Source organism: Bordetella hinzii LMG 13501 (genome assembly GCF_001548475.1).
Classification (GTDB): domain Bacteria; phylum Pseudomonadota; class Gammaproteobacteria; order Burkholderiales; family Burkholderiaceae_B; genus Bordetella; species Bordetella hinzii.
This window is the reverse complement of sequence record NZ_LRUJ01000008.1, coordinates 110,683-166,473: the sequence shown is the minus strand read 5'-3', so window position 1 is coordinate 166,473 and position 55,791 is coordinate 110,683. Positions and strand designations below refer to the sequence as shown.

55 protein-coding genes (2 of these 55 cut by a window edge) are annotated in these 55,791 nt (G+C 66.0%); 28 read left to right on the top strand and 27 right to left on the bottom strand.

All coding sequences use genetic code 11. The annotated features are described in order from the left end of the window. Window positions 1–1,316: the 3' portion of a TonB-dependent siderophore receptor gene (locus tag AXA74_RS08005; protein ID WP_032979434.1), read on the top strand. The gene continues 1,054 nt to the left of window position 1, outside the view; 1,316 of the gene's 2,370 nt are visible here — the last part of the coding sequence; its start codon lies off the left edge, out of view; it ends in the stop codon at window positions 1,314–1,316. Window positions 1,317–1,332: 16 nt separating this feature from the next. Here the strand turns inward: AXA74_RS08005 and AXA74_RS08000 are convergent, their stop codons facing one another. Beyond that, window positions 1,333–2,544, bottom strand: coding sequence for an MFS transporter (locus AXA74_RS08000; RefSeq protein ID WP_032979433.1), 1,212 nt, complete (start codon window positions 2,542–2,544; stop codon window positions 1,333–1,335). 107 nt (window positions 2,545–2,651) lie between these two features. Further along, window positions 2,652–3,545 carry a LysR family transcriptional regulator gene (locus AXA74_RS07995; protein WP_029580611.1) on the bottom strand — a complete coding sequence of 298 codons (894 nt, stop codon included), beginning with the start codon at window positions 3,543–3,545 and terminating at the stop codon, window positions 2,652–2,654. A gap of 100 nt (window positions 3,546–3,645) precedes the next feature. On the opposite strand from AXA74_RS07995, the gene AXA74_RS07990 reads away from it, so the two are divergent. From AXA74_RS07990 to AXA74_RS07980, 4 genes are all read left to right on the top strand, one after another. Continuing rightward, complete coding sequence (locus tag AXA74_RS07990; RefSeq protein WP_029580610.1) at window positions 3,646–4,413, top strand: SDR family oxidoreductase; 768 nt, start codon at window positions 3,646–3,648, stop codon at window positions 4,411–4,413. 272 nt (window positions 4,414–4,685) lie between these two features. Next, window positions 4,686–4,841, top strand: coding sequence for a hypothetical protein (locus tag AXA74_RS24470; protein WP_164725166.1), 156 nt, complete (start codon window positions 4,686–4,688; stop codon window positions 4,839–4,841). A 23-nt stretch (window positions 4,842–4,864) separates the two neighbouring features. After that, window positions 4,865–7,078 (top strand): phosphocholine-specific phospholipase C, encoded by a 2,214-nt coding sequence (locus AXA74_RS07985; RefSeq protein WP_032955724.1) that lies wholly within the window; start codon window positions 4,865–4,867, stop codon window positions 7,076–7,078. Between the two features lie 123 nt (window positions 7,079–7,201). Then, the gene (locus AXA74_RS07980; RefSeq protein WP_032955726.1) at window positions 7,202–7,975 is read left to right on the top strand and encodes a DeoR/GlpR family DNA-binding transcription regulator; all 774 of its coding nucleotides are present in this window, start codon (window positions 7,202–7,204) and stop codon (window positions 7,973–7,975) included. 30 nt (window positions 7,976–8,005) lie between these two features. On the opposite strand, the gene AXA74_RS07975 is transcribed toward AXA74_RS07980, so the two are convergent. Genes AXA74_RS07975 through AXA74_RS07940 form a run of 8 tightly spaced genes read right to left on the bottom strand, consistent with a single transcriptional unit; the run spans window position 8,006 to window position 16,946 of the window. After that, window positions 8,006–9,163 carry an iron-containing alcohol dehydrogenase gene (locus AXA74_RS07975; protein WP_029580607.1) on the bottom strand — a complete coding sequence of 386 codons (1,158 nt, stop codon included), beginning with the start codon at window positions 9,161–9,163 and terminating at the stop codon, window positions 8,006–8,008. 9 nt (window positions 9,164–9,172) lie between these two features. After that, window positions 9,173–10,615: an aldehyde dehydrogenase family protein gene (locus AXA74_RS07970; RefSeq protein WP_032979432.1), complete on the bottom strand. Its 1,443-nt coding sequence runs from the start codon at window positions 10,613–10,615 to the stop codon at window positions 9,173–9,175. Window positions 10,616–10,646: 31 nt separating this feature from the next. Next, a complete protein-coding gene (locus AXA74_RS07965; protein WP_029580605.1) occupies window positions 10,647–11,363 on the bottom strand; it encodes an ABC transporter ATP-binding protein in 717 nt (238 codons plus the stop codon). After that, window positions 11,363–13,123, bottom strand: coding sequence for a branched-chain amino acid ABC transporter ATP-binding protein/permease (locus tag AXA74_RS07960; RefSeq protein WP_032979431.1), 1,761 nt, complete (start codon window positions 13,121–13,123; stop codon window positions 11,363–11,365). The genes AXA74_RS07965 and AXA74_RS07960 overlap by 1 nt, the downstream gene beginning before the upstream one ends. Beyond that, window positions 13,120–14,028, bottom strand: a complete 909-nt coding sequence (locus AXA74_RS07955; RefSeq protein WP_029580603.1) for a branched-chain amino acid ABC transporter permease — start codon at window positions 14,026–14,028, stop codon at window positions 13,120–13,122. The genes AXA74_RS07960 and AXA74_RS07955 overlap by 4 nt, the downstream gene beginning before the upstream one ends. Window positions 14,029–14,038: 10 nt before the next feature. After that, window positions 14,039–15,220, bottom strand: coding sequence for an ABC transporter substrate-binding protein (locus AXA74_RS07950; RefSeq protein WP_029580602.1), 1,182 nt, complete (start codon window positions 15,218–15,220; stop codon window positions 14,039–14,041). Window positions 15,221–15,276: 56 nt separating this feature from the next. Then, entirely contained in the window at window positions 15,277–15,612 is a 336-nt protein-coding gene (locus AXA74_RS07945; RefSeq protein ID WP_029580601.1) for an AtuA-related protein, read from the bottom strand. Beyond that, window positions 15,609–16,946, bottom strand: coding sequence for an acyclic terpene utilization AtuA family protein (locus tag AXA74_RS07940; RefSeq protein WP_029580600.1), 1,338 nt, complete (start codon window positions 16,944–16,946; stop codon window positions 15,609–15,611). Before AXA74_RS07940 ends, AXA74_RS07945 begins: the two co-directional genes overlap by 4 nt. A gap of 101 nt (window positions 16,947–17,047) precedes the next feature. On the opposite strand from AXA74_RS07940, the gene AXA74_RS07935 reads away from it, so the two are divergent. The 4 genes from AXA74_RS07935 (at window position 17,048) to AXA74_RS07920 (ending at window position 21,006) form a co-directional block, all read left to right on the top strand. Next, window positions 17,048–17,950, top strand: a complete 903-nt coding sequence (locus AXA74_RS07935) for a LysR family transcriptional regulator (protein WP_029580599.1) — start codon at window positions 17,048–17,050, stop codon at window positions 17,948–17,950. Window positions 17,951–18,030: 80 nt separating this feature from the next. Continuing rightward, window positions 18,031–19,491 (top strand): AlkA N-terminal domain-containing protein, encoded by a 1,461-nt coding sequence (locus tag AXA74_RS07930; protein ID WP_060833148.1) that lies wholly within the window; start codon window positions 18,031–18,033, stop codon window positions 19,489–19,491. A gap of 10 nt (window positions 19,492–19,501) precedes the next feature. Next, a complete protein-coding gene (locus tag AXA74_RS07925; protein ID WP_032978891.1) occupies window positions 19,502–20,041 on the top strand; it encodes a methylated-DNA--[protein]-cysteine S-methyltransferase in 540 nt (179 codons plus the stop codon). Window positions 20,042–20,121: 80 nt separating this feature from the next. After that, complete coding sequence (locus AXA74_RS07920) at window positions 20,122–21,006, top strand: PhzF family phenazine biosynthesis protein (RefSeq protein ID WP_051593942.1); 885 nt, start codon at window positions 20,122–20,124, stop codon at window positions 21,004–21,006. Window positions 21,007–21,244: 238 nt separating this feature from the next. Here the strand turns inward: AXA74_RS07920 and AXA74_RS07915 are convergent, their stop codons facing one another. Further along, a complete protein-coding gene (locus tag AXA74_RS07915) occupies window positions 21,245–22,216 on the bottom strand; it encodes a Bug family tripartite tricarboxylate transporter substrate binding protein (protein WP_032978888.1) in 972 nt (323 codons plus the stop codon). Between the two features lie 248 nt (window positions 22,217–22,464). Then, window positions 22,465–23,055 (bottom strand): dihydrofolate reductase family protein, encoded by a 591-nt coding sequence (locus tag AXA74_RS07910; protein WP_032978884.1) that lies wholly within the window; start codon window positions 23,053–23,055, stop codon window positions 22,465–22,467. Between the two features lie 196 nt (window positions 23,056–23,251). On the opposite strand from AXA74_RS07910, the gene AXA74_RS07905 reads away from it, so the two are divergent. Beyond that, window positions 23,252–23,782: a GNAT family N-acetyltransferase gene (locus AXA74_RS07905; RefSeq protein ID WP_029580593.1), complete on the top strand. Its 531-nt coding sequence runs from the start codon at window positions 23,252–23,254 to the stop codon at window positions 23,780–23,782. A 470-nt stretch (window positions 23,783–24,252) separates the two neighbouring features. Here the strand turns inward: AXA74_RS07905 and AXA74_RS07900 are convergent, their stop codons facing one another. From AXA74_RS07900 to AXA74_RS07870, 7 genes are all read right to left on the bottom strand, one after another. Next, window positions 24,253–26,001, bottom strand: coding sequence for an ATP-dependent nuclease (locus AXA74_RS07900; RefSeq protein WP_032978881.1), 1,749 nt, complete (start codon window positions 25,999–26,001; stop codon window positions 24,253–24,255). A gap of 156 nt (window positions 26,002–26,157) precedes the next feature. Further along, window positions 26,158–29,661, bottom strand: a complete 3,504-nt coding sequence (locus AXA74_RS07895; protein ID WP_032978878.1) for a DEAD/DEAH box helicase — start codon at window positions 29,659–29,661, stop codon at window positions 26,158–26,160. Then, a complete protein-coding gene (locus AXA74_RS07890) occupies window positions 29,648–30,430 on the bottom strand; it encodes a HamA C-terminal domain-containing protein (RefSeq protein WP_032978897.1) in 783 nt (260 codons plus the stop codon). The genes AXA74_RS07895 and AXA74_RS07890 overlap by 14 nt, the downstream gene beginning before the upstream one ends. A gap of 225 nt (window positions 30,431–30,655) precedes the next feature. After that, a complete protein-coding gene (locus AXA74_RS24775) occupies window positions 30,656–31,114 on the bottom strand; it encodes an XRE family transcriptional regulator (protein WP_080700866.1) in 459 nt (152 codons plus the stop codon). Between the two features lie 11 nt (window positions 31,115–31,125). After that, window positions 31,126–31,386, bottom strand: coding sequence for a hypothetical protein (locus AXA74_RS07880; RefSeq protein ID WP_032978875.1), 261 nt, complete (start codon window positions 31,384–31,386; stop codon window positions 31,126–31,128). Then, complete coding sequence (locus tag AXA74_RS07875) at window positions 31,387–31,677, bottom strand: type II toxin-antitoxin system RelE/ParE family toxin (RefSeq protein ID WP_032978872.1); 291 nt, start codon at window positions 31,675–31,677, stop codon at window positions 31,387–31,389. Beyond that, window positions 31,665–31,943, bottom strand: coding sequence for a CopG family ribbon-helix-helix protein (locus tag AXA74_RS07870; RefSeq protein WP_032957511.1), 279 nt, complete (start codon window positions 31,941–31,943; stop codon window positions 31,665–31,667). Before AXA74_RS07870 ends, AXA74_RS07875 begins: the two co-directional genes overlap by 13 nt. A gap of 204 nt (window positions 31,944–32,147) precedes the next feature. On the opposite strand from AXA74_RS07870, the gene AXA74_RS07865 reads away from it, so the two are divergent. From AXA74_RS07865 to AXA74_RS24145, 3 genes are read left to right on the top strand one after another with little or no spacing between them, the layout of a single operon-like run. Beyond that, window positions 32,148–32,399, top strand: a complete 252-nt coding sequence (locus tag AXA74_RS07865; protein WP_032978869.1) for a hypothetical protein — start codon at window positions 32,148–32,150, stop codon at window positions 32,397–32,399. Beyond that, window positions 32,396–33,253: a recombinase family protein gene (locus tag AXA74_RS07860; RefSeq protein ID WP_446657654.1), complete on the top strand. Its 858-nt coding sequence runs from the start codon at window positions 32,396–32,398 to the stop codon at window positions 33,251–33,253. The genes AXA74_RS07865 and AXA74_RS07860 overlap by 4 nt, the downstream gene beginning before the upstream one ends. Continuing rightward, window positions 33,250–33,420, top strand: a complete 171-nt coding sequence (locus tag AXA74_RS24145; RefSeq protein WP_155271649.1) for a hypothetical protein — start codon at window positions 33,250–33,252, stop codon at window positions 33,418–33,420. The genes AXA74_RS07860 and AXA74_RS24145 overlap by 4 nt, the downstream gene beginning before the upstream one ends. Window positions 33,421–33,427: 7 nt before the next feature. On the opposite strand, the gene AXA74_RS07855 is transcribed toward AXA74_RS24145, so the two are convergent. From AXA74_RS07855 to guaB, 5 genes are all read right to left on the bottom strand, one after another. Next, the gene (locus AXA74_RS07855) at window positions 33,428–33,787 is read right to left on the bottom strand and encodes an AAA family ATPase (protein WP_080700867.1); all 360 of its coding nucleotides are present in this window, start codon (window positions 33,785–33,787) and stop codon (window positions 33,428–33,430) included. Between the two features lie 2 nt (window positions 33,788–33,789). Next, on the bottom strand, window positions 33,790–33,936 hold the full coding sequence (locus AXA74_RS23860; RefSeq protein ID WP_080700865.1) for a helix-turn-helix transcriptional regulator: 147 nt from the start codon (window positions 33,934–33,936) through the stop codon (window positions 33,790–33,792). A gap of 111 nt (window positions 33,937–34,047) precedes the next feature. Next, window positions 34,048–35,256, bottom strand: coding sequence for a tyrosine-type recombinase/integrase (locus AXA74_RS07850; RefSeq protein ID WP_032957508.1), 1,209 nt, complete (start codon window positions 35,254–35,256; stop codon window positions 34,048–34,050). Between the two features lie 308 nt (window positions 35,257–35,564). Further along, window positions 35,565–37,157, bottom strand: a complete 1,593-nt coding sequence (guaA, locus tag AXA74_RS07845; protein ID WP_029580584.1) for a glutamine-hydrolyzing GMP synthase — start codon at window positions 37,155–37,157, stop codon at window positions 35,565–35,567. 94 nt (window positions 37,158–37,251) lie between these two features. Then, the gene (gene guaB, locus AXA74_RS07840) at window positions 37,252–38,712 is read right to left on the bottom strand and encodes an IMP dehydrogenase (protein WP_029580583.1); all 1,461 of its coding nucleotides are present in this window, start codon (window positions 38,710–38,712) and stop codon (window positions 37,252–37,254) included. A gap of 220 nt (window positions 38,713–38,932) precedes the next feature. On the opposite strand from guaB, the gene AXA74_RS07835 reads away from it, so the two are divergent. The 15 genes from AXA74_RS07835 (at window position 38,933) to AXA74_RS23855 (ending at window position 52,976) form a co-directional block, all read left to right on the top strand. Continuing rightward, a complete protein-coding gene (locus tag AXA74_RS07835; protein WP_029580582.1) occupies window positions 38,933–39,490 on the top strand; it encodes a DUF2239 family protein in 558 nt (185 codons plus the stop codon). Window positions 39,491–39,663: 173 nt separating this feature from the next. Next, the gene (locus tag AXA74_RS07830; protein WP_172899593.1) at window positions 39,664–40,308 is read left to right on the top strand and encodes a PadR family transcriptional regulator; all 645 of its coding nucleotides are present in this window, start codon (window positions 39,664–39,666) and stop codon (window positions 40,306–40,308) included. An 18-nt stretch (window positions 40,309–40,326) separates the two neighbouring features. Beyond that, window positions 40,327–41,133, top strand: coding sequence for a siderophore-interacting protein (locus tag AXA74_RS07825; protein WP_032978866.1), 807 nt, complete (start codon window positions 40,327–40,329; stop codon window positions 41,131–41,133). 128 nt (window positions 41,134–41,261) lie between these two features. Next, window positions 41,262–42,227, top strand: a complete 966-nt coding sequence (locus AXA74_RS07820; protein ID WP_032964445.1) for a LysR family transcriptional regulator — start codon at window positions 41,262–41,264, stop codon at window positions 42,225–42,227. Continuing rightward, window positions 42,224–43,681, top strand: a complete 1,458-nt coding sequence (locus AXA74_RS07815; protein ID WP_032978860.1) for an NAD(P)-binding domain-containing protein — start codon at window positions 42,224–42,226, stop codon at window positions 43,679–43,681. Before AXA74_RS07820 ends, AXA74_RS07815 begins: the two co-directional genes overlap by 4 nt. Next, the gene (locus tag AXA74_RS07810) at window positions 43,678–44,652 is read left to right on the top strand and encodes an ABC transporter permease (protein WP_029580577.1); all 975 of its coding nucleotides are present in this window, start codon (window positions 43,678–43,680) and stop codon (window positions 44,650–44,652) included. The genes AXA74_RS07815 and AXA74_RS07810 overlap by 4 nt, the downstream gene beginning before the upstream one ends. Then, window positions 44,649–45,554 (top strand): ABC transporter permease, encoded by a 906-nt coding sequence (locus tag AXA74_RS07805; protein ID WP_029580576.1) that lies wholly within the window; start codon window positions 44,649–44,651, stop codon window positions 45,552–45,554. Before AXA74_RS07810 ends, AXA74_RS07805 begins: the two co-directional genes overlap by 4 nt. After that, a complete protein-coding gene (locus AXA74_RS07800) occupies window positions 45,551–46,549 on the top strand; it encodes an ABC transporter ATP-binding protein (protein WP_032957507.1) in 999 nt (332 codons plus the stop codon). Before AXA74_RS07805 ends, AXA74_RS07800 begins: the two co-directional genes overlap by 4 nt. Window positions 46,550–46,557: 8 nt before the next feature. Then, window positions 46,558–47,559 (top strand): ABC transporter ATP-binding protein, encoded by a 1,002-nt coding sequence (locus tag AXA74_RS07795; RefSeq protein WP_029580574.1) that lies wholly within the window; start codon window positions 46,558–46,560, stop codon window positions 47,557–47,559. Between the two features lie 30 nt (window positions 47,560–47,589). Then, the gene (locus tag AXA74_RS07790) at window positions 47,590–49,158 is read left to right on the top strand and encodes an ABC transporter substrate-binding protein (RefSeq protein WP_032978858.1); all 1,569 of its coding nucleotides are present in this window, start codon (window positions 47,590–47,592) and stop codon (window positions 49,156–49,158) included. Next, entirely contained in the window at window positions 49,158–50,462 is a 1,305-nt protein-coding gene (locus tag AXA74_RS07785) for an acyl-CoA thioester hydrolase/BAAT C-terminal domain-containing protein (RefSeq protein ID WP_032978856.1), read from the top strand. Before AXA74_RS07790 ends, AXA74_RS07785 begins: the two co-directional genes overlap by 1 nt. Further along, the gene (locus AXA74_RS07780; RefSeq protein ID WP_032964438.1) at window positions 50,462–50,962 is read left to right on the top strand and encodes a CMD domain protein; all 501 of its coding nucleotides are present in this window, start codon (window positions 50,462–50,464) and stop codon (window positions 50,960–50,962) included. Before AXA74_RS07785 ends, AXA74_RS07780 begins: the two co-directional genes overlap by 1 nt. Continuing rightward, window positions 50,959–51,546 (top strand): peroxidase-related enzyme, encoded by a 588-nt coding sequence (locus AXA74_RS07775; protein ID WP_029580570.1) that lies wholly within the window; start codon window positions 50,959–50,961, stop codon window positions 51,544–51,546. Before AXA74_RS07780 ends, AXA74_RS07775 begins: the two co-directional genes overlap by 4 nt. A 150-nt stretch (window positions 51,547–51,696) precedes the next feature. Continuing rightward, window positions 51,697–52,539, top strand: a complete 843-nt coding sequence (locus tag AXA74_RS07770; RefSeq protein ID WP_032957498.1) for a class I SAM-dependent methyltransferase — start codon at window positions 51,697–51,699, stop codon at window positions 52,537–52,539. After that, window positions 52,536–52,976 (top strand): lysozyme inhibitor LprI family protein, encoded by a 441-nt coding sequence (locus AXA74_RS23855; RefSeq protein WP_230588825.1) that lies wholly within the window; start codon window positions 52,536–52,538, stop codon window positions 52,974–52,976. The genes AXA74_RS07770 and AXA74_RS23855 overlap by 4 nt, the downstream gene beginning before the upstream one ends. 9 nt (window positions 52,977–52,985) lie before the next feature. Here the strand turns inward: AXA74_RS23855 and AXA74_RS07760 are convergent, their stop codons facing one another. The 3 genes from AXA74_RS07760 to purL form a co-directional block, all read right to left on the bottom strand. Then, window positions 52,986–53,561, bottom strand: a complete 576-nt coding sequence (locus AXA74_RS07760; protein WP_032957496.1) for a DUF1415 domain-containing protein — start codon at window positions 53,559–53,561, stop codon at window positions 52,986–52,988. A gap of 7 nt (window positions 53,562–53,568) precedes the next feature. Then, window positions 53,569–55,041, bottom strand: coding sequence for a M20 family metallopeptidase (locus tag AXA74_RS07755; protein ID WP_032957494.1), 1,473 nt, complete (start codon window positions 55,039–55,041; stop codon window positions 53,569–53,571). A 148-nt stretch (window positions 55,042–55,189) separates the two neighbouring features. Then, window positions 55,190–55,791 carry the 3' end of a phosphoribosylformylglycinamidine synthase gene (purL, locus tag AXA74_RS07750; RefSeq protein WP_032964469.1) on the bottom strand. 3,448 nt of this gene lie beyond the right edge of the window, so the window shows 602 of its 4,050 coding nt (coding positions 3,449–4,050); the start codon falls outside the window, past its right edge; its stop codon occupies window positions 55,190–55,192.

The following is a 55,791-nucleotide window of genomic DNA, read 5'->3' as shown; positions in this document are numbered from 1 at the left end:
TCCCGGTGCGCCGCTTCGTGGGCGAGCCCGACCTGGACGACATCAAGCGCGAACAGACCCTGTTCGGCTATGAGTTCGCGCATGAATTCAACGACGCCGTCCAGTTCCGGCAGAACTTCCGCTACGCCCACCTGAGCTACCGGGTCAAGACGGCCGGCTACGGCCTGGGCTTTGCCACGATGAACCCCGCCGACGCGGACGACCCCGCCAACTTCCGCACCCTGAACCGCCTGCCCTTCTCCGACATGCGCGAAGTCGATGTCTTCGGGCTGGATAACCAGTTGCACGGGCGCTTCGCCTCGGGTGATTGGCAGCACACCGTGCTGGGCGGCCTGGACTACTACGACTACGATCAACTGCGCACCCAGGGGCGCGGCGCGATCAGCGTGCTCGATGTCTATGACCCGGACTACAACGGTACGGCGGCCATCACCCGCATCGCCTCGCGCCAGCGCTCGCATCTGCGCCAGTTCGGCGCCTATCTGCAAGACCAGGCCAAATACGGCGACCACTGGCTGCTCACGCTGGGCGCGCGGCGCGACTGGGCCACGCAGAAAATCAAAAATGAACTGAACGGCGGGCGCAGCGACCAGAGCGATGCGGCCAACAGCTTCCGCGCCGCGCTCATGTACCGCGGCGAGCTGGGCCTGGCGCCCTATCTGAGCTACTCCGAATCCTTCCAGCCCAATATCGGCACCAACCGCCAGGGTGAACAGTTCTCGCCCAGCCGCGGCCGGCAATACGAAGTGGGCCTGAAGTTCCAGCCCGAAGGGGCGCAGAGCTTCGCCACGCTGTCGCTGTTCGACCTGCGCATGACCAATGTGCTGACCCCCGACAGCATCGATCCCACCTATTCCAGCGCATCGGGCGAACAACGTTCGCGCGGCGTCGAACTGGAAGGCACGGCGGTGCTGGACCGCGCCTGGCGGCTGATGGGCTCATACTCCTATGTGGATGCCGCCATCACCAAGGCCAACGACGGCACCGAGGGCAGGCATCCTACCCAGCAGCCGGCCCATATGGCCTCGCTGTGGCTGGACTACACCGTCCAGGGCGGGCCGCTGGCGGGCCTGGGCGGCGGCGTGGGCGTGCGCTATGTCGGCACTACCTTCATCGACGCGGACAATGCGCTGGGCAAGACCCCGCCGCGCACATTGGTCGACCTGGGCCTGCGCTATGTCGCCAACAAACACTGGCGCTTCGACCTGAACGCCAGCAACCTGTTCGACAAGGTCTACGCCGTATGCGTGACACCCGCCCAATGCGCCTATGGCACGCGGCGCGTGGTCATGGGCAGCGCCACCTACCGCTGGTAAGCCGCGCGCCGCGGCGTCAGGCGCGCTTGCGCATATCGGCCAGCGCCCAGTAGTGGATCGCCAGGCCGGCCAACGCCAGCAGGCCGCCCACCCAGCCGGTGGACGACCATCCCAGGCCGGCGTCGATGCCGACGCCGCCCAGCCAGGCGCCCAGCGCATTGGCGATATTGAAGGCCGAATGGTTCAGGGCGGCGGCCAGGGTCTGGGCGTCGCCGGCCACATCCATCAGCCGCGTCTGCAAGGTGGCGCCCAAAGCCACCACGGTGCCGATCAGCAGCACGTTGAACGAGCCCAGGACGGCGCTGTGCGAGGTCAGGAAAAAGGCGCTCATCACGATGGCCGCCCAGACCAGCACATAGCGGATGGTGCGTTCCATATCGCGGTCGGCAAGACGCGAGCCCAGCAGGTTGCCGCCCACCATGCCGGCGCCGAACAGCGCCAGCACCAGCGGCACCCAGGCCTCGGGCAGGTGCGCCACCTCGATCATGGTCGGCTTGATATAACTGAACACGGAAAAAATGCCGCCCGAGCCGATGGCCCCTATGCCCAGCGTCAGGATGACCTGCTTGCGGCGCAGGGCATCGAGCTCGCGCAGCGGGCTGGCGGCCTTGTTGCCGGGGCGGTACGGCACCCAGCGCCAGACCAGCAGCGCCGTCAGCAGGCCGATGGCCCCCACGATGGCGAAGGCCGAGCGCCAGCCCAGCCACTGCCCGATGGCCGCGGCGATGGGCACCCCCACCAGGGTCGCGATGGTCAGGCCCAGCAGGACCATGGCCACGGCCTGGGTGCGCCGGTGCAGGGGCACCAGCCCGGCGGCCACCAGGGCGGCCACGCCGAAGTACGTGCCGTGCGGAAAGCCGGTCAGGAAGCGCGCCAGCGCCATGGAGGCAAAGCCGGGTGCCATGGCGCTGACGAAGTTGCCCAGCGCGAAGACCAGCATCAGCCCGATCAGGAAACGGCGCCTGGGCAGGCGCGCGCCCAGCACGGCCAACAGCGGCGCGCCGATCACCACGCCCAAGGCGTAGATGCTGATCAGGTGGCCGGCCTGCGGGATGGAGATCCCCAGGTCGCTGGCGGCATCGGGCAACAGGCCCATGATGACGAATTCGCCAGTGCCGATGCCAAAACCGCCCACGCCCAGGGCAAAAAGGGCGCGGCGGGTCTGCGCGGCGGAAAGTTCGGAGGACGGATGGGCAAGGTCGTCGACGATGCCGGTGGAAGTGGACATAGACAGGGTGAGGCTCGAAAACGGAAACAGGCCCGCCGCGAGGCGGGACGGGCCGCTGCAATGGTAACGCCAACGCGCCGGCCGGACCCGGCCCGTCCGGCGCGGTCTCAGGCCAGGGCGGGCGCCAGCACCTCGGCCAGCCAGTCGCTGAAAGCCCGCACGCGGCGCGGGAGCTGGCGGCGGTGCGGATACACCACGGACACCGGCATGGCCGGCGGCGGCCACTCGGCCAGCACCTCCACCAATTCGCCGGCCAGCAAGTGCTCGCGCACATCGAAAGCCGGGATCTGGATCAGGCCCAGGCCGGCCAGGCAGCAGGCGATATAGGTTTCGGCATTGTTGACCGCGACCGGCCCGCCCAGGGCCAGCGTATGCACCTGGCCGTCCGCGCACCATTGCCAGGGCGCCACGCGCCCGCTGGAAGGCGAGGCATATTTGACCGCCAGATGGCCGCCGAGGTCCGCCATCGAGGAGGGCCTGCCGTGGCGGGCCAGATAGGCGGGGCTGGCGCAATTGATCAAGCGCATCGGCCCCAGCGGCCGCGCCACCAGGCTGCTGGCCGGCAGTTCGCCCACGCGCAGGGCGCAATCGATTCCCTCGTGCACCAGGTCCAGCGCCCGATCGCTGGACCCCAGCTCCAGCTCGATGCCGGGATGGCGCGCGAAAAAACGCGGCAGGGCCGGCGCCACCAGGCGGCGCGCAATGCGGCTGGGCATGTCCACCCGCAAGCGCCCATGCAACACGCGCGGGCGGAACTGCTGCTCCAGCTCCTCGGCGTCGGCCACCAGCGCGATGGCCCGCTCCAGCAGCGACTCGCCATCCTGCGTCAGGCCCACGCGGCGCGTCGTGCGGCTGAACAGCCGCGTGCCCAGCCGGGCCTCCAGCTGCTGGATGGCCAGGGACACCGTGGGCCGCGGCAGGCCGAGCTGCTCGGCCGCCGAGGTAAAGCCGCCGCTTTGCGCCACGCGGATGAAGACGCGGAGCTGATCGATCCGATCCATTGGTAATAAATCCTGTACTGTCTAGCCAGATTTTATCTATTTATTCATGAATAGACGGCAAATAAAGTGAAGGCCTCCCCTTCCCTCATAGGAGTCCGGCATGCACAGCATCCAAGGCAAAGTGGTCCTCATCGCAGGCGGCGCGAAGAATCTCGGCGGCCTCATCGCCCGCGACCTGGCCCAGCACGGCGCCCACGCCATCGCCATCCACTACAACAGCGCGGCCAGCCAGGCGGATGCCCAGGCCACCGTCGCGGCCATCAAGGCGCTGGGCGTGCAGGCCATCGCTCTGCAGGCCGATCTCACCAAGGCTGCCGCCGTGGAAAAACTCTTTGCCGATACGGTCGCCGCCATCGGCCGCCCCGACATCGCCATCAACACGGTGGGCAAAGTGCTCAAGAAGCCCATGCTGGAAACCAGCGAGGCCGAATACGACGAGATGGCCGCCGTCAATGCCAAGTCGGCGTTCTTCTTCCTCAAGGAGGCGGGCCGGCATGTCAATGACAACGGCAAGATCGTGACCCTGGTCACCTCGCTGCTGGGCGCCTTCACCCCTTTCTATGCCACCTACGCCGGCAGCAAGGCGCCAGTCGAGCACTACACCCGCGCCGCCGCCAAGGAATTCGGCGCGCGCGGCATCTCGGTCACCGCCGTGGGCCCCGGCCCCATGGACACGCCGTTCTTCTATGGGCAGGAAAGCCCCGATGCCGTGGCCTACCACAAGTCGGCCGCCGCCCTGTCGCCCTTCAGCAAGACCGGCCTGACCGACATCGAGGACATCGCCCCCTTTGTGCGCTTCCTGGTGAGCGAAGGCTGGTGGATGACCGGCCAGACCGTGCTGGTCAATGGCGGCTACACCACCAAATAGCGCAGCGGCGTTGAAGATGCGTTGAGACGGCATCAGCAGGCAGGCAACGGGGCACCCATCGGGTGCCCCGTTTGCTTTGCCTGCCACGAAACGCCTTACAGACCGCTTATGTCGCGTGCGCGGCACACAGGCGCCGAGGTAACGGATCTGTCATGCCGATGAGTCATATTGAGCATATGTGGATATTTGTGTATTTCAATTGCACCCACTGACCGATCGATTTTGCCCTGTCCTTTCTCGTTCGTATTACCCACGCCACAACCTCAATCACCATGACATCCCTTTCTCTTTCGCGCCTGGCGGCGGCACTGGTGCTGACCGGCCTGCTGGCCGCCTGCAGCAGCAGCGACCACGACGACGACACGTCGCCCGAGACGCCCACGCAACCGACCCAGCCCGCCTCGCCCCAACTGCGCTGCGCCCCCTGAGCCCACCACGACAGACCACTCGCATGATCGACGCATCCAAACGCAAATTCCTGCGCGCCAGCGCCGGCACCGCGGCCGCGACGGCCGCCCTCGGGCTTTTTCCGCCCAGCATCCGCCGCGCGTTGGCCATCCCGGCCAACAACGCCACCGGCACCATCCGCGACGTAGAGCATGTCGTGATCCTCATGCAGGAGAATCGTTCCTTCGACAACTACTTCGGCACCCTGGCCGGGGTACGGGGTTTTGGCGACCGGCACACCATTCCCGTGCCCAATGGCTTGAACGTCCTGCAGCAGCTTGATGCCAACAGCAAGCCCATCCTGCCCTACCACCTGGACCAATCCATGGGCAACGCCCAGCGCGTCGGCGGCACACCGCACAGCTGGACCGACGCGCGCGACGCCTGGAACAAGGGCCGCATGTTCGAATGGCCGCGCTACAAGAAACAGCAGTCCATGGGGTATTTCACGGAACAGGAAGTGCCCTTCCAGACCGCGCTGGCCAACGCCTTCACGATCTGCGACGGTTACTTCTGTTCCCTGCATGGCGGCACCAATACCAATCGCCTGTTCCACTGGAGCGGCACCAACGGCGCCACCGTCGGCAATGGCAGCGTGGTGGTGAACAACGTCTGGGACGGCCTGGACAGCACCGATGACATCAGCACCGGCGGATTTGACTGGACCACCTACCCCGAGCGTCTGGAAGCCGCCGGCGTGAGCTGGATGGTCTATCAGAACATGCCGGACAACTTCACCGACAATCCGCTGTTCGGCTTCCGGCAATACCGCCAGGCCAATGTGAATTCCGGCAAGCCGGTCTATCACGACCGCGCCAACAACCCGGCCTACGACCCGGCCAGCGACAACACCGGCAATCCCCTGTACAAGGGCATCGCCAACACCATGCCCGACGGCGGCTTCCTGGGCACCTTCAAGGCCGACATCCAGGCCGGCAAGCTGCCGCAGGTCAGCTGGATCGTGGCCCCCGAGGTCTATTCCGAACACCCCGGTCCCTCCAGTCCCGTGCAAGGCGGCTGGTACATCCAGGAAGTGCTGGACGCGCTCACGGCCAATCCCGATGTCTGGAGCAAGACCGTCCTCATCATCAACTTCGACGAGAACGACGGCTTCTTCGATCACTATCCGCCCTCCTGCGCGCCCTCCCTGAAGGCCCTGGACCCGGCCGACGCCTACGGCAAGACCACGCTCTCGCCGCAGGATATGGCTTCCGAGTACTACATCACGCAAGCCGTCCCCGGCACCGGCATGCCGGCCGTCGACGGGGATTGCTTCGGTCCCGGCCCGCGCGTGCCGATGTACATCGTCTCGCCCTGGACCCGCGGCGGCTGGGTCAATTCCCAGCACTTCGATCACACCTCGGTGCTGCGCTTCCTGGAAGCCCGCTTCGGTGTGACCGAGCCCAACATCAGCCCCTATCGCCGCGCCGTCTTCGGCGACCTGACCTCGGCTTTCAATTTCGCCACGCCCAATCTGGCGCCGCTCGATACCTTGGGCGGGCGCAAGACCCGCGCCGATGCCGACGCCCTGCGCGCCGCGCAGGAGGCCCTGGCCCAGGTGGCCCTGCCTTCGCCTCAGCAGCTGCCGCAACAGAAGACCGGCACGCGCGCCTCGCGCGCCCTGCCCTACGAGCTGCATACCAGCGCGCGCACCGATCTGCTCAACGGCACGGTCAAGCTGCTGTTCTCCAACACGGGCAAGCAGGCGGCCGTCTTCCACGTCTACGACAGGCTCAACCTGGATCGCGTCCCGCAACGCTATATGGTCGAGGCCGGCAAGGAACTGGACGACGTCTGGAACGTGAATGCCGACAACGGCGGCCGCTATGACCTGTGGGTGCTGGGCCCCAACGGCTACCATCGTGCCTTCACCGGTGATCTCTCGCTGCAGCGCGGCGCCCAGGCACAGGACCCCGAGGTCCGCGTGTGCTACGAGATCACGCAGGGCAATGTGGAAGTGACGTTGACCAACAATGGCACTGCCCCGGCCACCCTGCACGCGCGCGCCAAGGCCTATCGCTATGATGGCCCCTGGAGCGTCACGCTGGCCGCCGGCGAAAGCAAGACCTTGTCGTGGGATCTATCGGACAGCGAGCACTGGTATGACTTCGTCATCACCTGCGCCGAACTGCCCGGCTATTCGCGCCGCTTCGCCGGCCGGGTGGAAACCGGCAAGGACGGCGTGAGCGATCCGGCCATGGGCCAGCAGGACCTCTGACCCCCCGGACTCCTGCATCGCCCCCGCGCGCCCGGCAGGGCGCGCGGGCATTCCGCCCGGGCGGCCACTTCGCTGTTACCATCGAACAGCACGCCATGGTGGCCGCCTTTTCTTTCGTCGACAATGCTGCAAGAAACCCGACTGCACCGCATCCGCGGTCTGCTTTCCTCCCTCGGCCAAGTCAGCACCGAACGCATCGCGCAGGACCTGGGCGTCTCGCGCGAGACCGTGCGCCGCGACCTCCTCGCGCTTGAGGCCGAGGGCGGGCTGCGGCGCGTGCATGGCGGCATCGTCGCCACCGGCGGGCAAGCCGAACCGCCGCTGGCCGTGCGCCAGACCGTGCGCGCCAAGGAAAAGCGCGCCATCGCCCGCGCCGCGGCCCGGCTGGTGCAAGCCGGGCAGACCCTGTTCGTGGACGCCGGCAGCACCACCGCCATCCTGGCCGAAGAGCTGGCCGCCATGACGGGCATCACCGTCATCACCAATGGCCTGCTGGTGGCCCAGAAAATGGCCGCCGTCCACGTCACCCGCCCGGCCAACCACGTCATCCTGCTGGGCGGCCAGGTCAGCGCCTCGCTGGCCGCCACCTGCGGCGACGTCACCATCTCGGACATCCATCGCTACCACGCCGACATCGCGCTGCTCTCGCCCGTGGGCGTGAGCGCCGAGCACGGCGCCACCAGCTTCGATCACGCCGAGGCCGCCGTGGCGCGGGCCATGGCGGGCAGGGCCAAGCGCCTCATCATCCTGGCCGACCACAGCAAACTGGGCCAGGCCAGCCGCGTCGCCTATGCCCCGGCCGCCGATATCGACGTCGTGGTCACCAACCGCCACAAAGGCAAGGCCGCCGACCGCGCCGCGCTGCAAGCCGCGCGCGTGGAGGTCGTGCAGGCCTGATCGACCTCCACGCGCGCGCTGTCGCCCTGCTCAGTACGCCCGGCGGAACAAGGCGCGGAAATCGGCCTCGGTGGTGTGGCGCGGGTTCCAGCGGTTGTAATCGGCGGCATAGCTGCGCCGCGCCAGCTCATCGAGCGAGTCTTCCGTCACGCCGACATCACGCAGGCGCGCCGGGATGCCCAGGTCTGCGCACAGTTCGCGGATGGCCTGCACCGCGCGGCGCGCCGCCTCCAGCTGCGGCAGGCCGCGGCAATCGACGCCAAGAATGGCGGCCACCTCGGCATAGCGCGCCGGATTGGCGATCAGGTTGAACTCGGCCACCGTGGGCAGGCACAAGGCATTGGCCAAGCCATGCGGGATATGGAACACGCCGCCCAGCGGCAGCGCCATGCAATGCACATTGCCCAGGCCCGTCACGCCGAAGGACATCGCCGCCATCGACGAACCGCAGAGCATGTCCATGGCCGCGCCCGTGTTGCGGCGGTTGGCCACAAAGGGCCGGATGCTGCCGGCGATCAGCCTCATGGCGTGCAGATTGACCGCATCCGAGAAGGGATTGGCCAGCTTGGACAGATACGACTCGAAGGCGTGCACAAAAGCGTCTATGCCCGCATGCGCGGCCACATGGGCCGGCATGGAGCTCACGGCCAAGGGGTCCAGCACGGCGACCTGGGCCGGGCTGAACGCGGCATGGCGGATGGCCATCTTGACGTTGCGGGCGGTGTCGGTGACCACGCAGGCACCCGACACTTCCGAGCCCGTGCCGGCCGTGGTCGGCACGGCGTACAGCGGCATGGGCCGGATGCTGAACTTCTCGATGCCTTCGTAGTCGGCGATCCTGCCGCCGTTGGTCATCAGGATGGCCACGGACTTGGCGACATCGATGGTGCTGCCGCCGCCGATGGCGATGATGGCCTGACCGCCGTGGGACCGGCAGCGCTCATAGGCGGCGTGCACCGTGGTGTCGCTCGGATCGGGCTCGACCTCCGCGTACACCGCCAGCGCGAGCTGCCGCTCGCCCAGCCGGGCGGTGATGGCGCGCGTGATCTCGCTTTCGGCCAAGGCCGGATCCACCACCAGGAAGACCCGCTGCGCGCCGCCGGCGGCGACGATGGCGGGCAATTGCTGGTGGGCGTCCACGCCGAACACCAGGCGGGTCGGGCAGGCAAAACTCGAAACAGCGTTCATGGCGGTGACCTAGATGCGGATGCAGACGTTCTTGACCTGGGTGTACGACAATAATGCATCCAGGCCTTTTTCGCGCCCGAAGCCGGACTTGCGGTAGCCCCCGAAAGGCAGCTCCACGCCGCCGCCGGCGCCATAGCAGTTGATGAAGACCTGGCCAGCCTGCACACGCTGCGCGAGCCGGTGCGTCTGGCCCACGTCGCGGCCCCAGATGCCGGCGACCAGCCCATACTCCGTGCCATTGGCGATCTCGACGGCCTGCTCCAGATCATCAAAGGGCACCAGGGTCAGCACCGGGCCGAAGATCTCCTCCTGGTGCACGCGCATCCGCGGATGCGCGCCATCGAGCAAGGTGGGCATCACGAAATTACCGGCATCCAGGTCGGCGCCGGCCAGGGGCCGGCCGCCCGCGATGACCTCGACGCCCTCCTGGCGGCCGATCTCGATATAGTCCCGCACCTTGCGCTGCTGTTCGCGGCTGACCAGCGCGCCGATATCCGGATCGCCCAGGCCGGGCCCGACCCGCAGCTCGGCCAGCAGCGCGGCCAGGCGCTCGCGCAGCGCCGCGTGCGCGCCGCGCTGCACCAGGATGCGCGTGCCCGCCGAGCACGTCTGCCCGGCATGCGGGAAAGCCGCCTTGAGCAACAGCGGCGCGGCGGCGTCCAGGTCGGCGTCGGCCAGCACGATATTGGGCGACTTGCCGCCCAGCTCCAGCAACACAGGCACGATATTCTCGGCCGCCGCCTTCATGACACCCTTGCCCGTGGCCACCGAACCGGTGAACACCACCAGCCCCACCCCTGGATGCGCGGCCAGCGCCGCGCCGGACTCCTGGCCCAGGCCGGTCACCACATTGAGCACGCCGGCCGGCAGGCCCGCCTCATGGCAGATGCGGGTGAGCTCCAGCACGCTCAGGCAGGCCAGTTCGGCCGGCTTCATCACCACCGTATTGCCCGTGGCCAGGGCCGGCGCCAGTCCGCGCGAGGCGATCTGCAGGGGATAGTTCCAGGGCACGATCTGCGCGGTCACGCCGACCGGCTCGCGCACGGTGAAATCGAAATACTCCGCGCCCAGCGGAATGGAGCTGCCCAACACCTTGTCGGCCACGCCGGCGTAGTACTCGAAAAAGCGCGCGGCGGCCACGGCATCGGCCTGGGCCTGCTTGAGCGGCTTGCCCGTGTCCTGGCTCTCCAGGCGGGCCAGGCGGTCCTGTTCCAGCGTGATGCGGCGGGCGATCTCGGCCAGCACCCGCGCGCGATGCACCGGCGGGCATTCCGCCCAGCCGCGCAGGGCGCGCCGCGCGCTCTGCACGGCGGCGTCCACCTCGCCGGCCTGCCCGCGCGCGATCGCGGCAATGGGCTGGCCGGTGGCGGGATCCAGGACGTCGATCAGCCCGCCCGAGGCCGCGGGGCCCCAGACGCCGTCGATGAAGCAACCATATTGCGGGAGTGTCATGGCATTCCTTGTTCGGGATCGGTAAGAGGTCTCAGGCGGCAAACTCGCCGCCCAGATAGGCTTCGCGTATGCGCGGGTCGCGGCGCAGTTCGGCCGCCGGGCCTTGCAGCGTCACCGCGCCGCCCTCGAGCACATAGGCGCGGTCGGCGATCGCCAGGGCCTGGTTGGCCATCTGCTCGACCAGCAGCACCGTCATGCCTTCGGCCCGCAGGCGCTTGAGCCCGCGGAAAATATCGGCCGTCACCAGCGGCGCCAGGCCCAACGACGGCTCATCCAGGATCAGCAGCCGCGGGTTGGACATCAAGGCCCGCGCGATGGCCAGCATCTGCTGCTCGCCGCCGCTCAAGGTGCCGGCCACCTGTTCGCGGCGCTCGCCGAGCCGGGGGAACATCTCGAAATAGCCTTCGATCTGCCGCGCCACGCGCGCGCGCTCGCGGCGTATCAGATAGCCCCCCAGCAAGAGGTTTTCGTACACGGTCTGGTCGGTGAACACCTGGCGGCCCTCGGGCGCCATGGCCAGGCCGGCCATGACGCGCCCGGGCGTCGGCAGGCCGCGCAGCTCGCGGCCCTCGAAGCGCAGCTGTCCGGCGGCCGGCACCAGACCCATGACGCCGCGCAGCAGGCTGCTCTTGCCCGCGCCATTGGCGCCCAGGAGGGCCACGATCTCGCCGCGGCCGATATGCATGGATACGCCGCGCACCGCGCGCACCGGCCCATACGAGATCTCCATATTCTCAATATCGAGCATCACGCCTCCAATGCCGTATCGCTGCCCAGATAGGCCTCGATGACGCGCGGATTGTTCTGGATCTGCCTGGGCGGGCCTTCGGCGATGACCACGCCCCGGTCCAGCACCACGATGTGATCCGAAATATTCATCACCAGGCTCATATCGTGCTCGACCATCAGCACCGCCACGCCGAGGCCGCCGATGCGGCGCACCAGCTGGCCCAGCTCGCGCGTCTCTTGCGGATTCAGGCCCGCGGCCGGTTCATCGAGCAGCAGCAAGGACGGGCGGCTGGCCAGGGCGCGCGCCAGCTCCACCCGGCGCTGCACGCCATAAGGCAGGCTGCCGGCCGGCGCCTGGGCATGCGCCAGCAGGCCGGTGAAGGCCAGCACGGCCATGGCCTCGCCCCGCGCCCGCGCTTCCGACACGCCCTGGCCCAGCCGCGCATGGGCCCCCACAAGCACATTGTCCAGCACCGACATGGCGCCGAACAGGCGCAGGTTCTGGAAGGTCCGCGCCACGCCGGCGGCGGCCAGCCTGTGCGCGCCGGCGCGCGTCATATCGCGTCCTTGCAAGCTCAGCGTGCCGGCCGTCGGCGGGATGACGCCGGTCAGGATATTGATGAGCGTGCTCTTGCCCGCGCCATTGGGCCCGATCAGGGCATGGATGCGCTGCGGCTCCAGCACCAGGTTGATGTCCTGCGCCGTCACCACCCCGCCGAAGTTCTTGCAGATGCCCGACAGTTGCAGCAAGGGCAGTCCGCGGGCGGCCGGGCGCGCCGGCAGTTCGGCCTGCTCCATGACGGCCGGCGGCCGCGGCGGTTCGGGCCGCCGGCGGTCGAACAGCCCCACGATGCCGCGAGGCATGAGATACAGCGCGAACAGCAACATGCCGCCATAGACGAAATGCTGGGCGAACGGCCATTGGGCCAGGAACACTTCGGTCAACGTCAGGACGACAGCGCCGGCCAAGGGCCCGTAGAGCGTGCCGGCGCCCCCCAAGAGCACCAGCAGCAGGATGAACACCGACAGATGAAAGGTAATGAAATCAGAATTGAAGTACTGGTTCTGCTGCGCCACCAGGGCTCCGGCCAGCCCGCACAAGGCCGCCGCCACCATGAAGGCCAGCGTCTTGTAACGGTAGACCGCGATGCCCGAGCACGCGGCGGCGATCTCGTCGAACTGCAGGGACAGCAAGGCCCGCCCGAAACGGCCCCGCAAGGCGCGCGCCAGCGCCAGGTGCACCGCCAGGGCCAGGGCCAGCACCAGCCATACCCATTGCCGCAGGGAAAACGGCGCCCCGGCCCAGGCCAGCGGCGCGATCCCGTAGATGCCCTGGGCGCCGCCGAAGACATCGGTCCACTCGGTGACCAGCTTCTCGGCCACGATGCCGAAGGCCAGCGTCACCAGCGCCAGGCTGGGGCCCTTCACGCGCAGGGAGGGCAAGGCGATCAGCAGACCGACCCCCGCGGCCACCACCGGCGCGGCCGCCAGCGCCAAGGCTGGATGCCATTCCCAGCGCGTCGTCAGCAGGGCCGCCGCATAGGCGCCGGCCGCGAACAGCCCGGCCTGCCCCAGCGATTTCTGGCCCGCATAGCCGGCCAGGACATTCATGCCGGCGGCGCACAGATAATAGACCCCGCACATGAACAAGATGCGCAGGTAGAAATCATTGTCCAGCAGCGAGGCCAGGACGGCGAGCAAGGCGGCCAGCACGATGGCGCCATGCCGCAGGCTGCGCGGGCGAGGCGCTGGCCGCGCCTGGGTCTGCACGGCGCTCATACTTTCTCCACCAGGGTCTTGCCGAACAGGCCATTGGGAAAGGCCGCCAGCACGGCGATCACCACCACGAAGACCACGATCTCGCGCCACTGCGCGCTCCACAGCCCGGTGAACGACTCCGCCAGGCCGATCAGGACGCCGCCCAGCATGCAACCGCGCAAGTTCGTGAGCCCGCCGACGATGGCGGCCGAAAAGCCCTTGAGCGCGATCACCACGCCCATGAACAGCGAAGCCGAGACGATAGGCGCGATCAGCACACCGCTCAGGCCGGCCAGCGCCGAACTCACCACGAAGGTCAGGGCCATCACGCGCGCCACGGGTATGCCCATGAGCGCGGCCGCATCGCGGTTCAAGGCCACGGCCCGCATGCTGCGGCCCAGCGAAGTGCGATGCATGGCGAAATCCACCGCGCCCAGCAGCAGCATGGCCAAGACCAGCACGACAATCTCCTGCGAGCGGAAACCCACGCCGGCCACGCGGATCACCTCGTCGCCCAGGGGGGCCGCCACCATGCGCGCCCCCGGTCCCCAGAGCGACAGCGCGGCGCTTTGCATGATGATGCCGAACCCTATGGTGCTCATCACCCAGGACATGCCCGGCCTGCCGGCGAAAGGACGGATGGCGGCCAGATAGAGCGGCAGCCCCATCACGCCCATGACCACGGTGGCCGCCAGCGCCGCCAGCACATAGGCCCAGGGCGAAGTCGCCGGATCGATGGCCAGCGCGCTGGCCACCAAGCCCACCGTGCCCAGGCCCACGAAAGCTCCCACCGAAACGAAATCGCCCTGCGCGAAATTCAGCGTCCGCGTGGTGGTGTAGGTCAGGCTGAAACCCAGGGCGATCAAGGCATAGATGCCGCCCATGGTCAGCCCGCCGATCAAGGCCTGGAGTACGGTCGTCGACATACCTGGCCCTTTACTTCTTGAAGTCGGCCGGCGTCATGGCGTCGAGCACCGGATCCTTGAAATCCACCACCACGCCCGACTGCCAGCGCGACCAGTGGTAATCCTGCGCCTGCAGCCCCTCGTGGTTGGCGGCCGAAAAAGGCTGCCGGTACTGCTTGACCAGGCCATCGACCGGCTGTTGCAGGTTTTCCAGCGCCCCGCGCACGGCCTGGCCGTCCAGGCTCTTGGCCTGTTCGACGGCGGCGGCCCAGACCAGCACCGTGTCATAGGCCTGGGTCGCCGCCCAGAACATGGAAGGATTGGCCAGCTTGGGGCCGATGCGCTCGAGCAGCGACTTGGCCGCCGGCGACTTGGCCTCGCTGGAGGTAGTCAGGAACACCGGCCATTCCATGAGCTTGCTACCCGCCACCTGCGGAAAACCGCTGAAGGACGCCGCCCAGGTCGTCAGCACGCGCGGCATGTAGTCGATCTTCTCCATGCTGCGCACCAGGTGGCCCAGCGGCGCGGCCTGGGCCCAGACCACCAGCGTGTCCACGCCGGCCGCCTTGGCCTTGCCCAGCTGCGAGGTCATGTCCGTGTCGCGCGCGTCGAACTTCTCGATCACCGCCGGCTTGATGCCATGCAGGGCGGCGATCTGCTCCATGTCCTTCAGGCCGGCCTGGCCATAACCCGTGGTCTCCACGAAGAAACCGATCTTCTTGGACTGCGGGCTCTTGGCCGCATAGGCCACCAGCGCGGCCGCCTGGTCCCGGTCCACCATGGAAATGCGGAAAAGATAGTTGGGCTGATTGCCGGCCGGCTCGGTGATCGCCGTGCTGGACGCGCTGGAGACCAGCACCGGCATCTTCTTCTGGTTGGCGATGTGCTTCCAGGCCAGCGCGTTGCCCGAGTTGGTGGGCCCGAAGACCACCGCCACCTTCTCGCGGTCGATCAGCTCGGTCATGTTCTGGATGGACTTGGGCGGCTGGCCCAGGTCGTCGCGCACCAGGAAGACCAGCTTGCGGCCGAGCACGCCGCCGCGCTGGTTGATGTCCTCCACCGCGGCCGTGATGCCCAGCACGCCGATCTGGCCCGACTCGGCCGAAGGCGAACCCGAAATATCGCCGTTGTAGGCAATCTTGATGTCCTGGGCCTGGGCCGAGCAGGCCACGGCGGCCGCCGCCGCCACTAGCCAGTGCGTTATTGTCTTCATAGGTCTCCTCCGGTGGATGGTGTGCCGTGCTTGGCGGCTTGTCATAAGTGGTCGGTTCACGGGTCGCCGGGCAGGTCGATCTCCAAGTCCAGCAGATATCCCGCCAGCGACTTGCCATGCGAATCCAGGTTGAGGGCGTCATTGACGCCGCCGTCCAGCACGTCGTCGATGACGAAATTCATCGCCGCCAGCTGCGGCAACAGATAGCGGCGGATCTCGCCGGGTTGCCGATGCGCGAACACGCGGCGCACCGCCGCCTCGGTCACCTGGGCGACCAGGCTGCCGTAATGGCGCGGGTCATAGGCGATGACGCTGATATTCGAACGATTGCCCTTGTCGCCCGTTCGGCCGTGCGCAACCTCGAACAGATGGACACGCTTGGCCGCCGTCATGCCAGCACCTCATGGCCGGCGGCCACCAGTTTGCGGTCGATATAGGCCGAGCGCGTCTCCAGGCGGCGGCGCACCGCGCTGCGCACCCCGCCCCCGCCGGCCGGCCCGCAGCAATAGAGCGCATTGACCTCGCGCGCCAGCGCGTCGGCCTCGCCGCGTTCGGCGAACTTGCCCGCCACCCGCAGGCGCACATCGCGCGCGCCGCCATCGGGCAGCACCCGCATCAGGCGCCCGCCGTCGTCGGCCAACAAGCTCTGCACGCCGATGAGATCGACGCGCAGCTCCCCGCCGAGGCGTCGGCGTATGACATCGGCGGCCAGCCTCGCCCGTGCCTCGGCGCGCGGCCCCCCATAGGAAATCTCGGCCTCGCCCAGCCAGCCGCCCTCATAGAAGGCGCTCACTTTCAGCGTGTCCGGACGGCGGTGGCCGCGCACGCCGTCCAGCGCCACGCGGTCGCCGCCCAGGTCGGTGACCGTGGCCGCGCTGATATCGGCCGTGACGTCGGGCGTCAGATAGGCCGCGGGATCGTGCAGTTCATAAAGCAATTGTTCGATGACGGTGCGGCGATCCACCACGCCGCCCGTCTCCTCGGCCTTGCCCACAATGCAATGGCCGTCGGGCAGGATCCGCGCCACCGGAAACCCCAGGTTCCACAAGCCCGGCACCTCCTTGAAACCCGGGTCGGCAAAGTAGCCGCCCGTCACCTGCGAACCGCACTCCAGCAAATGCCCCGCCATGGTGGCCGGGCCCAGGCGGTCCCAGTCATCGGCCGCCCAGCCGAAATGCGCCAGCGCCGGCCCGCAGACCAGCGAAGGGTCGGCCACCCGGCCCGTCACCACGATGTCCGCGCCATCAAGCAGGGCGGCCGCGATGGGCTCGCCGCCCAGATAGACATTGGCGCTCACCAGCGCGGCCGGCCGCGCCAGCCCCGCCTGGCCGATCACCGCCTCGGCGTCCTCGCGCGCCAGGAGATCATCGCCATGCACCACGGCCACGCGCGGCGCGCGCAGCCCCAGCTCGCGCGCCAGGCGCAGGATATGCCGCGCCGCGCCGCGCGGATTGGCCGCGCCGAAATTACTCACGATGGCGATGCGCTCGCGCAAACAGATCTCAAGCACCGGACGCAGCAACGGCTCCAGCAAGGGCTCATAGCCGGCCTGCGGGTTCTCGCGGCGGGCCAGCTGCGCCAAGGCCAGCGTGCGCTCGGCCAGGGTCTCCAGGATCAACACCCGGCGCCCGTCGCGCCGGGCCAGGGTGCGCACCACAGGCAGGGCCGCATCCAGGCGATCCCCCGAAAAACCAGCCCCACATCCTATCCAGAGCGGCGTCACCATGGTCTCGTCATCTTGTTGGAATGGACGCATTGTGGGCGGCGCCAATCAAGAAGTAAAATCGAAAATTCAAAACCATTAATCCAAAATTCAAATTAATCGGCATGAACGTCTCCACCCGCCAGCTGCGCGCCTTCGTCAGTGCCGCCGACCACCAGAACTTCACCCGCGCTGCGGCCGACGTCGGCCTGTCGCAGCCGGCTTTCAGCGCCCTGATCAAATCCCTGGAAGAAGAACTGGGCGCGCAGCTCTTCGTGCGCAACACGCGCAACATCGAGCTTTCGGCCTTCGGCAAACTGTTCGAATCCTTTGCCCGGCGTTCCCTCTACGAAACCGACACCGCGCTGCAACACCTGCAAGACTACGCGGCCGGGCGCATCGGCAAGGTGCAGGTCGCCGCCCTGCCCTCCGTGGCGGCCAGCTGGCTGCCGCCCGTGTTCCGGCAATTCCGGGCCCAATATCCGGGCGTGACCACCGTCCTGCGCGACGGCATGTCGCAAGAATGCGTCGAACTGCTCAGCAACGGCGAAATCGACTTCGCCATCGCCACCGTGGACCACTACGCCGCCAAACTCGATCGCCAGCTCCTGTGGCGGGACCAGCTCCACCTCGTCTGCCCGCCCGACCACCCCCTGGCGCGGCAGCGCAAGCGCGTGACCCTCGAACAGATCGCCCGCTACCCCATCGTCAACTTCGTCAGCCACAGCAGCGTGCGCCAGCGCGTGGACGCGGCCTTCGGCCCCCATACCCTCAACACCGTGCTCGAAGTCGAGCACCTGGCCACGGCCAGCGCCATGGTCGAAAGCGGCGTGGGCCTGACCATCGTCCCCACGCTCACGCTCTACCAGTTCCGCCGCCCCACCCTGGCCATCCTTCCCATCGAAGACAACAGCTTCAAACGCGAAGTCTTCATCCTCACCCGCAAGAACAAACTGCTCTCCCGCCCCGCGCGCGCCATGTGCGACATGGTGCTGGCCCACGTGGACGGGCTCAGGCAGCCGGCCTGAGCCGCCTCACAACCATGTCCGAAAACGGCGAGAAAAAGTAAGCTCTCCTGGCTAGAGTAAGCGCCATGGAGGACAGGCCAATGATCAACGACGCACCCCAGGCATGGTATTCCGCCTTCAAGGCGAAGGACGCGCGGTTCGACGGGCGGTTCTTCGTCGCCGTCTCCTCCACTGGCATCTACTGCCGCCCGGTCTGTCCGGCCAAGGTGCCCAAGCCCGAGAACTGCAGTTTCCACCCGACCGCCGCCTCGGCCGAACAGGCTGGCTACCGTCCTTGCCTGATCTGCCGCCCCGAACTGGCCCCGGGCCAGGCGCGCATCGACGCCTCCGCCTCCCTGGCCCGCCGGGCCGCCAAGCTGCTCGAAGACCATTGCGGCAGCGACGCCACGCTGGACACGCTGGCGCGGCGGCTGGGCTGCACCGACCGCCACCTGCGCCGCGTCTTCAAGGCCGAACTCGGCGTCTCGCCCATCCAATACATGCAGACGGCCCGCCTGCTGCTGGCCAAGAACCTGCTCACCGACACCGACCTGCCCGTGCTCGACGTGGCCATGGCCGCCGGCTTCGGCAGCCTCAGGCGCTTCAACGCGCTGTTCAAGAACCGCTACCGGCTCGTCCCCACCGCCTTGCGGCGCCGCAAGCGCGGCGAGCCGGCCAGCGCGCTGACGCTCACGCTGAGCTACCGCCCGCCCTATCAATGGGACGCCATCCTGGGCTTTCTCGCCTCGCGCGCCATCCCCGGCGTCGAACACATCGACAACGCGCGCTATGCCCGGGCCGTCGCCATCGATGACCCCGGCGGCAAGACCCATACCGGCTGGATACGCATCGGCCATCTGCCCAAGAAGAACGCGCTCGAACTACAAGCCTCCCTGTCGCTGCTGCCCGTGCTGCCCGTCGTCCTGGCGCGCGTGCGCCACCTCTTCGACCTGGGCTGCGACCCCCAGGCCGTGCACCAGGGCCTGAGCGCGATGAACACCCTCGCCCCGGGCCTGCAGACCCTGGGCACCCGGCTGCCCGGCAGCTTCGATCCCTTTGAAATGGCCGTGCGCGCCGTCCTCGGCCAACAGATCACCGTCGGCGCGGCCCGCACCCTGGCCGGCCGCATGGTCAGCTACTACGGCCACCCCGTACCCACCGGCATCGCGGGCTTGAGCCACGCCTTTCCGTCGCCGCGGCGCCTCCTGTCCCTGCCGGGCGACATCGCAGACCATCTGGGCCCGCTGGGCATCATCCGCAGCCGCGCCCGCACCCTGCGCGCGCTGGCCCAGGCGCTGGCCGAACACAGCCTGGACTTCGGCCCCGGCGCCGCGCCCGAAGAAGAAGTCCGGAAACTGCTGCAACTGCCCGGCATCGGCCCCTGGACGGCCCAATACATCGCCATGCGCGCCATGGCCTGGCCCGACGCCTTCCTGCCCACCGACTACGGCATTAAAAAAGCCTTGGCTCCGCGCAGCCCCAAACAGATGACCGAACTGGCAGAAAGCTGGCGCCCCTGGCGCAGCTACGCCACCATCAACCTCTGGAACTCCCTGCACTGAAGCCGCCGCCATGCACTACTGCCACCCCCACCCCAGCCCGCTCGGCCCCCTTCTTCTCGCCAGCGATGGCCAGCAACTGACCGGGCTCTGGATAGAAGGCCAGAAATACTTCGGCGGCTCGCTCAAGCAAGCCCTCGTCCCGGATCCCGGCAGGCCGGAGTTCAAACAGGCCGCCCGCTGGCTGGAGGCCTACTTCCGGGGCGAGAAGCCCCCGCTCGCCGACCTTGCCCTGGCGCCGCAAGGCAGCGCCTTCCGGCAAGCCGTCTGGCGGCGGCTGCTCGACATCCCCTACGGCGAAACCCTCACCTACGGCGCCATCGCCCGCCAGCTCGCGCAACAAACGGGCAAGACCGCCGTGGCGGGCCAGGCCGTGGGCGGCGCCGTCGGCCACAACCCCATATCCATCATCATCCCCTGCCACCGCGTCGTCGGCAGCAACGGCAGCCTCACCGGCTACGCCGGCGGCCTGCACAAAAAGATCCGCCTGCTCACCCTCGAGGGCGTCGATACGGCCAAATTCTTTCTGCCCAAGACCGGCACGGCGCTCTGAACACCCAGGCGCGGCCCATCCGGCCATTTGCCGATGACGGCGGGACCAGGTAAAACCAACCATCACCCACGCGGACCGCCATGCACACATCCTCCTCCCCCCGCCAAGCCTCCGGACCCGCGCTCATCAAAGGCTATCCCGTCCAGCGGCTGGCCGCGTTCGCCGCCGGCGACCTCGGCGGCAACCCCGCCGGCGTCGTGCTCTGCGACACCCTGCCCGAAGCCGACATCATGCAAGCCATCGCCGCCGAAGTCGGCTACTCGGAGACCGCCTTCGCCTGCCCCGCCGCCGACGCCTGGCGCGTGCGCTACTTCGCCCCCGAAATCGAAGTCCCCTTCTGCGGACACGCCACCATCGCCCTGGGCGCCGCCCTGGCCACCCGGCACGGCGACGGCGTCTACCCCCTGCAGACCAACCACGCCCGCATCAGCGTCGAAGGCCGGCAACACCATGGCAGACTCCAGGCCATCCTCCAATCGCCGCCCACCCGCAGCGAACCCGCGCCGGCCGGACTGGTCGACGCCAGCCTGGCCCTCTTCGGCTACCGCCAGGCCGACCTCGACCCCCGCCTGCCCCCCGCCCTGGCCGAAGGCGGCGCGCGCCACCTCATCCTGGCCCTGGCCAGCCGCCAGCGCCTGGCCGACATGCGCTACGACCAGGCCGCCGGGCGCGACCTCATGCTGGCCCAAGGCTTCGCCACCATCGCCATCGTCCACGCCGAAACCGCGCAACGCTTCCACGCCCGCAACCCCTTCGCCTCCGGCGGCGTCTACGAAGACCCCGCCACCGGCGCCGCGGCCGCCGCCCTGGGCGGCTACCTGCGCGACATCCAATGGCCCCATGGCGGCGCCATCGACATCTTCCAAGGCGAAGACATGGGCGTGCCCTGCCATCTGCATGCGCAGATCGCGCCCGAGGCCGGCAGCAGCATCCGGATTTCCGGGGCGGTGCGCCGTCTTGTGTAATTCGTTAACGCCTGCGAGCACCGGGTCATTTCTGAATGCGCCAGGAATTGCAGCTATTGCATCGACTCAATCGGCCGTCTGTCTGTACAGCCCATCTCGCAAGAAAGCCCGCAATTTTGTCCTCGATGCGACTATCGACGGTACGTAACCGCAGCAATGGAATACCACATTGCTTCAAAACACTGTTCTTCAAGGCATCCCGGTGCGCACAACAAACACCCGCCCCCGGCCCGCCGGCTCAATCGGCCCGCAGCCCGGCCTTCTCCACCAACTGCTTGAACAGCTGCCTGTCCTGATCCATTTGTTCCGAAAAAAAATCTGAACGGCTGGCGACCACCCGGACGCCGAAGGCCTCGATCTTCGCCTCCACCTCGGGGGAGCGCAGGGCGTTCACCAAGGCTTCGTTCAAGCGCGCGATCACCTCGGGCGGCGTGCCCGCGCGCGCCGCGAAGCCGATGGTCGCGCTCACCTTCACGCCCGGCACGCCGGCCTGCGCAAGCGTGGGCACGTCTGGCGTCGCCGCCGACCGCGCTTCGGAACCGATGGCCAGCAGCTTGACGTGCCCGGCGTCCACCTGGGCGGCCACCGATGTGAGGGCCGCGAACATGACCGACACATCCCCCGATATCAACCCCGGCGTGGCCTGGGCCACCCCCTTGTAGGGCACATGCGTCAGCGCGATGCCCGACACCAGGGCCAGGCGCTCCATCCCCAGGTGATGAATGCTGGCATTGCCGGAAGAACCGTAATTGATGGCCTTGGGCCTCGCCCTGGCCTGCGCGATCAAATCCGCCACCGAATCGATATGGGCGGCGGCATTGGCCATCAGATACATCGGCCCCTCCACCGCCTGCGTGACCGGCGCGAAATCCCTGGCGGCGTCATAGGGTAGCTGGCGATAAACCGCGGGATTGATCGCGTAGATAGTGTCATCGAGCAACAGCAGCGTATTGCCATCCGGCGCCGCCCTGGCCAGAAACGCCTGCACGCCGATGATGCCGCTTGCGCCGGCCTTGTTCTCCACGATGACCGGACGGCCCGTGTTTTCGGTCACCTTGCGGGCAAGCAGGCGCGCCAGAATATCGACCAGGCCGCTCGGGCCATAAGGCACGATGATGTGCAGCGGCGGCGCCGGCTGGGCATGGCCCTGGCCGAGGCCCAGCAGCAAGGCGGCCGCCAGGCCGGCCAATACAACAGTCCCACGAAGCATCTGTCTCTCCTTGAATGCCGCTCCAGCGCCGTTCGATGCTGCATCCCCCTTCGGCGCGGCCGCCCCCGCCCAACCGGCATGGGCTGAAATCGGCCACGCGCCTCATATCACGCACAGGGACAATCAAACGGACCGGCTGCATTCTTGGCGAGCGAGCCAGGCAGAACAATACGAAAACCGTCAATGCAGTTATACGAATAGCGGATGGCTCCATTGACACAGGGTCCGCTTCGCCAGGTCCGGACGAATTACCGCGACGCCCGCCCATAGCGATTGACCACGATGCCGCATCCGTAGGCAACCGAGCCCAGCAGCCTCAAACGACGAAAGCCCGATTGGGCAAACAGCCTCTGCCCGCTGCCGAGCGCGACCGGATTGATGAAAAACTGGTACTCGTCGACCAGATCCGCAGCGACCAGCGCCGATGCAAAGCCGGTGCCGCCAAAGACCGCGATGTCCCCCGCGCCGCCTTGCTTCAACGCGCCTACCTCGCGCGCCAAGTCGCCGCCCGCCACCCGCGTCCTTGCCCAACGGCAATCCTTGAGCTCGCGGCTCAGCACGACTTTCGGGATCTCGGTGATCCGTCGCGCAAAGGCATAGAAGCGGTCCTGGGGAAAGCGCCCCGCCGCCTTCGCCCAATGATCGATATATCCCTCCTCCGCCATCTTCCGGCTCAGGAGAATCGTGCCGACGCCCTGAAAGAAAAGATTGAAATCGCGCTTGAGCGCCGCGTCCCACGGGCACTCGCCCACCCAGTCCCAGAGCTGCCAGACGGCCTGCCCCTCGCCACCGACAAAGCCGTCGGCCGACATCTGCATTTGAAGCACCAGCTTGCTCATAGCGCATCTCCCGCCACTCGGTCAGATTACGGCGCCCACTATGCACCGCCCTATAATCACTTGAAGCGTAAACCGCTTTGGCGGGAAATCGCACCTCAGAAACCGTCTTCAACCGGCAACGCAGGGCCGCAAAGCCATTGAACGCCACAAAGCGGAGTCCGTACCGCCTCGCCAACCGAAGCGCTCAGGAGCGTCCATGGAATTCATGCTGGAAAAATTCGGCCCCCATGACTTCGACGATTATTTCCGTCTCGTCAGCGACCCCAAAGTCATGGCCATGATCAGCGAAAGAGGCATTCCCGCCGATGAAGCGCGACAAGACTACGCCGACCTGCTGGCAAACAATGACATCCATCCGGATATGGGCCAGTTTCGGATTCTGCAGAGAAAGACTTCGCATTTCATAGGCCTCGCAAAACTGGCGGTGTCCGCTGAAAACCGGGAAACCGCCGAGTTGGGCTATATGCTCTTGCCTGAATACTGGGGCCAAGGCATCGGCGGCCGAATAGCCAGCATGCTGGTGACCCGGGCAGAAGCACAGCCCGACATCCGCAGCCTGTTTGCCATCATCGACCCCGCGAATCTCCCTTCCCGCAAAATCCTCATAAACAATGGGTTTGTGTCCCGGGAATTCAAAGATTTTGATGGCCTACCGGGTGAAATACTCGAGCGCCATTGCAAGCCGGCCTCCGGGAACCGGGCGTCGCAGATGAGACAAACCCATTGATGCTGGAGCCCCCGACTCCGCGAACATCCAACAGATCCACTGCACCCGGTGGGCCCGACGCAAGCGTGGAAACGGGCAATCAGGACAAGCATCAAGTCCGATACCATCATCCCTGCCACGAAACATTCACCCCACCCCGCCTTTTCCGCTGCCTAGTGCTGCCAGCCAGTGCCTGACATCGGCCCGACACAGGCATGAAAAAAGCCCGCAAAATCGCGGGCTTAGTTCATTACTGCCTGTCACTGCCAGGTGGGGTCAGAAAACGCACCAAAATGAGGCCCACTCCCACTCCATACTCAACAACCAAGTTTTCTGTAGGAAATTCAGCAACTTAACTCAAAGAGTGGTTTTGATACCATGAAAAATACCAAGAGCAATCTAGAGAATCTGCCTTATCGACGAATGCGATCGTTCATGCACCGCTCACAGTCGCCTTGGGTTTCGATGATGATTAGCGGCATGGTCATTTACTAAGCGACGAGCGGCTCCGCTTCGAGCGCCAAAGACTTAAGAAACAATTTGCGGAGCTCGTCGAGCTTTTCTTTAGCTATGCCCCCATCCTCAATAGCCTTCAGAGTGTGAACTGGCTTCTGGTCGTCCCGAACAGGTAAGTTCAATCCGAGGAACTTCTCCATACAGCTATCGACGAAACAAGGCTCCGCAAGGCGACTTGGGCCAGCCTTACTCCTCAGCATTTCATTCACCACCTTGTGGTGGTCCTTATCCTGATCGTCATCAAGCATCAAACCATACGGGATGCCGAATCCTTCAAGTAGAGCAATATAGCGATGAAGATTGTATTTCCCCATCGCATCGACAATCGCCACACGATGGCGGCTCAAGTCATGCCAGTCCCGTGCGAACAGCCACGCGAACAAGGCTTTTTCGGTGGCCCCCTCCACAAGCAGCACGCGGTCGGCGAAGAACATGGAGGCCCGCTCAGAATCTAACCAGAGCTGATAGCGGAATCTCTCCTCCTGTTCCGCAATCACCGCGTCTTCGGTTGCGCCTTTTAGCAGTTTCCTGGCGTTTCCCTTTGCACTCTCCGCCACCGCTGCGTCTTTAACATAATTTTCCAACCAATTCTTGAACTCGTATCCTTGACCAAGTACCTTACCAAGGTCGGTCTTCTTGACCTGGCCAATGCTACTCACACCATTATTGCGGCGGACACGAACAATCTGGCACAGATCGTCCGCCACCTTGCCTACGAAGATTGGCGAATGGCTGGTCACAATGACCTGCTGAGCATCCCCCGCTCCCAACCTGCGCAGGTGGTAAGCCATATTCTCTTGTTGAGCTGGATGCAAAAATGCTTCCGGTTCCTCAAACAGGATGAGGGTAAAATCAGGGTCGAATTCCTTTTTCCCCGCCACCTTGCTTTCGGTAAAGCTGGGCGCGAGCTTAATAAGTTCATACAGGAATGATCGCTGGAACCCATGCCCATAACGATCGAGTGCAAACGATGTTTCTCCAAGCATGGCGTCCACGAAGCCATGCCGGATTAGGTTCTTAGTGATGTCCTCCGGTGCGACAGGGTTCACTCCCATGTCGAATCGAATGCCCCATTGCTCGATGGATTGGTTGATAGGCTTAGAAATCTGAGTCAAGAAGCCCTGTTCTCCGCATGCCTCGTCGTTCAACTTTCCGAATGCGCCTTCCATTTCCTTGAATGCTGGGCTGTCCGCGATCACACGCTTTAGCATCAGATTAAGCATATCCCGCAAGGGCGACGGGCCGCTGGTTTTCATCTGCTCCGCAGCGGTAGTGAGTGCCGGAATGTATATGACGCTTCCGACCTTAGCGGTACCGACGTTCTTCGCTCCATAGAACAATTCTTTCTCGGGCTCACCATTGATGATGGCGTAAATGTTGCTTTGGCTTGGCTTAAATCTTTCCTTTTCGGGGGACGCGAAGTAGCGACGGACGGTGAGGCTGTAACCAGCCACACCTGCCTTGTATTTGTCCGCCAACCCCTCCCATTCAATTTCGGACAAATCGAAAGTCAGTTCAACCCAGGATTCGTCAGTCTGTACGCCCTTCATCTTGGGAAGATCGTCGCCTGAATGCTTGAAGTCCTCATAGAACGCCCGGAGCGCGGCAACAATGTTGCTCTTGCCCGCGTTATTGGCACCCACGATCATTGTGTAGTCGTGAACCTCGATGTCAGCATCGACAATAGACCGGAAATTGTGGATGCGCAGGCGGCGAAGTTTCATGGTTTCCCTCGGGTGCTATTAGTTGATACCTACACCAATGCCACCGGAACCGGCGCGGCACTGCTTTGGCCGATGACGGCGTTTTTGACTTTGAGAGCGAGGCGCTCGCCCCAGCGAATATTTCGTTATGAGTTCCATCCGCCAGAAATTGTGCCCCTATGCATCGGCTGGAGGCCATCTCAGCTTGCCGCGCCCCACACGTAACGCCTCTACCAGCCTAGTGCCGCCGGGCAACCGGCCGGAAAAGAGGCTGGGCTTGGGATCAACCGCCGGTTTCTTGAACGCACCGACACGTTGATAGTCGGGTGTTGTCAGCCAAGTTCGCCCATCACCCTCGTCGGTGACTATGCGATAGAGGCCAGCCGGCGGGGCTATCGCGGTGTCAAGCAGACGTTTGTAATGTTCGACTGACCATTTCTGAATGCCTCCGCTGAGGGCGTCGGTCCGGAACCGCGCCCATAGCGCGGCCGAATCAGGCGTGGGCCAGTCACCGGCGTCGGTGTAGGCGGTGATCTCGTCGGACTCGAGCCAGGCCCGCATCTCAGCTGGCGTGACGAAGACCGGCATAGCATCCTCGATCGCTGCCATCGCCGCGCGCCGCGAAGGAAGGCCCGCGCGAATCAGCATCGACATCATGAATTGCGGGACGCCAGTTTCGACCGCTGCTGCTGCGCCGCCCGCCACCGTCTCCGGCGACCAACCGAGTGACATGCGGCGGGTACGAACAGCTTCCAAGGCCCAGACCAAACGATAGGTGAAGGCCTCTTCAACGACTCGCATGTTCTGCGGTCCGATCTTGGCCACATTCTCGCCAGACACCCAACTACGCAGGATAGCCTTCCAATTCGTCGGTAGCGCGTTCGCCTTATCGGGGATGAAAGGTCGCATGAACAGCAGACGTTCGCCGAGACCGCCGAGCGCATCGACAAGTGCCTCAACGTCGCCGCTCAGTGCCGCATGGTCAGCCCGGTCAAGGAGTTCGGCCAACTCGTCAGCCATGGCGTCGATTTTTAGACCCGCCTCAAGTCCAACGCCCATGGCGAAATGCCCGCGTCGCGCCTGCGCCGTGGTGGTTTTCCAGATGAGATCGGCGCGGGCCTCGAACACCTTCTTATGCAGCGGGGCGACGTCCTTGTCCTCACGCGCGATCTGGCGTGCCCAGAGCGATCCCTTGAGCGCCTCGTCCAAGAGCTTCGGCAGGTCGGCGCGATCGGAATCGAGTGCTTCGATCAGGCCAAATACCGTTGCGTCGAGGCGCTCGACGATCTGTGATAGCGGCTCCTCTTCGATGGTTTCCTCTTTGTCATCGCCACCGCCTTCATCATCGTCGCCCTCAGCGTCATACTCCGCGCCGGTCGCCAGTCGCTCGGCGACTTCGGCCTCTTCCTTGGGCGATCTCCAAGCTTCACGTGCGTTGGCCAAATATTCCCAGGCATCATCGCGATCCAGGACGCCTTCGCGGGCTAGCCTCTCAAGGATTTCGGCGACGATCTGGATGAGACCGCTCTTCAGCGTCCGGGCCTTTGCGGAGGCCACTAACTTCCTCCATTCCTTCTTTCGCCAGTCGGCCTTATCGAACATGACATGCACGATAAGGCCTTCGACATCTACGAAGGCGCGTCCAGCGCGGCCGGCGACGTTCGCGAATTCCTCGCCTGTGATCTTCTCGGATGCCCGATACAACGCTGGCACCAGCAGGACGGCGGCGTTGAGGTTGAGACCCTGAGACAATGTCGGCGACGCGACGATGACCTTCAGAATACCCTCGGAGAGAAGGGCTTCCAGTTCGCGAAGGAATGGGCTCGGCAGCCGGCCGTGGTGGATGGCAACGCCGCTCTTTAGGCAGGCGACGGCGGGGTGGTCTTCGCCCAACCACTCCTTGCCGACCTCTAGAACGCGGGCAATCGAGGCTTCATCCTCCAACAGTGAGTCCAGATAACCGCGTTTGCATAGGTCCACCACTTGTTTACCGTAGCTCTCGACCCAATTCGCCTGAGTGGAGAAGATCAGTGTCCGCTTGCCTTGACCGGCGAATTCCCATGCCGCGAACAGAGCGAGATGCGAGTTCTTGCGCGGATAGGGCTTCTTCTCTTTCCCCCGCGCGGCTTTCTCCACGACGAATTTGTCGAGAAACGGACCATCGTCGTCGAGGTCCAGCCGGAGCAGCGCGTCCTTGCCCCGCCAGGTGAGCGCGCCGAACCGCTGCCGCGTGGGGCGCCAGTCGGAACGCACAGGCTCGCCCGGTTCGTCAGAGCGTATCCACGCTGTAAGGTCTTCCAGCTCATCGCCGCTGGGCAGGATCGCGGATAGACAAACGATACGGCGTTCGCCTGCGTCAGCGCGCCGAAGCAGACGCTGCACGAGGGTTTCATAGCGGATCTCGCGTTCGCTGGGGCCAATCATGTGGCCTTCGTCGAGAACGATAAGGCCGACATTGTCGATCAGCGAGGGGTCGCTTCTCAACGCGAAATCAAGTTTCTCGGGCGTCGCGATGATGATCTCGCGCATGCGCAGCGCGTCTTCATCGCCAGCCGAAAGGCCGCTAGCGCCGTAAAGGGAGGAAACGCTGAAGCCGAGCGGCGCGAATGTTTTTCTGAACGATCGCTCAGTCTGGGCGGACAGTGCGCGCAGCGGCGTCACGATCAACACCCGGCGCGCCGACGACAGGGTCATCAGCGCGGCGATCTCCGCCACGCGAGTCTTACCGGCACTGGTCGGCAGGGCGACGACTAGATCGTCGGTGACATCCGTGGAGCGCCGAGCCGCTTCGCGCTGAGATGGCCATAGCTCCACCTCGGACGTCTTGCGGGCGAAGAGCGACGAGATGAATAGCCGGCGCAAATCCGGGTATTTTTCCTCCGTTCCCTCCGGCGGTTCAGTGGGCAAGTTTTCGTGCAGAGAATGCTGCCAGAGGTCATCGATCAAGTGACGGCAGAGGTTGCATATCCACCACAACGGAACATTCCCGCCGTTGTCCGCCAAGCTGACTGCGGTGGCGAGCAGCGCCCGCGCGGTCTCGATCGGCTCGGGTTCGCCCGTCTCCAGTGCGAAGTCGAAATGCGCCAGCGCCCGGCATATTGTCGTGTTGAGGATTGTCGATAGAGCCTCGTCGATGTCGGTCTCTTCGCCCATCAACGCCTTGGCGATCTCCTCATCTCCGTGAGCGTGATCGTCCAACCAGTCGCGAACGAATCCGCGCAGCTGGCCAAGATCGCGCAGGATCAAATGCCGAATCGCCGTTTCGCCCGGCGACGCATTGAGATCATCCATGGCCTCGTTGAAGAGCGAATAGGCAACGGCGGAGAAACCAGCCAGATGATAGGCTGCTGCGGCGATCGTGAGGCGAAAACCGCGATCAGGGGACTCGGGATCGCCGTTGCGCACCAGGGCTTCGAAGGAGTGGGCTGCGCGCTCGAACGCCTTGCTCGTCAGATCCGACGCACCGGCCTGAGCGCGCAGGGCCATCGCTCCGCGAAGCAGGGCAAAGCCGTGTTCGGCAAGATCGGTTTCGATCGTCGCACCTAGCGGCGGCGCGTTCGCCGGTAACACGCCTTCCTCGCGCATCAGCGACCAGGCAGCGCCACGATAGAGCAAGCGTCCAAGGATGCCATCGACGGTCGCGGTAGCTAAGAACGTGGTTAGTTCGTCAATCGTCTCCAAGATCTTCCGCCTCCTGGTACATGGCTGCGATGAAATCCTGGTGATCTGCGACGTGGACGTTTACTACGTAGTGGTCACGATTCGTCCCTGCGGCGTCGAGGTCCTCTTTCAAAGATGCATGAGGACCGTTACCCGACACGGTGAAAAGCATATGGTCGATGCGGTCGGCACGGAGGGACTTCACACCCACCTCGTCACGAAGGCTACGACCCAGCACGTTGTCGTCCGGATCATTACTCTCGAGGAGACGGTTTGCGACAAACAGAAGGGAATCGGGCGTGCAACGGCCGTTGTCGCGGTTCAGCACCTTCCGAGCGCTTGTAACCGTGGCCTTGCCAAGCACCTTGTTGCTCTTAGCCTCGCCCTTTAGAAGCCAGAGCTTCTCGTCCACCCCATTGTATCCAGCGCCGATGAAGTCATCGCCGCGCATGGCCATATTGCGGCCGTCCTTATAACGGAGGCGTCGCACCGGCACACGTAAGCCAACCTCTTCCTCGACCAGTTCCGTGGCAAGAATTTCGCCGAGATCGCCGGACCGGCCTTTAGCGGTTTGCGGCAACGCTTCACTAAGAATCTGCGCTGCGGCCTTATATCCGAGGCGCTTCACGTCTTCGGCTATGCGTTCGAGCCGGTCGTAGTGCGACCGAATAGTCGCGGCGAAGTCTGCGCGAATCTCGTCTCGACCGCCTTCCCTCTCAACATAGGTCCAGTAGTACTTGCGCTTATCCTTCTTTTTCGTGGCTTCGCACCACCGTTCGTACAGTTCCACGCTGCCCCCAATCGACCATCCCTGCCTCGTTCGTAGTGTGATTCCACGCATGCTTCCAGCCCGACTTGGATTACGTGATCCAATCGAGCGCAGTCAGGGCACTATCCGTTAGCGAATAGTATTCTATTTGAAACTATTATTGCGATTTAGAAATATCCATTCATCCCAGAAGCTAGCGGCACGTGAAATCGCTAATACAGAAAGGTGGCCAGTGTGCCACCCTTGTTATTTCCACCGTTCCAGTTCGCGGCCGACGTCGGGGCCAGCGTCGATTTCAGAGTGCAGGTTGTCGGGGGTGATGCCGGCAACGATCTGGGCCAGCTCATCATCAAGAATTTCATCGACGCCTTTGGCGGACACCTGCCCCGCCAGGCCAGCGTCGATCCGTTCGACCAGCAAAGCCTTGAGCTGTGCCCATGCCACATCGTCCTTGAGCAGGCCCGCAGCGACGGCCATGCGCACAAGCGCATCAAGCCCGAATTCGTTGATCTTCCCGCGCATCAGGTCAGACACGCGAGGTTGCGTCACGCCAAGATGGCGCGCGGCTTCGGCCGGCGTCCATCCGTGATCGCGGATTTGCTTTTCCAGGGCCATCATCAGCGCCGAACGCAGCTTCATGTTTTCAGCCCCGGCGGGCGTGTCCTCGATGGCATCCCACACACTGACAAAGGGTTCATTGCTCATCGCTTGGTCCTTCACTGGCTCGCCGGCGCGGTCAGCATGTCGAGGGTGATCCGGCGCACGAGCTGCAACGCGGCCGCCGGCGTTCGCGCCGGCGCAGGGTGTTCCTGGTCCGTGCGCACCTGGTCGCGCAGGCCATCCAGATCGTTGCCGCCGTCTACGACCGCTTGCATGAACGCGCGCACCAGGGCCGCGCCGCTGGACCCATACTCACGCGCGGCCGCGAGAAAATCCCGCTTCAAGTCGTCATCGACCGTCACCGAAAGGCGTGCCATTCAATACCCCGCTTCTTTCTGATGCCGAACGGCAAGAATGGCGATGTTCTCCCCGTCGAAGCGATAGAGGGCGACATAGCCGCTGTTGCCGAAGTCGATCAGCCATTCCCGAAACTCGGGTTCCATGTCCTCGACCGGGCGGCCGATGCGTGGCTGATGTGCCAGAATCTTGACCCCGGCCCGGATCGCCTTCACCGCGCGTTGCGCCGCGTCGGCATCCTTGGGCGCGAGGAAGCGATAGAGCCGCTGCACATCAGCCACCGCCGGCGGCGTCCAGATCAGACGTGGCACTTAGGCAGCTCCGCATCCTCGCCGGCTTCTAGCTTCGCCAGCCAGGCGTCGGCTTCCTCAAGTGTCAGATGCAGGCCGGTGCGCTGATACTCTTCCCAGGCGCGGAGCGCATCCTGTTTGAACGCCTCGCGCTTTTCCTCGCGCTCGACGTACTGCGCGATGGCTTCTCGCATGATCCAGTGCGACGTGCGCCGGCGGGCTTCGGCCAGGTGCTGGACGCGCCCTTTCAGCTCGTCATCGAGCTTGATGGATGTTGCCCTTGCCATGTGACCTCCGTAGCAAAAGGTAATACCTATTGGTACTATAGCCGGCTACTGCCCTGCCGTCCACCCCGAGGAGGCCGCGCTGAAATCGCTTGAAAGCTCATTAAGGCCGAGGAAATGCACTAGGCGCATATAAATCGGCATTTCAAAATTGAGCCGTGTCGGCTACGCTGGGCGCATTAGCCTATACCCAAAGGAGCCGGACGCATGAACTCAATCTCCCAGGGCCGCATCGGCCGACAACGTGAATCCGCTGCGGACGCGATGGAAATGGCCCTTTTCGACGCTGAATACCCGCCGACGAGTTGGGTTGTCTTGGCCTGGCGTGATGGTGTGCCAGAGCAACGCAGCCGCCACGATCGCCGGGATGCCGCGCTGGCGGCTGCAAGGGCTTTGCTGCCGGCGGACGTGAGCATCGAGGACGGCGACCAGTGGGACCAGGTGAAGGAGGCAGCATGAGCACAAGGAAGGACCGGCGCGTCGGTTCGATGCTGGCCGGAATCGCACGCGAGGCAGGCGGCCTGACCGAAGCCGAAGCCGAGGCCATCGACCAGCTCCGCGACAAGACGCCGGCCGAGCCGATGAGGTTTGACGACGCCCCAGCCCTCAAGGTCGCCCGCGTCTATTTGCGCGTCAGCACCGACGCGCAGGACCTGGAACGCCAGGAAAGCATCATCGAGGGCGCGCGGGCGGCCGGCTACTATGTCGCCGGCGTCTACCGCGAGAAGGCATCCGGCGCACGGCCCGACCGCCCCGAGCTGCTGCGCATGGTCGCGGACCTACAGCCCGGCGAGGTGGTCATTGCGGAGAAGATCGACCGCATCAGCCGCTTGCCGCCGGCCGAAGCCGAGCGCCTGGTTGCCGCGATCCGGGCCAAGGGCGCACGCCTGGCCGTCCCTGGCGTTGTAGACCTGTCCGAGCTGGCGTCCGAGGCGCAGGGCGTCGCCAGGATCGTGCTGGAATCGGTCCAGGACATGCTTTTGAAGCTGGCCCTACAGATGGCCCGCGACGACTACGAGGACCGCCGCGAGCGGCAGCGCCAAGGCATCGAGCTGGCGAAGAATGCGGGCAAGTACCGGGGCCGGCGGGCCGATCCGAAGCGCCGCGCCCAGGTCATCGCCTTGCGCCGATCCGGTCATAGCATCACCAGGACGGCCGAGCTGGCCGGCTACAGCCCGGCCCAGGTCAAACGGATATGGGCAGAGGTCAGCCAGGCCGAGGCGGAACATATGGGAGCCTTTCAGGAGGACGCCTTGAGCGAAGCCGACGCCCTGGCGGCCGCCGACGATGGACACCCGGAGGAACAGGCATGAAGGACCGGCACCACGACGACGCAATGGCCGAGGTCTACCGCAACGACCCGGAGCTGGCAGCCTCCCCTCGCCCGCTCACGCCGGCGGAGATCGAGGCGCTACGCCAGGACATGAGCCAGGCCATCGAATGGGCGCGCGCCGAGCTGGCGCGCCGGCGAAATCAGTAACAGCTATTTAGCAGCTAAGTGGAGTGTGTATGCCCATGATTGGCTCAAGGGTGAGGTTCTGCGCGATAGCTTCGCGTGCCTGCTGATTCAGGTGCAGGCCTATCGCATGAATTCGCCGTACCAACGCGACTTCCGGGTCTTCCCCTGCGAAATAGACCACGCGTCCAGCGCGCTCAGGGGCGATCCCTACCAGGTCCCCACCGGCGACGGCGCACGCGATGGACATTGCAGCTTCCAATGCCCAGAAGCTCTTGCCCGTAGCTCCTGGGGCTACTAGCGCTCCCACGGTTCCCGCGAGAAAACCTGGCCATACAAAGTCCAGTAAAGGCGGCTCGTTGTCGAACGCGGCCCTTAAATCAATGGCCACGATCAAGCCCCCAATCCAGGGCGGCGAGCTTGGATACCCGACAACTTGCGGGCCTCGATCCACTCCTCAACGTCAGCCAAGTCCCACACGACATTTCGGCTGGTTAGCGCAATGCGGCGCGGGAATTCTCCCCGCTGCTCAACGGGAATCCTGCTCTGCGAGGCGGGTGGAACTTGGCCGTCATACCGGGCTGCCCGCTGAAGGCCATGCCGTTTTTTTAGCGGCTAAAATCGCATGAGGCAGGAAAGCGCTCCATGCTCTCATCCCTTCGGACCTGGCTTCCTGAGCGTCCATTCGTCAATCATGTCCGCCCAGTCCTGTAGCATCGCTGTCCGCTGCTCGCGGTATTCGGCCTTGTTGTAGACGGCCCGGACGCCTCTTTGCTCATGCGCCAGGCACTTCTCGATCCAGTCCGTGTTGTAGCCGGCCTCATGCAGCAGCGTGCTGGCCGTACGGCGCAGGTCATGCGGCCCAAACTTGGCTAGCGATTTCCCCTCCTTCTGCGCCAGCCGGTATGTCAACGTCAGCACCTGGTTGAGTGTGGCGCTGCTCATGGGTAGGTCCGAGTCATACCGCGACGGAAGTACATAGGCCGATCCGCCAGCAAAAGTCTTGAGGGCGATGAAGATGTCCAGCGCCTGCCGGGAGAGGAAAACCAAGTGCGGATTGCGTCGCTTCATCCGTTCCTTTGGAATTGTCCAAAGCGCCTCGCTGAAGTTGATCTCGCTCCAGGTTGCGTTGGTCAACTCGCTTTTGCGTACCATCGTTAGAAGCAACAGTTTGGCGGCTGCCCGGATGGATGGTGTCGTGCCGATTCGCTCCATGTACTGGTACATCAAGCCGATTTCATCGGGTGTCAGCGCACGGTCACGCGGCTCAAATTTGGCAATGGTCGTCGGTCGAACCAGTTCTGCCGGGTTCTGTACCTTCTGGCCACGCTCAATGGCCCAGCGATAAACCTGCAATACGATCTCGCGGGAATGCACTGCGGTCGCTGGTGCACCTCGCTCGACAATGGCATCGGTCAGCGCCCTCAAATCCTCGTGGGTGATCTCGATCAGCTTCTGATTGCCGAATTTCGGCTTCAACTCACGCTCGAAGACCGAACGGCGCATATCGCGGGTGGAGTCCGCCATCTGGTAGCCCCGCAGCCATTTTTCTGCCCAGGCCCCGAACGTTTCAGCGTCCTTGACACGGGCCTTTTCTCGCGCTTTCTCCTTGGCCGGCGACTTCCCAGCGGCGATCATCTTCTTAGCCTCACCCAACCGCTCGCGCGCTTCCGCGAGGGTAATGCCGCCGACACCGTAGCGACCGAAGGTGATGGTCTCTTGCCTGCCGTGGATTGAGTAGTTGTAGCGGAACGAGATTGAACCCGCAGAGGTGACGGCCACATAGAGGCCGTCACGGTCATTCACTTTGTAGAGCTTGTCCTTCGGCTTGAGGTTGCGCAGCTTGGTATCAGTCAGCATGGTGTGTGCGATTCTCCACGTCAAAATACCATGCTCTGAAACGCTCGCATTTCACCTTAAATTTCCTTATAGATCAATTCGTTATCTCAATTTGATACCATGCCAGCCCTGTCGGAGGCAACATGGTATCAAGCACCAAACATGGCATCAGGTTCAGATAGCACCACCTACCATGCCATACAAACGCCGTGCTTGACGATGCGAAAATTTGCCAGACAGTGCCGGGCCCAGAATAGAAAAAGCCCGCAGTTACGCGGGCTTAGAGGGGCTTTCGTGCTATTCGGTGCCGGTCTATGCCGGACGTAGGATCATTCCCACTCAATCGTCGCCGGCGGTTTGCTCGAGACGTCGTACACCACGCGGTTGATGCCGCGCACTTCGTTGATGATGCGCGAGGAGACACGGGCCAGCAGCGGGTGCGGCAGGGGCGCCCAGTCGGCGGTCATGAAGTCGAAGGTCTGGACGGCGCGCAGGGCGACGACGTATTCGTAGGTGCGGCCATCGCCCATGACGCCGACGGATTTCACGGGCAGGAAGACGGCGAAGGCCTGGGACGTCAGTTCGTACCAGCTGAGGTCGCTGGCGGGGTCTTTGGTGTTGCGCAGTTCTTCGATGAAGATGGCGTCGGCGCGGCGCAGGAGTTCGGCGTATTCGTGCTTGACTTCGCCAAGGATGCGCACGCCCAGGCCGGGGCCGGGGAAGGGATGGCGGTAGACCATCTGCGGCGGCAGGCCGAGAGCCACGCCCAGTTCGCGGACTTCGTCCTTGAAGAGTTCGCGCAGGGGTTCGAGCAGTTGCAGGTTGAGGGTGTCGGGCAGGCCGCCGACATTGTGGTGCGATTTGATGGCGGCCGCTTTGCCGGTCTTGGCGCCGGCGGATTCAATGACGTCGGGATAGATGGTGCCCTGGGCCAGCCATTTGGCGCCCTTGAGCTTGCCGGCTTCGGTCTGGAAGACTTCGACGAATTCGCGGCCGATGATTTTGCGCTTGGCTTCGGGGTCGGCGACGCCGGCCAGTTTGCCCATGAATTGCGCGGTGGCATCGACGTGGATGATTTTCACACCCATGTTTTCGGCGAAGGTCTGCATGACTTGCTGGCCTTCGTTCAGGCGCAGCAGGCCGTGGTCGACGAAGACGCAGGTGAGCTGGTCGCCGATGGCGCGATGGATGAGGGCGGCGGCCACGGAGGAGTCGACGCCGCCGGACAGGCCGAGGATGACTTCATCGCTGCCGACTTGCTCGCGGATGCGCGCGACGGCTTCGGAGATGTAGTCGGGCATGTTCCAGTCGCCTTCGCAGCCGCAGATGTCGCGCACGAAGCGCGAGATCATGGCCTTGCCTTGCACGGTGTGGGTGACTTCGGGATGGAACTGGACGGCGTAGTAGCCGCGGCTTTCGTCGGCCATGCCGGCGATGGGGCAGGACGGCGTGGAGGCCATGAGGGTGAAGCCGGGCGGCAGCTCGGTGACTTTGTCGCCGTGGCTCATCCAGACTTTGAACATGTCCTGGCCCGCGGCGTCCTGGAAGTCGGCCAGGCCGGCGAGCAGCTTGGTGCCGCCCTGGGCGGCGACTTCGGCGTAGCCGAATTCGCGGTGGTCGCTGAAGCTGACCTTGCCGCCCAGCTGTTGGGCCATGGCCTGCATGCCGTAGCAGATGCCTAGCACCGGCAGGCCCAGCTCGAAGACGGCGGCCGGCACGCGCATGGAGCCTTCTTCATAGGCCGAGGCGTGGCTGCCGGAGAGGATGATGCCCTTGAGGCCCTGGCCGGCCTGTTCGCGCACGAAGGCGTCGTCGACGTCGCCCGGGTGGATTTCGGAGTAGACGCCGGCTTCGCGGACGCGGCGGGCGATCAGTTGGGTGACTTGCGAACCGTAGTCAAGGATGAGGATGCGCTGATGCATGGTGACTCTGCCGGTTGGAAATAAAAGCGCACCGGCCAGAACGGTCTCGGGTTCTGCCGGTGCGCGATGCATTGCGGGGTTGACGATCCGGGGATCAGTCGGCGCGGTAGTTGGGCGCCTCCTTGGTGATCTGGACGTCGTGGACGTGCGATTCGCGCACGCCCGCCGAGGTGATTTCGACGAATTGCGTTTTGGTGCGCATGTCGTCGATGGTGGCGCAGCCGCAATAGCCCATGGAGGCGCGGATGCCGCCGACCAGCTGATAGATGATGGCCAGCACGCTGCCCTTGTAGGGGACGCGGCCTTCGATGCCTTCGGGCACGAGCTTGTCGGCGTTGTTGGCCGGGTCCTGGAAGTAGCGGTCGGCCGAACCGTCGGCCATCGCGCCCAGGCTGCCCATGCCGCGATAGGATTTGTACGAGCGCCCCTGGAAGAGCACGACTTCGCCGGGCGCTTCTTCGGTGCCGGCGAACATGCCGCCCATCATGCAGGAGAAGGCGCCGGCGGCCAGGGCCTTGGCGACGTCGCCCGAATAGCGGATGCCGCCGTCGGCGATCAGCGGCACGCCGGTGCCTTCGAGCGCCTTGGCGACATCGGAGATGGCGGTGATCTGGGGCACGCCCACGCCGGCCACGATGCGGGTGGTGCAGATGGAGCCCGGGCCGATGCCGACCTTCACGCCGTCGGCGCCGGCTTCGACCAGCGCCAGGGCGGCGGCCGCGGTGGCGATGTTGCCGCCGATGACTTCGACCTTGGGGAAGTTCTGCTTGACCCAGCGCACGCGCTCGATGACGCCGGCCGAGTGGCCGTGGGCGGTGTCGACGATGATGACGTCGACGCCGGCGGCGACCAGTTTCTCGACGCGCTCTTCGGTGCCGGCGCCCACGCCGACGGCCGCGCCCACGCGCAGCTGGCCTTGGGCATCCTTGCAGGCGTAGGGGTGTTCGGTGTTCTTGACGATGTCCTTGACCGTGGCCAGGCCGCGCAGCTCGAAACCGTCGTTGACGATGAGCACGCGCTCCAGGCGATGCTTGTGCATCAGGGTCTGGGCTTCGTCGAGGGTGGCGCCTTCGTGCATGGTGACCAGGCGCTCGCGCGGGGTCATGACATTGCGCAGGGGCTGGTCCAGACGGTCTTCGAAGCGCAGGTCGCGGTTGGTGACGATGCCGACCAGCTTGCCGCCCTCGACCACGGGCAGGCCGGAGATGCCGTGCTGGCGCTGCAGGGCGATGGCGTCGCGCACTTTCATGTCGGGCGTGACGGTGACCGGATCGATCACGATGCCGAACTCGTGCCGCTTGACGCGGGCGACCTCGCGGGCCTGCGCATCGGCGCTGAGATTCTTGTGGATGATGCCGATCCCGCCCTCTTGCGCCATGGCGATGGCCAGGCGCGACTCGGTCACGGTGTCCATGGCGGCGGACACGAGCGGAATATTGAGGGTGATGTTACGGGTGAGGCGAGTGCTGAGCGAAGTGTCGCGCGGCAACACTTCGGAATACGCAGGCACCAACAACACGTCGTCGAAGGTGAGCGCTTTTTGGACGAGACGCATGGGGAACTCCGGGCGCAAAGCAAGATTATACGCCGATCAGCCCGGGTGACTAGGTGTTAGCCCTAGGTTTTTCCCGGAATGTGGCGTCGGCGTCAAGCCCATCGGGTCGGATCCGGCGAAAGGCCTATGTCGCAAGGCCGCCACATTTATACCCGGGTGATATTGACAAGCCAGGCAGAGGCTGCGCATACTGGTTTTTTCTTTTTACCCGGGTATATCCATGACGCAGCAATTCACGGCTTTCGACGGTATCCGCCGCGTCGCGCAGGGCTCGCTGGCCGAAGTGGCGCTGGCGTTGCACGACCGTCCCGCAGGCCAGGTCCTGGTCTTTGATGACGCCAGCGGGCGCCAGACCGATCTCGACCCGAGACTGCTGGCGGCCGGCCCCGCGCTGGCGCCCGCCTCCCTGGCCGATCCCGCCCAGGAGGGCGCGGAACTGGGCCGGGGCCGGGGACGGCCGCGTCTGGGCGTGGTGGCGCGCGAGGTCACGCTCTTGCCGCGGCATTGGGAGTGGCTCGCCCGCCAGCCCGGCGGCGCCTCGGTCACACTGCGCAAGCTGGTCGAAGAAGCGCGCAAGCGCGACGAAGGGGCCAGCGACCGGCGCGAGCGCCAGGATGCGGCCTATCACTTCCTGCAGGCCATCGCCGGCAATCTGCCGCACTATGAAGAAGCGCTGCGCGCCTTGTATGGCGATGACCGGGCGACGCTGGCCGGCTGTATGCAAGACTGGCCGGCGGATGTCTCGGCCTACGCCTTGGCCTTGTTCGACGGGCATTGATTGACGCCCGGCTGTGGTTGCCGACACGCCCCCCGGGGCGTGTTTTTTTTTGCGCCTGGCCTTGACGCACTCGCAAGGAGTATATATCTTAAGATATATATCGTAAGATACTTATTGCCGTCGCCGCCTACAGGGCTGCTTTGGCAAACCGCATTGACCTGGAGGAGGCCTGGATGCGCCACGCTCATTTTTCTTCCCCGGCTTGGCCGGGGCTGTATGGGGCCGCCCGGATGGGCCGCGGCCCCGGGGGGTTTGACGGCCCGGGCCGCGGCCCCGATGGCCGCGGCGGCGCCGACTGGGCGCGCGGCCGCAAGGTCAGCGCCGACGATCTGCAGCTCATGCTGCTGGCCCTGCTGGAGCAGAACCCCAGCCATGGCTATGAACTCATCAAGGCGTTGGGCGCCTTGAGTCATGGCTATTACACGCCCAGCCCCGGCATGGTGTACCCCGCCCTGACCTATCTCGAGGAACTGGGCCATGTCACCGTCGAACCCGAGGGCAGCAAAAAGCGCTATCACCTGGCGCCCGAGGGACGTGCCCACCTGGACGTCCACCGCGCCCAGGCCGAACTCCTGCTGGAAAAGCTGCGCCATATCGGACGCAAGATGGAGTGGATGCGCCAGGCCTGGAGCGGACGCGAGACCGGTCCGCAGGGCGAGGACCTGGCCACGGGCTGGGTGGAGGAGTTTGTCGAGGCGCGCCAGGCCCTGCGGCATGCCCTCCTGCTCAAAAGCGGCGCCACGCCCGCCGAGCAGCGCCGGGTGGCGGCCATCTTGCGCCGCGCCGCGCAAGACATCGGCGATCCCGCCTGTTCCTGATTTCCCTATGGAGTGTCCATGACCAGTCCTTCCCTGCGGGTGGAGCGCGTGCGCCATCCCCTCAAGATGCGCCAGCTCACGGTGGCCCGCGTCGAGCCCCTGGCCGGCGGGCTGCTGGCGCGCATCACTTTCACCGGCGAAGACCTGCATGATTTCGTCACCGCCTCCTTCGACGACCACGTCAAGGTGTTCTTTCCGCCGCAGCCGGGCCTGGCCTTGGCGCTGCCCGAGATCGGCCCGGATGGCTTGCGCTTTGCCCAGGACCAGCCGCGGCCGGCCGCCCGCGATTACACCCCGCGCCGCTTTGACCGCGAGGCGCGCGAACTGGTGCTGGATTTCGTGCTGCATGGCGACGGGCCGGCCGGCAGCTGGGCCGCGCAGGCCCGGCCAGGCCAGGTGCTGGGCATCGGCGGGCCGCGCGGCTCGTTCGTGGTGCCGCTGGCATTTGACTGGCATGTGCTGATCGGCGATGAAACCGCCCTGCCCGCCATCGCCCGGCGCCTGGAAGAACTGCCCGAAACGGCCCAGGCCCTGGTGGTCATCGAAATCCCGTCGCACGCCAATCGGCTGGCGCTGCCCTCGCGGGCGCGCGCCGAAGTGCGCTGGCTGGCGCGCGACGCCGGCGATCCCGGTCTGGCCGAGGCCGCCGCCGCGCTGCGCCTGCCGCCCGGCGAAGGCTATGTCTGGGTGGCGGCGGAGTCGGCCGTTGCCAAGGCCGTGCGCATCGCCATGGTGGAGCGACACGGCATAGACAAGAGCCGCATCCGAGCCGCCAGCTACTGGAAGCGCGGCGCGGCGGCCGTGCACGAGTCGCACGACGACTGAGCGCCCGTCTCCGCAGGCCTCGAGATACCCGGGTTTACGCGAACCCGGGTATTTGCTTATGCCCTTTAAGTATTTGTGGTGCGCATACTAAGCACGCAAGAATTCACTTAAAGCATAAAAGCACCCCCATGGAATTACGCCAACTCGAGGCCTTTGCCGCCGTCATGAGCAGCGGCAGCGTCACCGCGGCCGGGCGCCTGCTGGGCCGCTCCCAGCCGTCCATCACCCGTTCCATCCAGGAATTGGAAGCGGAAATCGGCTATGCGCTGTTTCTGCGCAGCGGCCCGCGTGTCACGCCCACCGAGCAGGGTTTCCTGCTGTACGACGATGTCGCCCATGCCCTGTCCAGCCTGCGCCATATCCGGACGCGGGCGCGCGAGATCGCCCAAGGCAAGCAGCAGCCGCTGCGGCTGGCGGCCACTTCGGCCCTGGCGGCCGGGCTGCTGCCGCACGCCATCGCGCGCGCCGAAGCCGCCCATGGCGTGCGCGCCCTGCAAGTGCGCAGCGTCTCGCCCGAGCAGGTGTTGCATGCCGTGCTGACCGGCTCGGCGCAATTGGGCCTGACCAGCCTGCCGCTGGAACACCGCGGCCTGGACGTCCATTGGATAGGCCAGGCCAATTGCGTGGTGGCCCTGCCCGAGGCCGATCCGCTGGCGGGCCAGGCGACAGTGCCGGTCGCCGCGTTGGCTGGCCGGCGTTTCATCACGCTGGCCAATCCCTATCGGCTGCGCGGCCGCCTGGACCAGGCGCTGGCGCAGGCCGCGCCCGGCCTCATCGAAAGCAATTCCTCGCTCAATGCCCTGGCGGCGGTGCGCGCCGGACTGGGCGTGGCCATCCTGGAGCCGGTGTCGGCGCTGGGCCTGCCCGTGCAGGGCGTGGCCATACGCCCCATCGACCAGGACATTCCATTTTTCTTCGGGGTGGTGACCCCGCAGGCCACGCCCATCGCCCCGGCCGTGGTCGCCATGACGGATGTGCTGGCCGAGACGGCCGCCGCGCTGCTGCCCGGCTTTGTGCGCCATGAGGCCAACGCGCATGCCAGCCTGCTGGACAGTATCCACGGCAAAGACGATTTTTCGACGGACCCGATATGAGTTTTCCCCTTGCCCATCCTCCCCTGGGCCTGACCGAGCTGGAGGCGCGCCTGCGCCAGGACCTGGCCTGGCTGGACCTGCCGGCCCGTCCCTGGGTGCCGGTCCGCGAGTCCGGCGGCCAGGCCGTGCAGGACGTGGCCATCATCGGCGCTGGCATGGCCGGCCTGGCCGCCTGTGCCGCGCTCAAGCAGCTGGGCGTGCGCGCCTTCTGCCTGGACCGCTCGCCCGAGGGCTTCGAAGGCCCCTGGGCCACGACCGCCCGCATGGAGACCCTGCGCTCGCCCAAGCAGCTGACCGGTCCGGCGCTGGGCCTGCCGGCGCTGACCTTCCGCGCCTGGTTCGAAGCCCAGTTCGGCCTGACGGCCTGGGAAGCGCTGGACAAGATTCCGCGCCTGCAATGGATGGACTATCTGCGCTGGTACCGCCGCGTGCTGGCGCTGGACGTGCGCAACGACCATCGCGTCACGGCCGTGCTGCCGCGCGCCGACGGTGTGGTCGAGCTGGCCGTGCGCACGCCGGCCGGCGCGCAAACCCTGCTGGCGCGCCATGTCGTGCTGGCCACCGGCCGCGACGGCCTGGGCGGCCCGTCGGTGCCCGCTTTCGCGCTGCGCCTGCCTCGCGCGCGCTGGGCGCATTCTTCCGATGAAATGGATTACAGCCGCCTGGCGGGCAAGCGGGTGGCTGTGATCGGCGCCGGCGCCTCGGCCATGGACAGCGCGGCCACCGCGCTCGAAGCCGGCGCGGCCAGCGTGGACCTGCTTATCCGCCGCGACGACATTCCTCGCGTGAACAAGGGCAAGGGCGCCGGCAACCCGGGCCTGACCCATGGCCACCTGACACTGCCCGAAGACTGGAAGTGGCGCTTCCGCCACTACATCAACAGCCAACAGGTGCCGCCGCCGCGCGGCAGCACACTGCGCGTCTCGCGCCACCCCAATGCGCGCTTCAACCTGGGCTGCCCCATCCTGGACGTGCAGGCCGATGACCGGGAGATCCGCCTGGCCACGCCCAAGGGCGTTTTCGCCGCGGATTTCGTGATCTTCTCCACCGGTTTCAAGCTGGACTGGCAGGCCCGCCCGGAATTCGCCGCCATCGCGCCGCATATCCGTCTCTGGGGTGACCGCTACCGGCCCGCGCCGGGCGAAGAAGACCAGGAGCTGCATGACTCGCCCGACCTGGGCCCGGTCTTCGAATTCCAGGAAAAGACGCCCGGGGCCTGTCCGGGGCTGGCGCGCGTGCATTGCTTCTGCTATCCGGCCGCCCTGTCGCACGGCAGCGTGTCGGGCGACATCCCGGCGGTCAGCGACGGTGCGCGCCGCCTGGCCCAGGGCATCGCCGGCCAGTTCTACGCCGAGGATGTGGAGCAGCATTTCGCCAACATGCAGGCCTATGCCGAACCCGAGGTCTTCGGCGACGAATGGACCGTGGCCCCGCCGCCGGGAGCCCGCTCATGACGCTTTGGCTCCTGCGCCGCCTGGCCCAGGCGGTGGTCGTGGTGCTGCTGATGACGCTCATTGTCTTCGTCGGCCTGCACGCCATCGGCAACCCGGTGGACATCCTGATCGGCCAGGACGTCGACCAGGTCGACCGCGCCCGCATCATCGCCGAGCTCGGCCTGGACCAGCCCCTGTGGCGCCAGTACCTGGGCTTTCTGAACGGCGCGCTGCACGGCAATCTGGGCAACAGCTTTGTCTACAACATCCCGGCCGTGCAGCTCATCCTGCAGCGCCTGCCGGCCACGCTGGAGCTGGCCATCGCCGCCTTGCTGCTGGCCGTGGTGCTGGGCGTGCCGCTGGGGCTGTTCGCCGGCCTGTTTCCGGAGAACCCGCTGTCCAAGGCCATCATGACAGGCAGCATCGTGGGCTTTTCGCTGCCGACCTTCTGGGTGGGCCTGATGCTCATCATGGCTTTCAGCGTGTCGCTGGGCTGGCTGCCGGCCAGCGGCCGCGGCCAGACCGTGCAGGTCCTGGGCATGCAATGGTCCTGGCTGACGGCCGACGGCCTGCGCCACCTCATCCTGCCGGCCCTGAATCTGTCGCTGTTCAAGATCTCGCTGGTGATCCGCCTGACCCGGGCCGGCGTGCGCGAAGTCATGCCGCAGGACTTCGTCAAGTTCGCGCGCGCCAAGGGCCTGTCGCCGATGCGCGTGGTCCTCATGCACATCCTGCGCAACACCATGATCCCGCTGGTCACGGTGCTGGGCCTGGAGCTAGGCTCGACCATCGCCTTCGCCGTCGTCACCGAGAGCATCTTCTCCTGGCCGGGCGCCGGCAAACTCATCCTGGACAGCATCAACGCCCTGGACCGGCCCGTCATCGTCGCCTATCTGGTGGTGGTGGTGTGCCTGTTCGTGATGCTCAATCTCATCGTGGACATTCTGTACAAAGTGCTGGACCCGCGGGTCAGGCTGGAGGGCGCGCAATGAGCCAGACGCTTGCGCCCGCACTCAAGCGCGAATCCCCCTGGCGCCGCCACGCGGCCGAGTTCTTCGCCTCGCGGACGGCGGTGTTGGGGCTGGCGGCGACGGTGCTGCTCATCCTGGCCGCCGCCCTGGCGCCCTGGATCACGCCGCAAAACCCCTATGACCTGCTGCAGCTGGACGTGCTGGACGCGCGCCTGCCGCCCGGCTCGCCCAATGGCATGGGCAGCTACACCTATTGGCTAGGCACGGACGGCCAGGGCCGCGACCTGTACTCCGGCATCCTGTATGGCCTGCGCATCAGCCTCATGGTGGGCGTGGGTTCGGCGCTCATCGCCGCGCTGATCGGCACGCTGCTGGGCCTGCTGGCCGCGTATGCCGGCGGCAAGACCGACACCCTGATCATGCGGCTGGTCGATCTCATCCTGTCCTTTCCGTCCATCCTGGTGGCGATGATGATCCTCGCCTACCTCGGCAAGGGCGTGGGCAATGTGGTGCTGACCCTGGTCATCCTGGAGTGGGCCTATTACGCCCGCACCGCGCGCGGCCAGGCCCTGGTCGAGCGGCGGCGCGAATATGTCGAAGCCGCCCGCTGCCTGGACATCCCCAATTGGCGCATCATGTTGCGCCACATCCTGCCCAACTGCCTGCCGCCGCTCATCGTGATCGGCACGCTGCAGATCGCGCGCGCCATCACGCTGGAGGCCACGCTGAGCTTCCTGGGCCTGGGCGTGCCGGTCACCGAACCGTCGCTGGGCCTGTTGATCGCCAATGGCTACCAGACCATGCTGTCGGGCCAATACTGGATCAGCTTCTATCCCGGCATCGCGCTGCTGGTCACCATTGTGGCCATCAACCTGGTGGGCGACCGCCTGCGCGATGTGCTCAACCCGAGGACGCACCGATGACCTACGCCGCGCAATCCCAGGCGCCGGTCACGCTGGAGGTGCGCAATCTGCGTACCCAGTTCCAGACCCGCGCCGGCATCCTGCCCGCCGTGGACGATGTGTCTTTCCGCCTTGAGCGCGGCAAGATCCTGGGCCTGGTGGGCGAGTCCGGCTCCGGCAAGTCGGTCACCGGCTTTTCCATCATGGGCTTGGTGGACCCGCCCGGCCGCGTCGTCGGCGGCAGCATCCTCTTCCAGGGCCGCGAGCTCACCCGGATGCGCCCGCGCGAGCTGCGCCAGCTGCAGGGCAACCGGATCGCCATGATCTTCCAGGATCCGATGATGACACTCAACCCGGTGCTGCGCGTCGATGCCCAGATGATAGAGGCCGTGCGCGCCCACAGCCGCGTCAGCCGCGCCCAGGCGCGCGAGCGCGCCCGCGAGACCCTGGGCATGATGGGCATCCCCAGCCCCGAAGAAAGGCTGCTGGCCTATCCGCACCAGCTCTCGGGCGGCATGCGCCAGCGCGTGGCCATCGCCATCGCCATGCTGCACCGTCCCGATCTCATCATCGCCGACGAGCCGACCACGGCGCTGGACGTCACCATCCAGGCGCAGATCCTCTCCGAGGTGCAGAAACTCGCGCGCCAGCACGGCACCAGCCTGATCTGGATCACGCATGACCTGTCGGTGGTGGCCGGCCTGGCCGACGAGGTGGCGGTGATGTATGCCGGCCGCATCGTCGAACACGGCCCGGTGGACGCGGTGCTCGATGCGCCCATGCATCCCTACACGGCAGGCCTGATCGGCAGCCTGCCCAGCAACAATGTGCGCGGCCAGCGCCTGCGCCAGATTCCCGGCATGACTCCCAACCTGCTCGCCCTGCCCCAGGGCTGCGCCTTCGCCGCGCGCTGCCCGCGCGCCTCGGCCGCCTGCGACCAGCGGCCGCCGCTATCCTCGCCCCGCCCCGGGCACCTGGCGCGCTGCTTTCACCCGGCCCTGGAGGTGGCGGCATGAGCGCTTCCCTGAATCCCCCGCTGGTGGACCTGCGCGGCGTCAGCAAGCGTTTTGGCGAGCGACCCGACACCGCGGTCTCGCGCGCCCTGCGGACCCTGGGCCTGGCCAAGCCGCCGGCCGTCACCCGCGCCGTCGACGGCGTGGACCTGCTCGTGCGCCCCGGTGAAGTCGTGGGCCTGGTCGGCGAATCCGGCTGCGGCAAGTCCACGCTGGGCCGCATCGCCGCCGGCCTCATGCCGCCCACCGAAGGCGAAGTCCGCGTCAACGGCCGCCTGGCCTCGGAAATGAGTCCGCAGCAAGCGCATCGCGCCCGCCTGAAGGTGCAGATGATCTTCCAGGACCCCTACGCCAGCCTCAATCCGCGCCTGCGCGTCGATGACATCGTGGGCGAGGCCGCCCGCATCCATGGCCTGGTGGATCGCGCTGGCTTTGACGATTATGTGAGCGAGCAGCTGCGGCGCGCCGGCCTGGATCCGGCCCTGCGCCAGCGCTATCCGCACCAGTTCTCCGGCGGGCAGCGCCAGCGCATCGGCATCGCGCGCGCCCTGGCCGTGCGGCCCGACATGCTGGTCTGCGACGAAGCCGTGGCGGCCCTGGACGTGTCCATCCAGGCCCAGATCCTCAATCTCTTCATGGATCTGCGCGCCGAGCTCAACCTGACGTATCTCTTCATCAGCCATGACCTGGGCGTGGTCGAGCATGTCTCGGACCGCGTCATCATCATGTACCTGGGCCGGGTGGTCGAGTCCGCGCCCGTGGAGGAGGTGTTCCGTCACGCCAACCATCCCTATACGCAGGCGCTGCTGGCCGAAATACCGCGGCTGGATGCGCGCCACAAGACCTTCACCGCCATCAAGGGCGAAATCCCCAGCCCGCTGGCGCCGCCGTCCGGCTGTCATTTCCATCCCCGCTGCCCGCACGCCATGCCGCGTTGCAAGACCGAGGCGCCGCGCCTGAAGGGCATCGCCATCAACCACCTGAGCGCCTGTCACCTGAACGACGGCAGCTAGCCTTCAACGACCTCATCAGGACTTCGCACCATGAAACGACTGCTCCTCACCACCCTGGCCGCCGCCCTCGTGGGCGCCGCCGCCCCCGTCTCGGCAGAGACGCTGTCCATCGGCTTCGCCGACCCGCTGTCCTCGCTGGATCCGCAGCTGAACAACCACGCCGGCGACCGTTCGGTGGCCCTGCATTTCTGGGACCTGCTGGTCGAGAACAAGTGGAACAAGCTGCAGCCCGGCCTGGCACTGTCCTGGAAGCCGCTGGACAACACCACCTGGGAATTCAAGCTGCGCCCCGGCGTCAAGTGGCAGGACGGCACGCCCTTCACGGCCGACGACCTGATCTACTCCTACACCCGCGCGCGCGCCGTGCCGGGCAGCGTGGCCACCTATGCCGGCTATCTGCGCACCATCGAATCCATGAGCGCGCCGGATCCGCTGACTTTCGTGGTCAAGACCAAGGCGCCCAATCCCGACCTGCCCCTGAACCTGGCCTCGGTGCACGTGGTGAGCAAGCATGTGGGCGAAAAGTCGACCACCGAGGACTACAACTCGGGCAAGGCCATGGTCGGCACCGGTCCCTACAAATTCGTTTCCTATACGCCGGGCGACCGCGTGGTCATGGAGCGCAATGACGCCTATTGGGGCGGCAAGCAGATCTGGGACAAGGTCAATTACCGCTACATCAATAACGCGGCCGCGCGCACCGCGGCGCTGCTGGCCGGCGATGTGGATGTGATCGACAAGGTCTCGGTATCCGACCTGGACAAGCTCAAGAAAGCGCCCAATATCTCCGTCTTCCCCTATGACGGCCTGCGCGTCATGCTGCTGCAGCCCAATTTCAATCCGGCGCCCAACCCCTTCATCACGGACAACGCCGGCAAGCCGCTGGACAAGAATCCGCTGCTGGACGTGCGCGTGCGCCGGGCCATGAACCTGGCGATCAACCGCCAGGCCATCACCGACCGCATCCTGCAGGACGCGGCCACCGAGGCCAACCAGTGGATGCCCAAGGGCACCTTCGGCTACAACCCCGAGATCAAGAACATCCCCTACGACGCCGCCCAGGCCAAGAAGCTGCTGGCCGAGGCCGGCTTTCCGGACGGCTTCAAGCTGACCATGCATGTGCCCAACGACCGCTACCCGCAAGGCCCGGAGACGGCCCAGGCGGTGGCCCAGTTCTGGACGCGGATCGGCATCAAGACCCAGGTCGAGGTCGTGCCATGGGCGGTCTACTCGGGCCGCGCCAACAAGAACGAATACGCGGTGAGCATGCTGGCCTGGGGCAACGGCACCGGCGAAGCCAGCTACGCCTTGGTCAATATCCTGGCGACCGTGTCGCCGCAGAAGGGCTTGGGCGCCTCCAACTGGGGGCATTACAGCAACCCCAAGGTGGACGCGGCCCTGGATGCCTCGACCTCGGAATTCGACGTGGCCAAGCGTGAAGCCATCCTGCGCGACTCGGCCAGGATGGTCAGCGACGACGTGGGCATCATCCCGCTCTACCATTACAAGAACATCTGGGCCGCGCGCAAAGGCCTGAAGGTCGAACCCATGACCAGCGACCGCACCGCCGCGCAGATGGTCAGCAAGGACGCCAAATAATGTCCGCGCTGACTCTCACCCTCGAGCCGGCCGACGCGCTCATCGATGTGCCGCGCCGCATCGTCGTGCGCGGCGCCAGGCCCGGCGCCGAAGTCCGGCTGTCGACGGCGACCTCGCGCGCCGGCGTGACGTGGCGCGCCGAGGCCCGTTTCGTGGCCGACGCCCAGGGCACGGTGGACCCGGCCCGCGACGCCGCCACGGGCGGCAGCTACGAAGGTCTGTCGCCCATGGGCCTGGTCTGGTCGCAGGTGCCGGATGAGGCCGGCCGCCGCGAAACCTTCAACCAGCCCGTCACCGAAGCCCTGGTCACCGAGGTCGAGGCCGTCAGCGAAGCGGCCCGCGCTTCGGGCCGTTTCGTGCAGCGCCTGGCCGGCCCCGGCGTGACGCGGCGCGAGGTCCGCGAAGACGGTCTGGTGGGCACGCTCTATCTGCCTGCCGGCCCGGGCCCGCATCCGGCCGTGATGATCCTGAACGGCTCGGGTGGCGGCATCAACGAACCCCGCGCCGCCCTCTATGCCTCGCACGGCTACGCCGCCTTCGCGCTGGGCTATTTCAAGGCGCCCGGGCTGTCCGACTACATTTCGAACACGCCGCTGGAATACTTCCAGCGCGGTCTGCAATGGCTGCGCCGCGAGGTCAGGCCGGCGCACGACTTCGTCGCCATCAGCGGCCAGTCGCGCGGCGGTGAACTGGTGCTCCTGCTGGGCGCAACCTTCCCCGGCGAGGTCTCGGCCGTGGTGGCCTATGTGCCCGGCGCCGTGGTGCACAGCGGGCAGAATGCCGCCGATCCGCAGGTCGGCCGCGAAGGCCCGACCTGGCTGCTGGGCGGCAAGCCGCTGCCGCATGTCTGGGAGAACAATCGCACGGCCAGCTGGCAGCCCTTCGACGAAGGCCCCGCGCCGCATCGCCACGAGCGCGCCATTCTCACCGCCTTGCAGGACCCCGAGGCCGTCGCCCGCGCCCGCATCCCGGTCGAGCGCATCCAGGGCCCGGTCATGCTGCTGTCGGCCACCGACGACGGCTCCTGGCCGTCTTCGCTGTACTCGCGCATGGTGCGCGACAAGCTGGCCGAGGTCGGCCACCCCCACGATGTGCGCTGGCTGGACTTCCAGGATGGCGGCCACCTCATCGTCTTCCCCTATGTGCCGACCACGCAGATGGTCTATGCCCATCCCGTCTCGGGCAAGATCAGCACCAGCGGCGGCAATCCCCGCGACAACGCCCGGGCCGACGAGGCCTCCTGGGCGGGTGTTCTTCAATTCCTGCATGATGCCGTGGCCGCGCGAGCCCAAGGAGATGCCTGATGCCTACCCAAGACCTGATAGACCAACTGGTCGGCCTGGCCGACGGCGACGCCCTGCACGCGGTGCGCCACCAGCGCGGGAAAGTCGTGGCCGCCACCCAGGGCAGCCTGCAGGCCCTGTTCGATCCCGACCTGCCCGGCCTGCCCCTGGTCGAGCGCCTGGCCGTGGCGGTGTACGCCTGCCGCCTGACGCCGGCGCCCGAGCTGGCCGCCTATTATCTTGAACGCCTGCAGGCCGAAGGCGCCGACCCGGCCCTGCTCGACACGGTCCGCGAAGGCCGGCCGGCCGGCACGCCGCGCCTGGCCGCCATCCTCGAATTCACGCGCAAGCTGATCGAAAAGCCCGTCGAAGGCGACGAGGCCGCGCTCAAGACGCTGCCGGCCGCCGGCCTGTCCACGCCCGCCGTGGTCGCGCTGTCCCAATTGATCGCCTTCCTGTCGTACCAGGTGCGCCTGGTGGCCGGCCTGAAGGCCATGAAATCGCTGGAGCAAGCCGCATGACGACGCCCATCAAAGCCCATGGCTTCACCAATGAGACCCTGGAGTGGAAGGCCTGGCTCGACACCGTGAAGGTCGAGCAAGCCAGCCCCGAACAGATCGCGGTGCTGGAAGAAAGCCATCCCAAGGCCAAGACCTCCGACTACTATCTCTTCCTGATCCACCAGCCGGAGATCCTGCGCCAGCGCTCCACGGCGTTCAATGCCATCATGTACGCCCCCGGCGGCCTGTCGCGCGCCGAACGCGAACTGGGCGCCACCGTGGTCTCGCGCGTCAATGGCTGCGTGTACTGCGCCTCCGTCCATGCGCAACGCTTCGAGCAGCTGGCCAAGCGCAATGACGTCATCGCCGAAGTCTTCGAGGATCCGCGCAGCGCCGGCACCACCGAACGCGAGCGCGCCATCGCCGCCTTCTCGGTCAAGATCACCGAGCATCCCGCCGCCCTGGACGCGGCCGATATCCAGGCGCTCAAGGACGTCGGCCTGTCCGAAGGCGAGATCCTGGACCTGGTCCACGCCGACGCCATCTTCGCCTGGGCCAATCGGCTCATGCTCAACCTGGGCGAACCGGTGTTCCCGCAGGCTTGACATCGGCCGGGCGCCAGACGCCGGCAGGCATGGCCAGCCATAAGGGCCGGCCGCCGGGTCCTGGCGTCCGCGCCAGGACCCGGCCCGGCGCGCCCTTTTCCCGCTTTTCGGTAAACTGCGGTTTTGGCGGCCGCGCCCCCTGTTTCACCGATGTCCAAGACTTACGATATCCGCCCCGACCAGTCGGTCGAACTGCTCAAGGCCCTGCACATCCTGACCCGCGACGGCAAGATGAACCAGGACAGCCGGCGCAAGCTCAAGCAGGTCTACCATCTGTTCCAGTTCATCGAACCCCTGCTGGCCGAGGTCAAGTCGCGCCGCGGCCGCGTCACGCTGGCCGATCACGGCGCAGGCAAGTCCTACCTGGGCTTCATCCTCTACGACTTGTATTTCAAGCAGCAGGCCGACGACTCGCACATCTACGGCATCGAGACGCGCGAAGCCCTGGTGCAGAGCTCCCAGGACCTGGCGCGCCGTGCCGGCTTCACGGGCATGTCCTTTCTCAACCTGTCGGTGGCCGAATCCATCGTCTCGCCGCTTCTGCCCGCGACCGTCGATGTCGTCACCGCGCTGCACGCCTGCGACACCGCCACCGACGACGCCATCCGCTTCGCCTTGACCAAGCGCGCCGATCATATCGTGCTGGTGCCCTGTTGCCAGGCCGAGGTGGCCGCGGCCCTGCGCCAGCACAAGGCGGCGGCCCTGGGCGACCCCATGGCCGAACTCTGGCGCCATCCCCTGCACACCCGGGAATTCGGCAGCCAGCTCACCAATGTGCTGCGCTGCCTGCAGCTGGAGGCCCATGGCTACCAGGTCAGCGTGACCGAGCTGGTGGGCTGGGAGCACTCCATGAAAAACGAGCTCATCATCGCGCAGCACAAGGCCGACCGCCCGCGCCGCAAGGCCGCGCAGCGCCTCAATGAGATCCTCGACCGTGTGGGCCTGCCGCAATTGCGCGAGCGGTTCACCGTCCCCGCCGACCTCACGCCATGACAATGCTCCTGCGCGCCGCCGTGCCGCTGACCGCCGCCGCCATCTGCCTGGCCAGCCTGTCCGCCCGGGCCGGTGATTGCGGCGCACCGCTGACCGAAGAAAGCTACCAGGCCCTGGTCTGCGCCCAGGCCGCGCTGGCCGAACGCCAGGCCGCCATGCAGGCACGCTACGAAGCCCTGCGCAGCAAGCTGGCCGACGACGAGGCCGACAGCCTGGCCAGCGACCAGGCCAAATGGGTGAATTTCGTCGAGGCCGATTGCGCCGTCTATGCCGACATGGCCGGCCGCGACAACGATGCCTGGCGCCTGACCTGGGGCGAGATCGCGCTGACCTCCTGCCGCGCCGACATGGCCGCCGCGCGCGAGGAAAGGCTGGGCCAGTACCAGGCCCTGATCAAGCGCCGCGGCGACCAGCGCGCGGCCATCCTCTCGCCCTGACGCGCCGTCTCAGCGCCCGTCCTTGCCGGGCGCCCCGTCCATCAGGCGCTGCCAGCCCTCGTGGCCCAGCTCGCGCAGCGTGTCGATGTTCTTCTCGTAGATGTCGGCGGCGTCCGGAAAGGCCTCGACCGCCCGGTCTATGCTGTCTTCGCGCAGCAGATGCAGGATGGGATAAGGCGACCGGTTGGTGTAGTTCTCGATATCGTCCGGCCCGGTCCCGGCGAACTGGAACTGCGGATGGAAGGTGGCGACCTGCAGTTCGCCCACCAGCCGCATGCGCTTGAGCAGCCGCTCCGACAACTCCTCGAAATCATTGAAATCATAGAAGTCCGGCAAGGCCTCGGGCAGGATGAGCAGCGTCGTATCGATGGCCTCGGGATCGGCCTCGGACAGCAGCATGAGCTCGGATTCGAGGTCCTGCAGCACGCCTTCGGCGTCAGTGGCGTCGCTCACGGCATAACGCACCTGGCCCTTGATCTGCACGGCCTTGGCGAAAGGACAGAGGTTCAACCCGATGACCGCCCGGTCCACCCAGCGGCGGACCTCGTCGGCGACGGACTGGGCGGCGGAAGATTGCAGAATCATGCGAACCTCAGGCCAGGGGCATGGCGGCCATGGTCTGCGCCACCGCGGCCGTCAGCTTCTTGCCATAGGGCACATGCAGGAACTCGTTCGGGCCGTGCGCATTGGACTTGGGGCCCAGCACGCCGCACACCATGAACTGCGCCTTGGGAAAGCCCTTTTGCAGCATGCTCATGAGCGGGATGGTGCCGCCCTGGCCGATATAGCCGCAAGGCGCGCCATAGTAGTCCTGCGAAGCGGCGTCCAGCGCCTTGGACAGCCAGTCCGCCGTGGACGGCGCGTTCCAGCCGGTGGCCGCTCCCTCGTTGGCATGGAAGATGACCTTGGCGTTATAGGGCGAATCGGCCTCCAGCAGCGACTTGATCTCCTGCGAGGCGGCCACCGCGTCGACCAGCGGCGGCAGGCGCAGCGACAGCTTGAAAGCCGTGCGCGGGCGCAGCACATTGCCGGCGCTGGACAAGGGCGGCAGGCCCTCGGCGCCGGTCACCGACAAGGTCGGGCGCCAGGTGCGGTTGAGCAGGGCCTCTTCGGGCTGCGTGGTCATGGGCAGCACAAAGCCCGCCTCGGCGCCGCAGCTCCAGGGGAAGCGGCGCCACACTTCGTCGCCCAGGATCTGCGCCGTGGCCTTGACCTGTTCAAGGCGGTCGGCGGGGATTTCGCAATGCAGGCTCTGCGGCAGCAGGCGGCCCGTGCCGCTGTCCTCCAGGCGGTCCAGCAAGTGGCGCAGGATACGGAAACTCGACGGCACCACGCCGCTGGAGTCGCCCGAGTGCACGCCCTCGTCAAGCACCTGCACCTCAAGCGTGCCGGCCACCATGCCGCGCAGCGACGTCGTCATCCACAGCTGGTCATAGTTGCCCGCGCCCGAATCCAGGCAGACCACCAGGGCCACATTGCCCAGGCGGTCGCGCAGCGCATCCACATAGGGCAGCAGATCGTAGCTGCCCGACTCCTCACAGGTCTCGACGATACCCACGCAACGCGGACGCGGCACGCCCTGCTTGTCCAGGGCCATGATGGCGGTCAGCGATGCGTAGATGGCGTAGCCGTCATCGGCGCCGCCGCGGCCGTAGAGCTTGCCGTTTTCATACTTGGGCGTCCAGGGCCCCAGGTCCGAGCGCCAGCCCGAGAACTCCGGCTGCTTGTCCAGGTGGCCATAGAGCAGCACCGTATCGCCGTTGTCCTTGCGCGTGGCCGGCACGTCGAAAAAGATGACCGGCGTGCGGCCCGGCAGGCGCACCACCTCCAGCGTCATGCCGGCAACCTTCTGCGCCTCGACCCATTGCGCGGCGTCGCGCACCACGCGCTCGATATAGGCGTTCTTTTCCCAGTCGGCATCAAAAGCCGGGCTCTTGGCCGGGATGGCGATGTAATCGGTCAGCGCCGGGATGATCTCCGTATCCCACTTTTCATCGACGAAGGCCTGCAAGGCTTTCGGATCCAGGGTGGGTGGCAGGGCATCGTCGGGTACACGGGCGTTCATGGGCGGTTCTCCTGTCGGGAGCGGCGAAAGCCGTATTTTATGCCTCAATCCCTCCGCCCGCCGCTTCCGTCCCCCAGGCTCCCGCCACCCATAAAAAAACCCCGGGCAACGCAAGCTGCCCGGGGTTGCCGCGAGACGGCTGGGCGGATCAGCCCAGCCACACCCGCGCATTGCGGAAGAAACGCATCCACGGCGTATAGATGCCGCCGCTGTCCTTCTCGCCCCATTGCGCCGGCGCCCAGGACATCATGACATTGCGGGTCACGCGCTCCGGGTGCGGCATCAGCACGGTGAAGCGGCCGTCGGCCGTGGTCACCGAGGTCAGGCCTTGCGGGCTGCCATTGGGGTTGAAGGGATAGGCTTCGGTGGGCGCGCCGCGGTTGTCGATATAGCGCGCCGCGGCCAGCACGCGGCCGGCATCGCCCTGCTGCGAGAAGTCGGCATAGCCTTCGCCATGCGCCACGGCCACCGGGATGCGCGCGCCTTCCATGCCGGCAAAGAAGATGGAGGGCGAGGCCTGCACCTCCACCAGCGACAGGCGGGCTTCGTACTTCTCGGACTGGTTGCGCGTAAAACGCGGCCAGAATTCGGCGCCGGGGATCATGGGCGCCAGGGCGGCCATCATCTGGCAGCCGTTGCACACGCCCAGGGCGAAGGTGTCGGGGCGGGCAAAGTAGGCGGCAAACTGATCCGACAGCTTGCTGTTGAAGCGGATCGTGCGCGCCCAGCCTTCGCCGGCGCCCAGCACGT

Bases quoted from the DNA above. Each gene is read 5' to 3' on its own strand.
- AXA74_RS07790 (WP_032978858.1), top strand. From the start codon at position 47,590: ATGAAACGACTGCTCCTCACCACCCTGGCCGCCGCCCTCGTGGGCGCC.
- AXA74_RS07975 (WP_029580607.1), bottom strand. From the start codon at position 9,163: ATGAACGCTGTTTCGAGTTTTGCCTGCCCGACCCGCCTGGTGTTCGGC.
- AXA74_RS24775 (WP_080700866.1), bottom strand. From the start codon at position 31,114: ATGAGCAATGAACCCTTTGTCAGTGTGTGGGATGCCATCGAGGACACG.
- AXA74_RS07910 (WP_032978884.1), bottom strand. From the start codon at position 23,055: ATGAGCAAGCTGGTGCTTCAAATGCAGATGTCGGCCGACGGCTTTGTC.
- AXA74_RS07780 (WP_032964438.1), top strand. From the start codon at position 50,462: ATGCCTACCCAAGACCTGATAGACCAACTGGTCGGCCTGGCCGACGGC.
- AXA74_RS07800 (WP_032957507.1), top strand. From the start codon at position 45,551: ATGACCTACGCCGCGCAATCCCAGGCGCCGGTCACGCTGGAGGTGCGC.
- AXA74_RS07995 (WP_029580611.1), bottom strand. From the start codon at position 3,545: ATGGATCGGATCGATCAGCTCCGCGTCTTCATCCGCGTGGCGCAAAGC.
- AXA74_RS07825 (WP_032978866.1), top strand. From the start codon at position 40,327: ATGACCAGTCCTTCCCTGCGGGTGGAGCGCGTGCGCCATCCCCTCAAG.
- AXA74_RS07970 (WP_032979432.1), bottom strand. From the start codon at position 10,615: ATGACACTCCCGCAATATGGTTGCTTCATCGACGGCGTCTGGGGCCCC.
- AXA74_RS07770 (WP_032957498.1), top strand. From the start codon at position 51,697: ATGTCCAAGACTTACGATATCCGCCCCGACCAGTCGGTCGAACTGCTC.
- AXA74_RS07980 (WP_032955726.1), top strand. From the start codon at position 7,202: ATGCTGCAAGAAACCCGACTGCACCGCATCCGCGGTCTGCTTTCCTCC.
- guaA (WP_029580584.1), bottom strand. From the start codon at position 37,157: ATGCATCAGCGCATCCTCATCCTTGACTACGGTTCGCAAGTCACCCAA.
- AXA74_RS07900 (WP_032978881.1), bottom strand. From the start codon at position 26,001: ATGAAACTTCGCCGCCTGCGCATCCACAATTTCCGGTCTATTGTCGAT.
- AXA74_RS07860 (WP_446657654.1), top strand. From the start codon at position 32,396: ATGAGCACAAGGAAGGACCGGCGCGTCGGTTCGATGCTGGCCGGAATC.
- AXA74_RS07830 (WP_172899593.1), top strand. From the start codon at position 39,664: ATGCGCCACGCTCATTTTTCTTCCCCGGCTTGGCCGGGGCTGTATGGG.
- AXA74_RS24145 (WP_155271649.1), top strand. From the start codon at position 33,250: ATGAAGGACCGGCACCACGACGACGCAATGGCCGAGGTCTACCGCAAC.
- AXA74_RS07925 (WP_032978891.1), top strand. From the start codon at position 19,502: ATGCACTACTGCCACCCCCACCCCAGCCCGCTCGGCCCCCTTCTTCTC.
- AXA74_RS07850 (WP_032957508.1), bottom strand. From the start codon at position 35,256: ATGCTGACTGATACCAAGCTGCGCAACCTCAAGCCGAAGGACAAGCTC.
- AXA74_RS07940 (WP_029580600.1), bottom strand. From the start codon at position 16,946: ATGGTGACGCCGCTCTGGATAGGATGTGGGGCTGGTTTTTCGGGGGAT.
- AXA74_RS07760 (WP_032957496.1), bottom strand. From the start codon at position 53,561: ATGATTCTGCAATCTTCCGCCGCCCAGTCCGTCGCCGACGAGGTCCGC.
- AXA74_RS07805 (WP_029580576.1), top strand. From the start codon at position 44,649: ATGAGCCAGACGCTTGCGCCCGCACTCAAGCGCGAATCCCCCTGGCGC.
- AXA74_RS07905 (WP_029580593.1), top strand. From the start codon at position 23,252: ATGGAATTCATGCTGGAAAAATTCGGCCCCCATGACTTCGACGATTAT.
- AXA74_RS07955 (WP_029580603.1), bottom strand. From the start codon at position 14,028: ATGTCGACGACCGTACTCCAGGCCTTGATCGGCGGGCTGACCATGGGC.
- AXA74_RS07865 (WP_032978869.1), top strand. From the start codon at position 32,148: ATGAACTCAATCTCCCAGGGCCGCATCGGCCGACAACGTGAATCCGCT.
- AXA74_RS07935 (WP_029580599.1), top strand. From the start codon at position 17,048: ATGAACGTCTCCACCCGCCAGCTGCGCGCCTTCGTCAGTGCCGCCGAC.
- AXA74_RS07810 (WP_029580577.1), top strand. From the start codon at position 43,678: ATGACGCTTTGGCTCCTGCGCCGCCTGGCCCAGGCGGTGGTCGTGGTG.
- AXA74_RS24470 (WP_164725166.1), top strand. From the start codon at position 4,686: ATGACATCCCTTTCTCTTTCGCGCCTGGCGGCGGCACTGGTGCTGACC.
- AXA74_RS07815 (WP_032978860.1), top strand. From the start codon at position 42,224: ATGAGTTTTCCCCTTGCCCATCCTCCCCTGGGCCTGACCGAGCTGGAG.
- AXA74_RS07755 (WP_032957494.1), bottom strand. From the start codon at position 55,041: ATGAACGCCCGTGTACCCGACGATGCCCTGCCACCCACCCTGGATCCG.
- AXA74_RS08000 (WP_032979433.1), bottom strand. From the start codon at position 2,544: ATGTCCACTTCCACCGGCATCGTCGACGACCTTGCCCATCCGTCCTCC.
- AXA74_RS07785 (WP_032978856.1), top strand. From the start codon at position 49,158: ATGTCCGCGCTGACTCTCACCCTCGAGCCGGCCGACGCGCTCATCGAT.
- AXA74_RS07775 (WP_029580570.1), top strand. From the start codon at position 50,959: ATGACGACGCCCATCAAAGCCCATGGCTTCACCAATGAGACCCTGGAG.
- AXA74_RS07835 (WP_029580582.1), top strand. From the start codon at position 38,933: ATGACGCAGCAATTCACGGCTTTCGACGGTATCCGCCGCGTCGCGCAG.
- AXA74_RS07915 (WP_032978888.1), bottom strand. From the start codon at position 22,216: ATGCTTCGTGGGACTGTTGTATTGGCCGGCCTGGCGGCCGCCTTGCTG.
- AXA74_RS07930 (WP_060833148.1), top strand. From the start codon at position 18,031: ATGATCAACGACGCACCCCAGGCATGGTATTCCGCCTTCAAGGCGAAG.
- AXA74_RS07960 (WP_032979431.1), bottom strand. From the start codon at position 13,123: ATGAGCGCCGTGCAGACCCAGGCGCGGCCAGCGCCTCGCCCGCGCAGC.
- AXA74_RS07920 (WP_051593942.1), top strand. From the start codon at position 20,122: ATGCACACATCCTCCTCCCCCCGCCAAGCCTCCGGACCCGCGCTCATC.
- AXA74_RS23855 (WP_230588825.1), top strand. From the start codon at position 52,536: ATGACAATGCTCCTGCGCGCCGCCGTGCCGCTGACCGCCGCCGCCATC.
- AXA74_RS07870 (WP_032957511.1), bottom strand. From the start codon at position 31,943: ATGGCAAGGGCAACATCCATCAAGCTCGATGACGAGCTGAAAGGGCGC.
- AXA74_RS07990 (WP_029580610.1), top strand. From the start codon at position 3,646: ATGCACAGCATCCAAGGCAAAGTGGTCCTCATCGCAGGCGGCGCGAAG.
- AXA74_RS07820 (WP_032964445.1), top strand. From the start codon at position 41,262: ATGGAATTACGCCAACTCGAGGCCTTTGCCGCCGTCATGAGCAGCGGC.
- AXA74_RS07950 (WP_029580602.1), bottom strand. From the start codon at position 15,220: ATGAAGACAATAACGCACTGGCTAGTGGCGGCGGCGGCCGCCGTGGCC.
- AXA74_RS07880 (WP_032978875.1), bottom strand. From the start codon at position 31,386: ATGGCACGCCTTTCGGTGACGGTCGATGACGACTTGAAGCGGGATTTT.
- AXA74_RS07945 (WP_029580601.1), bottom strand. From the start codon at position 15,612: ATGACGGCGGCCAAGCGTGTCCATCTGTTCGAGGTTGCGCACGGCCGA.
- AXA74_RS07985 (WP_032955724.1), top strand. From the start codon at position 4,865: ATGATCGACGCATCCAAACGCAAATTCCTGCGCGCCAGCGCCGGCACC.
- guaB (WP_029580583.1), bottom strand. From the start codon at position 38,712: ATGCGTCTCGTCCAAAAAGCGCTCACCTTCGACGACGTGTTGTTGGTG.
- AXA74_RS07965 (WP_029580605.1), bottom strand. From the start codon at position 11,363: ATGCTCGATATTGAGAATATGGAGATCTCGTATGGGCCGGTGCGCGCG.